This window comes from Helicobacter sp. T3_23-1059 (assembly GCF_053654515.1).
Genome location: NZ_JBSIUV010000022.1, coordinates 1 through 45,023 on the forward strand (window position 1 = coordinate 1; position 45,023 = coordinate 45,023).

37 protein-coding genes are annotated in these 45,023 nt (G+C 38.5%); 11 read left to right on the plus strand and 26 right to left on the minus strand.

Translation table 11 applies throughout. The features are described from left to right. The first annotated feature begins 183 nt into the window (after positions 1 to 183). Together ACWIX0_RS07475 and ACWIX0_RS07480 are read left to right on the plus strand one after the other, a co-directional pair. Positions 184 to 417 carry a hypothetical protein gene (locus ACWIX0_RS07475; protein ID WP_454173284.1) on the plus strand — a complete coding sequence of 78 codons (234 nt, stop codon included), beginning with the start codon at positions 184 to 186 and terminating at the stop codon, positions 415 to 417. Between the two features lie 174 nt (positions 418 to 591). Then, positions 592 to 720 (plus strand): hypothetical protein, encoded by a 129-nt coding sequence (locus ACWIX0_RS07480; protein WP_454173286.1) that lies wholly within the window; start codon positions 592 to 594, stop codon positions 718 to 720. Between the two features lie 138 nt (positions 721 to 858). Here the strand turns inward: ACWIX0_RS07480 and exaC are convergent, their stop codons facing one another. The 3 genes from exaC to ACWIX0_RS07495 all read right to left on the minus strand — a co-directional run bounded on the left by exaC (position 859) and on the right by ACWIX0_RS07495 (position 5,028). After that, complete coding sequence (exaC, locus tag ACWIX0_RS07485) at positions 859 to 2,367, minus strand: acetaldehyde dehydrogenase ExaC (protein WP_454173288.1); 1,509 nt, start codon at positions 2,365 to 2,367, stop codon at positions 859 to 861. A 365-nt stretch (positions 2,368 to 2,732) separates the two neighbouring features. Further along, complete coding sequence (gene dnaJ / locus ACWIX0_RS07490) at positions 2,733 to 3,866, minus strand: molecular chaperone DnaJ (protein ID WP_454173290.1); 1,134 nt, start codon at positions 3,864 to 3,866, stop codon at positions 2,733 to 2,735. An 82-nt stretch (positions 3,867 to 3,948) separates the two neighbouring features. Next, positions 3,949 to 5,028: a hypothetical protein gene (locus ACWIX0_RS07495; protein ID WP_454173292.1), complete on the minus strand. Its 1,080-nt coding sequence runs from the start codon at positions 5,026 to 5,028 to the stop codon at positions 3,949 to 3,951. Positions 5,029 to 5,244: 216 nt separating this feature from the next. Here ACWIX0_RS07495 and tal point away from each other — a divergent pair, with 216 nt between their 5' ends. Next, positions 5,245 to 6,360, plus strand: a complete 1,116-nt coding sequence (gene tal, locus ACWIX0_RS07500) for a transaldolase (RefSeq protein ID WP_454173294.1) — start codon at positions 5,245 to 5,247, stop codon at positions 6,358 to 6,360. Positions 6,361 to 6,478: 118 nt separating this feature from the next. On the opposite strand, the gene ACWIX0_RS07505 is transcribed toward tal, so the two are convergent. From ACWIX0_RS07505 to ACWIX0_RS07530, 6 genes are all read right to left on the minus strand, one after another. Then, positions 6,479 to 7,681, minus strand: a complete 1,203-nt coding sequence (locus ACWIX0_RS07505) for a hypothetical protein (RefSeq protein WP_454173296.1) — start codon at positions 7,679 to 7,681, stop codon at positions 6,479 to 6,481. Then, positions 7,605 to 7,853, minus strand: coding sequence for a hypothetical protein (locus ACWIX0_RS07510; RefSeq protein WP_454173298.1), 249 nt, complete (start codon positions 7,851 to 7,853; stop codon positions 7,605 to 7,607). Before ACWIX0_RS07510 ends, ACWIX0_RS07505 begins: the two co-directional genes overlap by 77 nt. 61 nt (positions 7,854 to 7,914) lie before the next feature. Next, positions 7,915 to 9,450, minus strand: coding sequence for a YifB family Mg chelatase-like AAA ATPase (locus ACWIX0_RS07515; RefSeq protein WP_454173300.1), 1,536 nt, complete (start codon positions 9,448 to 9,450; stop codon positions 7,915 to 7,917). 571 nt (positions 9,451 to 10,021) lie between these two features. Beyond that, on the minus strand, positions 10,022 to 11,545 hold the full coding sequence (locus ACWIX0_RS07520) for a 2-hydroxyglutaryl-CoA dehydratase (RefSeq protein ID WP_454173302.1): 1,524 nt from the start codon (positions 11,543 to 11,545) through the stop codon (positions 10,022 to 10,024). Between the two features lie 79 nt (positions 11,546 to 11,624). Further along, a complete protein-coding gene (locus ACWIX0_RS07525) occupies positions 11,625 to 15,254 on the minus strand; it encodes an acyl-CoA dehydratase activase (protein WP_454173303.1) in 3,630 nt (1,209 codons plus the stop codon). A 59-nt stretch (positions 15,255 to 15,313) separates the two neighbouring features. Beyond that, positions 15,314 to 15,472 (minus strand): hypothetical protein, encoded by a 159-nt coding sequence (locus ACWIX0_RS07530; RefSeq protein ID WP_454173305.1) that lies wholly within the window; start codon positions 15,470 to 15,472, stop codon positions 15,314 to 15,316. Positions 15,473 to 15,631: 159 nt separating this feature from the next. On the opposite strand from ACWIX0_RS07530, the gene fliQ reads away from it, so the two are divergent. Continuing rightward, positions 15,632 to 15,898 carry a flagellar biosynthesis protein FliQ gene (gene fliQ / locus ACWIX0_RS07535; protein ID WP_454173306.1) on the plus strand — a complete coding sequence of 89 codons (267 nt, stop codon included), beginning with the start codon at positions 15,632 to 15,634 and terminating at the stop codon, positions 15,896 to 15,898. 45 nt (positions 15,899 to 15,943) lie between these two features. Then, positions 15,944 to 16,996: a UDP-N-acetylmuramate dehydrogenase gene (gene murB / locus ACWIX0_RS07540; RefSeq protein WP_454173308.1), complete on the plus strand. Its 1,053-nt coding sequence runs from the start codon at positions 15,944 to 15,946 to the stop codon at positions 16,994 to 16,996. Positions 16,997 to 17,295: 299 nt separating this feature from the next. Here the strand turns inward: murB and ACWIX0_RS07545 are convergent, their stop codons facing one another. The 4 genes from ACWIX0_RS07545 to ACWIX0_RS07560 all read right to left on the minus strand — a co-directional run bounded on the left by ACWIX0_RS07545 (position 17,296) and on the right by ACWIX0_RS07560 (position 26,283). After that, positions 17,296 to 17,595 (minus strand): hypothetical protein, encoded by a 300-nt coding sequence (locus ACWIX0_RS07545; protein WP_454173310.1) that lies wholly within the window; start codon positions 17,593 to 17,595, stop codon positions 17,296 to 17,298. A 488-nt stretch (positions 17,596 to 18,083) separates the two neighbouring features. Continuing rightward, complete coding sequence (locus tag ACWIX0_RS07550) at positions 18,084 to 19,601, minus strand: hypothetical protein (RefSeq protein WP_454173351.1); 1,518 nt, start codon at positions 19,599 to 19,601, stop codon at positions 18,084 to 18,086. Between the two features lie 586 nt (positions 19,602 to 20,187). Then, positions 20,188 to 25,623 carry a S6 family peptidase gene (locus ACWIX0_RS07555; RefSeq protein ID WP_454173312.1) on the minus strand — a complete coding sequence of 1,812 codons (5,436 nt, stop codon included), beginning with the start codon at positions 25,621 to 25,623 and terminating at the stop codon, positions 20,188 to 20,190. A 51-nt stretch (positions 25,624 to 25,674) separates the two neighbouring features. Then, positions 25,675 to 26,283: a hypothetical protein gene (locus ACWIX0_RS07560; protein WP_454173313.1), complete on the minus strand. Its 609-nt coding sequence runs from the start codon at positions 26,281 to 26,283 to the stop codon at positions 25,675 to 25,677. A 128-nt stretch (positions 26,284 to 26,411) separates the two neighbouring features. Here ACWIX0_RS07560 and ACWIX0_RS07565 point away from each other — a divergent pair, with 128 nt between their 5' ends. Beyond that, on the plus strand, positions 26,412 to 26,795 hold the full coding sequence (locus ACWIX0_RS07565; RefSeq protein WP_454173314.1) for a RidA family protein: 384 nt from the start codon (positions 26,412 to 26,414) through the stop codon (positions 26,793 to 26,795). Positions 26,796 to 26,930: 135 nt separating this feature from the next. On the opposite strand, the gene ACWIX0_RS07570 is transcribed toward ACWIX0_RS07565, so the two are convergent. The 3 genes from ACWIX0_RS07570 to ACWIX0_RS07580 all read right to left on the minus strand — a co-directional run bounded on the left by ACWIX0_RS07570 (position 26,931) and on the right by ACWIX0_RS07580 (position 31,228). Further along, the gene (locus ACWIX0_RS07570) at positions 26,931 to 27,980 is read right to left on the minus strand and encodes a catalase (protein ID WP_454173316.1); all 1,050 of its coding nucleotides are present in this window, start codon (positions 27,978 to 27,980) and stop codon (positions 26,931 to 26,933) included. Between the two features lie 73 nt (positions 27,981 to 28,053). After that, the gene (locus ACWIX0_RS07575) at positions 28,054 to 29,373 is read right to left on the minus strand and encodes a sodium-dependent transporter (RefSeq protein ID WP_454173317.1); all 1,320 of its coding nucleotides are present in this window, start codon (positions 29,371 to 29,373) and stop codon (positions 28,054 to 28,056) included. Between the two features lie 397 nt (positions 29,374 to 29,770). Then, complete coding sequence (locus ACWIX0_RS07580) at positions 29,771 to 31,228, minus strand: outer membrane family protein (protein WP_454173319.1); 1,458 nt, start codon at positions 31,226 to 31,228, stop codon at positions 29,771 to 29,773. Between the two features lie 303 nt (positions 31,229 to 31,531). Here ACWIX0_RS07580 and ACWIX0_RS07585 point away from each other — a divergent pair, with 303 nt between their 5' ends. The 4 genes from ACWIX0_RS07585 (at position 31,532) to rfaE1 (ending at position 35,480) form a co-directional block, all read left to right on the plus strand. Then, complete coding sequence (locus ACWIX0_RS07585) at positions 31,532 to 32,239, plus strand: sulfite exporter TauE/SafE family protein (RefSeq protein WP_454173321.1); 708 nt, start codon at positions 31,532 to 31,534, stop codon at positions 32,237 to 32,239. Between the two features lie 49 nt (positions 32,240 to 32,288). Further along, complete coding sequence (locus ACWIX0_RS07590; RefSeq protein WP_454173323.1) at positions 32,289 to 32,858, plus strand: D-glycero-alpha-D-manno-heptose-1,7-bisphosphate 7-phosphatase; 570 nt, start codon at positions 32,289 to 32,291, stop codon at positions 32,856 to 32,858. A gap of 31 nt (positions 32,859 to 32,889) precedes the next feature. Then, on the plus strand, positions 32,890 to 33,972 hold the full coding sequence (gene rfaD, locus ACWIX0_RS07595) for an ADP-glyceromanno-heptose 6-epimerase (protein ID WP_454173325.1): 1,083 nt from the start codon (positions 32,890 to 32,892) through the stop codon (positions 33,970 to 33,972). Positions 33,973 to 34,049: 77 nt separating this feature from the next. Beyond that, positions 34,050 to 35,480, plus strand: coding sequence for a D-glycero-beta-D-manno-heptose-7-phosphate kinase (rfaE1, locus tag ACWIX0_RS07600; protein WP_454173327.1), 1,431 nt, complete (start codon positions 34,050 to 34,052; stop codon positions 35,478 to 35,480). Positions 35,481 to 35,989: 509 nt separating this feature from the next. Here rfaE1 and ACWIX0_RS07605 read toward each other — a convergent pair. The 4 genes from ACWIX0_RS07605 to ACWIX0_RS07620 form a co-directional block, all read right to left on the minus strand. Further along, a complete protein-coding gene (locus ACWIX0_RS07605) occupies positions 35,990 to 37,048 on the minus strand; it encodes a hypothetical protein (RefSeq protein ID WP_454173329.1) in 1,059 nt (352 codons plus the stop codon). 4 nt (positions 37,049 to 37,052) lie between these two features. Further along, a complete protein-coding gene (locus tag ACWIX0_RS07610) occupies positions 37,053 to 37,373 on the minus strand; it encodes a hypothetical protein (RefSeq protein WP_454173331.1) in 321 nt (106 codons plus the stop codon). Between the two features lie 28 nt (positions 37,374 to 37,401). Beyond that, entirely contained in the window at positions 37,402 to 38,436 is a 1,035-nt protein-coding gene (locus ACWIX0_RS07615; RefSeq protein ID WP_454173333.1) for an NAD(P)H-dependent glycerol-3-phosphate dehydrogenase, read from the minus strand. Positions 38,437 to 38,695: 259 nt separating this feature from the next. Continuing rightward, positions 38,696 to 39,619, minus strand: a complete 924-nt coding sequence (locus tag ACWIX0_RS07620; RefSeq protein ID WP_454173335.1) for a DNA-methyltransferase — start codon at positions 39,617 to 39,619, stop codon at positions 38,696 to 38,698. Between the two features lie 256 nt (positions 39,620 to 39,875). Here ACWIX0_RS07620 and ACWIX0_RS07625 point away from each other — a divergent pair, with 256 nt between their 5' ends. Next, positions 39,876 to 41,927: a bifunctional chorismate-binding protein/class IV aminotransferase gene (locus tag ACWIX0_RS07625; protein ID WP_454173337.1), complete on the plus strand. Its 2,052-nt coding sequence runs from the start codon at positions 39,876 to 39,878 to the stop codon at positions 41,925 to 41,927. 155 nt (positions 41,928 to 42,082) lie between these two features. Here ACWIX0_RS07625 and ACWIX0_RS07630 read toward each other — a convergent pair whose 3' ends face one another. The 6 genes from ACWIX0_RS07630 to ACWIX0_RS07655 all read right to left on the minus strand — a co-directional run bounded on the left by ACWIX0_RS07630 (position 42,083) and on the right by ACWIX0_RS07655 (position 44,776). Next, the gene (locus ACWIX0_RS07630) at positions 42,083 to 42,229 is read right to left on the minus strand and encodes a hypothetical protein (protein WP_454173339.1); all 147 of its coding nucleotides are present in this window, start codon (positions 42,227 to 42,229) and stop codon (positions 42,083 to 42,085) included. Then, complete coding sequence (locus tag ACWIX0_RS07635) at positions 42,210 to 42,494, minus strand: hypothetical protein (RefSeq protein ID WP_454173341.1); 285 nt, start codon at positions 42,492 to 42,494, stop codon at positions 42,210 to 42,212. Before ACWIX0_RS07635 ends, ACWIX0_RS07630 begins: the two co-directional genes overlap by 20 nt. A gap of 45 nt (positions 42,495 to 42,539) precedes the next feature. Next, a complete protein-coding gene (locus ACWIX0_RS07640; RefSeq protein WP_454173343.1) occupies positions 42,540 to 43,121 on the minus strand; it encodes a hypothetical protein in 582 nt (193 codons plus the stop codon). Then, positions 43,093 to 43,485 (minus strand): hypothetical protein, encoded by a 393-nt coding sequence (locus tag ACWIX0_RS07645; RefSeq protein ID WP_454173345.1) that lies wholly within the window; start codon positions 43,483 to 43,485, stop codon positions 43,093 to 43,095. Before ACWIX0_RS07645 ends, ACWIX0_RS07640 begins: the two co-directional genes overlap by 29 nt. Positions 43,486 to 43,493: 8 nt before the next feature. Beyond that, entirely contained in the window at positions 43,494 to 44,372 is an 879-nt protein-coding gene (locus ACWIX0_RS07650) for a hypothetical protein (protein ID WP_454173347.1), read from the minus strand. Positions 44,373 to 44,470: 98 nt separating this feature from the next. After that, the gene (locus tag ACWIX0_RS07655; RefSeq protein ID WP_454173349.1) at positions 44,471 to 44,776 is read right to left on the minus strand and encodes a hypothetical protein; all 306 of its coding nucleotides are present in this window, start codon (positions 44,774 to 44,776) and stop codon (positions 44,471 to 44,473) included. Between the last annotated feature and the right edge of the window lie 247 nt (positions 44,777 to 45,023).

Sequence of the window (45,023 nt, forward strand, 5' to 3'; positions counted from 1 at the left end):
TGACATTTTGTCTCCTTTTTTGTCTTTTTCAAAAAACCTAAGATTTAGATTTCTAAGTTTTAAAAAAAAAAAAAAAAAACGGCAAACAAATGAAAAAAAAAAAAATGCAAGAAAAAAAATGAGAGAAAAAAAGTAAAAAAATGTAAGAAATGCAACAAAGAATGTAAAAAAATGTGAAACATTTTGCAAAAATCTAATAATGAAATTTTTACGAGCGCAAAATCTACCCACCCAACAGATTGCAAATCCTTAGCCAAAGCAAAAACCCTCGTGCTAAGGGAGTGGGCTTTAAGAAGCATTGCCACTCTTTCAAGGAATGGAGAAATAACGCCGTCATTGCGAGCAAAACAAGCAAAGCGCAGTTTCTTTAGAAAAATCGTTAGATTTTGCGTGGGAATCTATGCTTTTTTATTATAGATTATAGATTTTGCTTACATAGCTTTGCTTACTCGCTTGCGCGCTAAAGTGCGACTTTGTAGCTGTGGGCTTGTGCCACGCGGGTTTTTAGCTTGTCAAAATCCGCTCGCAATGACAAAGCATATTTGGATTGCCACGATTTTGCGTTTTTATAAAAAATCACAAAATCTTTCGATGACAACAGTTATTGTCATACTAAGCAACAAATTAAGCGAAGTATCAAAATTATTTGACAAAAACGCATTATGTTGCAAAATCGCGCTATTTACAAAATTTAAGATTTTGGATACTTCGTTTTTTTAACGAAAACTAAGTCCGATAAAAGCCCAAATAAAAGTCAAATAAAAATCGCTAGGGAATTTTAAAAAGATTCCCTAGCATAGCGCAAGCAAAGCCATAAATCAAGGCTATGGAGTAAGGATATGAAGCAAAAATTCGTTCCTAGAAAAATCCTAGTTTATTGATGCCATAGCTTACAAGTAGGTTTTTGGTTTGCTGATAGTGCTCTAGCACCATTTTGTGTGTTTCGCGTCCGATTCCGCTTTGTTTGTAGCCTCCAAAGGCTGCGTGTGCGGGGTATGCGTGGTAGCAGTTTGTCCATACCCGTCCTGCTTGTATGCCTCGTCCAAAGCGATATGCGCGGTTTATATCCCTTGTCCATACGCCACTGCCAAGCCCATAAATCGTGTCATTTGCGATTTCTAGTGCTTCTTTGTCGTCTTTAAAGGTTGTGAGGGCTAGCACGGGACCAAAGATTTCTTCTTGAAAGATTCTCATTTTGTTATGTCCTTTGAAAATCGTAGGTTTTATGTAGCAGCCATTTGCTAGCTCGCCACCGCGATTGTCTCTCTCGCCACCGATTAGGCACTCTGCGCCCTCTTTTTTGCCGATGTCTATGTAGTTTAGAATCGTTTTTATTTGATTTTCATCGACTTGCGCTCCCATCATTGTTTCTGGGTCTAGAGGATTGCCTAGTTTTATCGCTTCTACGCGTTTTAGCACTTTTTGTATAAATTTATCATAGATTTTTTCGCTTACGAGCGCGCGAGATGGGCAGGTGCAGACTTCGCCTTGATTGAAAGCAAATAGCACAAGTCCTTCTATCGCCTTGTCAAAATATTCATCTTCAAAATCCGCAATATCTTCAAAGAAAATATTTGGCGATTTGCCTCCTAGCTCCAAAGTCGAGGGGATAATATTTTCTGTGGCAAATTGCATTATTTGCCGTCCCACGCTTGTAGAGCCTGTGAAAGCGATTTTTGAGATTTTGGGGCTTGTGGCGAGCGTCTTGCCTATTTTGCCACCACTTCCGTTGATGATATTTACCACGCCATCAGGGAGCAAATCCCCAATCACGCTAAATAGCACCAAAATACTAGCAGGTGTGGGGCTAGCAGGTTTGATAACAATGCAATTCCCCGCCGCAAGCGCAGGGGCTAGCTTCCACGCTGCCATCAAAATAGGGAAATTCCAAGGGATAATCTGCCCCACAACCCCTAATGGCTCGTGAAAATGATAAGCGATAGTATCTTTGTCAATCTCGCTTATCGCGCCCTCTTGCGCCCTTAATGCACCTGCAAAGTAGCGAAAATGATCAGCTGCCAAAGGAATATCCGCGTTTAGTGTTTCGCGGATTGGCTTGCCATTATCCCAAGTCTCTGCGTGCGCGATTAGCTCTAAATTTTCCTCGATTCTATCGGCGATTTTTAGGAGGATTCTAGCGCGTTCTTGTGGGCTTGTGTTTGCCCATTTGTCTTTTGCTTTGTGTGCGGCATCAAGCGCGTTTTGTATATCTTTATCGCTTGAGAGAGGCACTTTGCATAGCACTTCGCCAGAGATTGGCGTTTTGTTTTCGACATATTGTCCATCCACAGGGGGTACCCATTTGCCACCGATATAGTTTTCATATTGCTTGTCAAAGACATTTGCAATGGTTTTGTATTTGCTCATTTAGAGCCTCCTTTTTAAGTAGATTTTCTAGGAAATAGATTTTGCTTTTTGGCAATTTTGTTTTTGATATATTGCTTTAAAGAGTCAAATTTTCTAAAACCTAGTTAATGCAATATAACTCTCTAATGATAAATGATTTTATAATCATAGCAAAAAAATATGGAAAAATTTTTGTGGTTTGTTACAAAAAGTTGCGTTATGGTTTTGGCAGGGATTTTGGTGCGTGATGATTCCCAAAAACCCGCATAAAATGATACTTATAATGCGGAAAAAATGAGAATAAAGGCGTTGTAGATTTTGGCTTTTTTTGTTTTTCAAAAAACTAAGTAGCTAGATTTTATTATGCAAAATTATGCAAAATCTAGCTATTTTTTGTCGCTAAACCAGCCTTTGATTTTATGCAGTGTTTCTTCAAATACATTGCTATAAGGCTCGCCATCTACGCCAAAGCTAGAATGTAGCTTTTGTGCTAGCTCTTTTTGCTCGGCATTTAGCGAAGTGGGGTAGGTGATTTTCACTTGGGCGATTAGCCTGCCTTTGTGGGAGGAATTTACCTCTTTGATTCCCTCATTTGCAAAGACAAACCGCTCTTTATCCTTGGTATTTGGTGGGATATTTAGCTCTAGATTTTTCCCGCTTAAAGATGGGATAGGGATTTTTGCACCTAAAATGATTTGGGTAAAAAACACAGGCACTTCTATGTATATGTCGCTTCCGTGTCGCAAAAAATGCTCATCTTCTTTGACATATATCATTAGATACAAATCCCCCCTGCGCCCATTTTTTAGCTCATTGCCCTTGCCGCTAGCACGAAGCCTCATCTCATCATCTACTCCCGCAGGCACATCTATGTCAAATTCTTGTTTTTCTATGCTGTATCCCTCGCCATTGCAGGATTTGCAAGGGTTTGTGATGACAGCTCCTGTGCCTTTGCACCTATGGCAAGTCTGTCCAAATGCCATAATGCCGTGCCGAGTGAAAATCTGCCCCCTGCCTCCGCACTCTTTGCATTGCTCCTTTTTGCCACCCTCGCTACCGCTACCATTGCACGCTTTGCAGGATTTTTTATAATGCGTAGAGACTTTTTTCTTGCACCCAAAAACCGCTTCTTTGAAACTCAAATCAAGTCGCTCGATAAAATCCGCGCTATATTTTTCATCGCTCCTTTGCCCCCTGCCACCGCCTGTGCCAAATCCAAACGCCTGTCCAAAAATACTTCCTAAATCATCAAAAATCGAGCTAAAATCTGTCCCGCTAAATCCAAAACCTTGCTGCTCTAGCCCGTCTTTGCCGTATTTGTCATAGATTGCGCGTTTGTTATCATCGCTTAGCACTTCATAGGCTTCATTTATTTGTTTAAATTTTTCTTCAGCTGATTTGTCGTTTGGATTTCTATCGGGGTGATATTTTAAAGCCATTTTGCGATATGCTTTTTTGATGACTTCTTTATCCCCTGTGCGTTCGATCTCTAAAATCTCATAATAATCAAAACTTTCCATTTATGCTCCTGTTGTTGTTAAAATCTATCCTAAATTTTTAGCCATAAAGACTTGCCTAAAAAGCCTAAAATCTAGCAAAAATCTAAAATGCGATATTTAGCCCTAGATTTCCGCCATAAGAATATAGATTTTGCGCGATTTTGCCATTTGCTTGCAAAAATAGCCTAACGCTATGGCGCAACTTAAAATCTATCCCTACTAAAAGTAAGCCATAGCTACGATAGAGGTTATCATTCATCATTATTTGTGCTTGCCCGTATTCATTGATATTTATCACGCGCAAAAGCGGGTCTTTTTTGTCTATGCCAATGGTTTGGACAAAGCTAGGCGTAATGTAAAAATACGCGTTTTCATTGCCGATAAACTGCCTAAAATGCGCTCCTAGCTCAATGTGCGAATGCAAAGCGTAGTTTGACAAATCTAAGTCTTTTTTTTCAATGTTAAAAAGACTAGCAATGCTAAATTTTGAAAAAGGCTCGATAAAGCTGCCTTTTGTTTTTAGCGGAAAAACAAAGCCATAAGACGCTTCAAAATTAGTCGTGCTTGAAATTATGCCCTTGATAGAATCAAAATCCAAAAAGTTAAAACTTTGGGCAAGACGCGCTTTGATATGATGAGAATCGATAAAAAAATCTAAATATGCCCCAACGATTCCCGTGTGTGCTTTTGCAAGGCGTGCGCTTTTGCTTGTGGCGTCATTATACACATAGCTTATAAATGCTCCTACCCCGTATCGCTCGATTAAATTATCATAGCTAAGGTTTAGCCCGCCATAGGTTTGGTTTATGTGGTTTTGGTTTTTGTATTGATTTTGGGTAGAATCTATGTTTATTTGCCCGCCAAATGCGTTTAGATTTAGATTGTGCTTGGTGTCAAATCGCGTGTTGTATCGGGGCGTAAAAGTGGAGTAAGATTGCAATATGCTAGAATCTATCTCGCCAAAATCTTTAAATGGATTTGGGGTTAGATTTGTTTTTTGGGGTTGTAAGGAATCTAGTGCTTTTGTTTGGGTGGGCTTTGAGAGTGGATTTTGCAATGGATTTTGGTTTTGAGCTAGATTTTGTGCGATGCTTGACAGGGGCAATGACATAAAAAACGCTAAACAAGCGATAAGAACGGGGGATTTTAAGGTAGGTTTGGTAATAAAAAATGATAAAAGCATTAAATTCCTTAATGTCGAATTTTGTAATCTTTTGTTAAAATGTTTGCGTAAAAACTTGTGGGATTTTAGCAAAATATTATTTACAAAATCCACATAAAAAAGCGCAAAAAACACGAAAATTATGAAAATAAAGCGCGTGATAAAATGCGTAAAAGATTTTAAAAAGCGTGTGAAACAAGGCACAAAAACAAAATCAACAAAGTAAGGAGAATCAAAATGGGCATTGAGATAACTAGCAATCAAGAGGGAATAAAAGATTTTAGTTTGTGGTGTGATTTTATCGAGCGGGAGTTTTTGGAGCGTGATTTTAGCGCGCTTTTATCGCAGGGCAAATTTGTAGGGGCTACTAGCAATCCTAGCATTTTTGCTAGCGCGATTGGCAATTCTAGTGCGTATAAAACTGCGCTAAAAAATCTAAAAGGAAAAAGCGCGAAAGAAAAATATGAAGAGTTAGCCATCGCTGATATTGCGCTTGCAGCAGACAAGCTAGAGCCTTTGTATAGGGCAGATAAAAATTGTGGGCTTATCAGCATTGAGATCGATCCTCTGCTATGTGATGACATCAAAGCTAGTGTGAGTGAGGGGAGGCGACTATATGAGGCAATCGCAAAAGAAAATGTGATGATAAAAGTCCCTGCCACGCAAGCAGGATATGCCATAATGGGCGAGCTAGCAAAAGCGGGAATCCATATCAACGCTACGCTTATTTTTAGTAAAGAGCAGGCTAGGGAGTGTGTGCGTGTGCTAGATAAAAATCTACGCGGGGATTCTCGCGGGGTTATAAGCGTGTTTGTCTCGCGCTTTGATAGCGTGGTGGATACAAGCACACAGGCAAGAGCGATAAAATCTTGCTTTGTAGAATCGTTTGTAAAAGAGCTAGATTTTTTAGATTCTGCAAATTTGGCAAATTCTGCAAATTTGACAAAAAACTTGCCCTGCCCAGCACTTGGTGTGCTAAATGCGTTTGCCTGCTATGGCGAGATAGAGGAGGTGGGCAATCCGCACATTCGCACGCTTTTTGCCTCCACAGGCGTAAAGCTAGATGGGCTTAACAAAGATTATTACATTACCAATCTGCTAGCACCTCATAGTGTAAATACTGCGCCGCTAAGCACGATTGAGGCGTTTTGGGAATGTGCTAACAAAGTCGGAGGGTGCAAGGGGATTTTTTCGCCACTTTTAAAACAAAATGCCAAACAAAATGCGCTAGATTTTATCGCTAAGCTAAATCTAGGTGGCAAAAGCCTAAACCAAATCCAAAATACGCTTTTAGCAAATGGCTTGCAGGCTTTTAAAGAAGCGTTTTGTCAAATGCTAAAAGGGCTAGAGTGAGAATCTAGCTAAAATCTTTTATGTGAAATATTTGCTTAAAAATCTTTTTTTTTTTTTGCAAAATATTTCTAGCAAAGAATCTAAAATCTTTTGTTAATTCTTTAGAGTGTCTTGGGCGTTATTGCGCGGGTATAAACGCGCTATCATTTGTCGTAAAGATTTTGTTTTTATACTGCACTTGATTTGATTGGATTTGCTCTTCAAAATATCGCTTAAACCCGCGCTCATATAGCGATAATCCAAACTCCACACCGATACAAGTCGCATAGCTTACCCAATCATACTGCAAGTCGCTATTTAGCAATGTAGCGTATTCATTTAGCCGTGTGTCGCTATTTCCTATGGCATTTACCACAAAAAAGTTTTTTCTGCTTTGCGGGGTGCTAAGCTGTAAAATCGTGGGATTAAAATTTACTTGCGTGGATAAAAATCGCTTAGGCGTGCGCGTAGAATAGCGGATTTGAGATAGCAAAAGCCCGCTTTTAGACGCAGAGGTGTTTAGCAAAAGATTTGCCCCTGCAAAATAAGCGGACTCTTGGGGGAGGATTTTGGTAAAATTTGAAGCGTCTTGATTATTGATAGTGCGCTGTCGCAAAGGGTTTAGATGATATGAGCTAAAAAGGCTTGTAAGATATGAGCCAATTTGGCTATCATCGCCGTATTCTACGATACGCGCATCTTGCATAAGGGGAAGTAACATTTCAAGCTGTTCTTTGTAGCTAATCCCGCCAAAATACAGATTTCTAGGTGTGCTTTTAGAGATGCGCTCTTTGTTTATCGTGGGTATGTATGTGGGGTAAGAGATGCGCACGCTATCGATTAGATTTTCTACGCCTTGCTGGCTAAGTATGGCGATGACTAGATGAAAATCTGATATGCGATTGTAATGAGTTTTTAGATTGCGAGGGTTTTCATCGATACAATCAAACATTTCAAATTCATAATCTATGCCCCTAGCGATGAGGTAGGCTAAAATCGTGTTTGAAATATTTACCGAATACCGCCCCACAAGTTGCTTTGGGATAAATAGCGCGACTCTAAACGCGCTTTTTTTGCTTTTTTTGAAGTTTTGTTCATAGTCGTATTCTAGGACTTCGCTATCTTGTTGGGCTTGCGATGTTTGGGCAGATTGTGCGTCTGGGATTAGGTGTTTTCTTAGTTGTTTGGATTTTGGTTTGTCCGCACAGCCTGTGAGAAACATAGCCATACAGCAACATAAAGCTAACAATGTAAATAAAATCTTTTTAGAAAAAAAAGGATTTTGATTTTGTGTGGTTGCGTGATTTGCGTGGCGTGTGCGTGGCGTGAAGTGAAGTAGCATTTAGATTCTCCTTAAAGAGTGGTTTTAAGTAGGTTTTGTTAAAAAAATCTTGCAAAATTTTAATCAAAGTAAAATTTATCAAAATTTTGCAAGCTAGATTTTGTGGCGAATAAATATTGATTTTGCTAGATTTGGTGCGTGGCGTAAAGCGCGTATAAAATCTATCTCGCAAAAATCCGCTTAAAAATCGCTAATCATAGCACATTTTATCTAACCAATATTTATCCAATAATTTATCCCATACGGCGATAGCTTAACGCTTCTAGCAAATGCGATTTTGTAATCAAATCTTTGCCCTCTAAATCCGCTATGGTGCGGGATAGTTTTTTTAGCTTTTGGATACTTCTATGAGATAGGCTAAATCTCTGCGAGGCTTGCAAAAGTAGCGTTTGGCTTGCTTCATCAAGTATGCAAAATTCTTCTATTTCTTTTTCATTTAGCTTGCCATTTAGGTGTTTTTGCCCGCGTTTTATTTGCATTGAAAATGCGCTAAACACGGCTTCTTGCATAGTTTTTGAGCTAATACTTGGCTTTGCATTTTGCTCATTTTCTTGCATTTGGATAAATATATCGATTCTATCCAAAAACGGCTCACTAAGCCTTGCTTTGTATGAGGCGATTTCTTTTTGAGAGCAGCGACACTCTTTGCTTAGGCTTAGTAGATTCCCGCAGGGGCAGGGGTTTTGCGCACCGACAAAAAGAAACGAAGTGGGATAAGCGATTTTGCTATGCACGCGCGAGATGACTAGCTCATTATTTTCTAGCGGTTCTCTCAACGCTTCTAGCACTTCTTTTGCAAAATGAGGCAACTCATCAAAAAATAAGATTCCATTATGTGCTAGGGCGATTTCACCGGGTTTTGCTTCGCTTTGAGTAGCTGAACCTAAGATGGAGGATTTTGAGGCACTTTGGTGTGGATTGCGAAAGGGACGCAGGGGCGAGTAGTTTGCTTTTTGCCCGCTTAGGGTTTGGAGCTGGACACATTGCAAAATTTGGCTTAACTCCATAGGTGGCAAAATATAGCGCATTCGCTTTGCTATCATACTTTTACCACAGCCTGGAGAACCCTCTAAGATGATATTGTGCATTCCGCTTGCAGCGATTAGAGCGGCTCTTTTGGCGATTTCTTGTCCTCTCACTTCGCTAAAATCGTTTTCAAAATCCTGCGCGTAGTAAAAATCCATTCCATTTATATTTAGCGAAGCAAAATCTAGGCTTTTTTGTGGCAGTGGTGCTAGGGTGGATTTTGCCTCCAAATCTTGCATTATCTCTAAAGCCTGTTTTAGCGAGGAGGCATAAAAAAGATGAAGATTTGGGATATGACAAAAGAGATTTTCCCCTTCTTTTGGGACGATGACTTTGGCGTGTGGATAGCGCAGGGAAATCTCTAAAAGTAGCGGATAGATACTCTCACTATGGCGAATCGCCCCATCAAGTCCTAGCTCCCCAAAGGCAAACCATTTTTGCTCTTCATCTAGCGCATTGATTCCTTGCTTTTGCAGGGCGATAAGCAGCGCTATGGGCAAGTCAAAATGACTGCCAGATTTGGCAATATCCGCAGGGGATAAATGCACAGCGATTTTTAGCGGGGGAAATGTGAAATCGATATGATTTAGGGCGGATTGGATTCTTTGCTTGCTTTCTTGTATGGCGTTGTTTGCAAGCCCTGTGATGACAAAGGCGGGCAATGCGCGCACAAAAGTGGCTTGCACTTCGACTATCTCGCCACCAATGCCATTTCGCGTGGCACATAGGATTTTATTTACCATTGACTAAAATTTACCTTTTTAAGATTTTGATTTGAGGCTTTTTTTGAGACAAAAAGCAATTTAAGCGGATTATTTTTTGGGTTTAATCCAACTTAAAACAGCTATTAAGCGGTTGATTTTTTAGCATTTTGTGTCAAGATTTTATACAAGTCTTATTTTTTAAGTTGGGTATTATATCGAAATTATGCTTTTTTTAAATGCAGTGAAAGAAACCTCTTTTAGAATTTATTTGAAGTGGTTTAAGGTGGCATTTGCTTTGAAAAACCTTATTTTTTGTGGAGGCAATCTTTATGTGGGGCTTCATTGAACGCAAAACAAGCAAAGCGCAGTTTCTTTCAAAAAATTGTTAGATTTTGCGCGAGAATCTATTTAGATTTTTGCATTTGCAAGACTTGCAACGCTAAAATCTGCTTTTTCTTGATTTTGTATGTTTTGGCTTTTTAAGGAAGCGGGTGATTTGGATACTTCTAAAGATGTCCCATCCACTAGCCCACCCAGCAAAGGAGGGGGGAATAAGAGGTTTGCGACTTCGCAATTGGAGGGGGTAAATCTGTAATTGTAAAATTTCTTGTCATACAGGTTGTTGTGCTAGCTCTTTTTTGGCGTTTGATAGCATTAGTTTTATGCGGTTTTCTTGATTGACTTTTGTTGCGCTTGGGTCGTAGTCTATGGATATGATATTGCTTTGTGGGTTGCGCTGTTTGATTAGCTTTAGCATACCGCGTCCTACGATATGGTTTGGCAGACAGCCAAAGGGCTGCGTGCAGATGATATTATTTACCCCTTGTTCAAGTAGCTCTAGCATTTCGGCAGTGAGTAGCCAGCCCTCTCCCATACTCATTCCTTGAGAGACATAGCCATTTGCTAGGGTTTTGGTGTGAGAAAAGCTCGTAGGGGCGCGAAAAACTCCATTTCTTTTTATCGCTTTTATCATATCTTTTTGTCGCTTCAAAAAATACCAATACACCATTTGATAGATGATTTTTGTGCTAAATTTATCACCATAAAATCTATTTTCCACAAGCCTATCATTTATGCAATAAAGCCCAAAATCTAAAAATCCCGGGACAACCACTTCGCAGTTTTCTTCTAGTAAAAAGTCTTCCAAATTATTGTTGCCTAGTGGGGAAAATTTGATATAGATTTCGCCTACGATGCCGACTTTTACTTTTTGCACGCGCTTTTGCTCTATGCTAGCAAAATCTTGCAAAATCTCTTTCATATCGCGCTTTAAGATTTTATAATTTGTAAGCCCGCTTTTTATCTTGCTAGCCTTAGAGGCAAAATCTAATTTTGTTACGCGCTCTATCCACTTGCTTACCATTTTTTCTGTGTCGCCTTTATTTACCTCATAGGGCTTGCATTGGTTTGCCACGCACATTAGCAAATCCCCATAAATCATCGCATTTGTAAAATGCTTTAGCATTTGCCTTGTAACGCTAAAACCCTGCCCACTCTCTAGCCCGCTAAAGTTTAGAGAAATCACAGGAATAGCTCCAAAACCAGCCTTTATCAGTGCTTTTCGCAAAAGATGGATATAGTTGCTAGCCCGACAACCACCGCCTGTTTGCGTGATGAGAAGCGCGACTTTTTCTAAGTCGTATTTGCCACTTTTTAGCGCGTCTATCATCTGTCCGATGACAAGCAATGCAGGGTAGCAAGTATCATTATGGACATTTCGCAAACCCTCATCGACTACGCCTTTGCCATCATTATGCAAAAGCTCGGCTTTATACCCGTGCAAATGCAAAATATTCACCAAAAATCGAAAATGTATAGGGAGCATCATCGGCACTAAAATCGTGTGCGTTTTTTTCATCTCTTTGCTAAAAGGGACTTTGATATTTTCACGCACATTTTTTGGGTTTGGATTTTGGTTTTGCAGAGATTGTTGCTCGCTCCATCGTTTTATGTTTGGTAGTTTTTGCGGTAGGCTATGGCTTAAATCTTGGAATTTTTTAAGGGCGTTTTTGGGATTTGGCAGGGAATCTAGCGATATAGAATCTAAGGGGAGAGAATCTAGCGGTAGAGAATCTAGTAGGGTTTTTGGGCTTGGAAATGGATTTGTTAGATTTTTAGATATGCTTTGTTTCATTGTGGCTACTCCTTTGCTAAATGTTTGTGTAAAAAAATCTTAGCTAGATTTTGCGTTGTTTTTGCTAGCTTTATGCACTTTAAGCGTTTTCTCTTGCTTTGCTTTGCTCTTTTGTCTTTGCTAAAACAGAGGGAAATGCTAAATCTGCTTTTTGGCGAAAGATGATTGATTTGCTACCAACTATATCTATTTTGTCGCTAAAAGCGGGCTTTGCTAGCCAAATCTCATTTTGCGTCTTTGTGCTAGATTGCCTATCTTGGCTAAATTTTTCTTTAGATTCTATGCTAGGTTTTTTACTAGCAGTTGTTTTGTGCTTAATCTCCATAGCAGCGATAAGAGAGCGGATACGAATTTTGACTGCGCCTAGGTTGCTGATTTCATCGATTTTTAGTTGCGTGTAAAATCTACCTTTTGATTCCAAAATCTCTCGCACTTCATCAGTAGTGATAGAATCAATCCCACACCCAAAGCTAACAAGTTGCACTAGCTCAATGTTTGCATTTTCGCATACAAATTGCGCGGCATTATAAAGCCTAGAATGGTAGCTCCATTGATTTAGGATTTGTAGATTTGTGGCTTGCGCTAGATGGGCTATGCTATCTTCGCTTAGCACGACAAGCCCAAGAGAATTTATGAGTTTATCTATGCCGTGATTTATCTGCGGGTCTATGTGGTATGGGCGTCCGCAAAGCACGATAGCTTTTAGATTTTGTGTTTTTATCATCTCTAAAATCTGCTCGCCCTTAGATTTAATATCTGCTAGCCATTCCTCGCGAAATGTATAGGCAGTATCTAGGGCAGATTTTAGCTCTTTTTGCGTAAAATCTTTTAGCCATAGAAATTTAGTCGTGGTTTTTATGGTGGATTTTAGTGTGCGCTTTAGCGCGGATTTAAAGCCTTTTTTAGATTCTTTTGCGTTTGCAAAATCACTAAAAAGCTCGCCAAAAAATCGGCTAGATTTTCGGTAGAAATTATCTTTTTTATGCAAACCAAAATACGGATAATAAAACCGCACTTCTTTTAGTCTATCGACATTGTTTGCTAGCAGCTCGGGGTAATATGCCACCACAGGGCAGTTATAGCTTTTTGTGCTAGAATCTGCGTTGTTTTGACTCGCTTGAAATGATTTGCTCATACAGGGATAAAAGATTGCCTCTACACCTTGCTCTAGCAAGTCTTCGATATGTCCGTGCATTAGCTTAGCAGGGTAGCACACGGTATCGCTAGGGATTGAGTATTGTCCTTTGCCATAAGTGCTATGCGAGCTAATGGGCGAAACCACTACTTCAAATCCTAGCTCGCTAAAGAGTTTGTGCCAAAATGGCAAGTTTTCATACATATTTAGCCCTAGCGGGATACCGATTTTGCCTTTATAGATTTTAGGATTTTGACTTGGGTTTTCATAGAATCTATAAGTGATTAAATCTTTTAATTTACTTAGTTTGTATTCATACATATTTGGGAGGGTGCTTTGTTTTTTTATGCCTAGTGGCTTTTCACAGCGATTGCCAGAGATAAACTTGCGTCCACCATTGCTATCGCTAAATTTATTTATCGTTAGATGACAATTATTTCCACAGATTTTGCAGTTTGTCGCACTAGCACTATGGGTAAAATGCTCCAAATCGCCCTCATCTAAAATGCTAGATTTCTCTAAATCCAAACCTTTGGCATACAAAGCCGCGCCAAATGCCCCCATAAGTCCGCTTATTTGCGGACGAACCACATTTCGTCCTATTTCTTTTTCAAAGCTTCTTAAAACCGCGTTGTTTAGAAATGTCCCTCCTTGCACGACTATTTGCTGCCCCAAATCATTTGCATCTCTAGCGCGGATTACTTTATAAATCGCATTTTTTACCACGCTCATAGACAGCCCAGCACTAATGTCTTCTATGCTTGCTCCCTCTTTTTGGGCTTCTTTTACCGAGCTATTCATAAATACCGTGCAGCGAGAGCCAAGTTCTACGGGGTGTTTTGATTTTAGCCCAAGAGATGCAAAATCACTCACGCCATACCCCATAGAGCGAGCGAAAGTCTCTATGAAACTTCCACAGCCACTTGAGCAGGCTTCATTTAGCATTATGCTATCGATTGTGCCATTGCGGATATAAAAGCATTTCATATCTTGCCCGCCAATGTCGATGATAAAATCTACCTTTGGGTTAAAAAATTGCGCCGCTTGCAAATGCGCCATCGTCTCTACTATGCCTGCATCTAGATTAAAACCAGATTTTATAAGCTCTTCTCCATAGCCTGTAACTGCGCTTCCCCTGATACAAATCTGCGCTCCATAATGCTTGTAAATATGCTTTAGTTGCGCGCAAATCACGCTTGCAGGGTTACCCTCATTTGAGTTGTAGTATTGATAAAGTATGTTGCAAGATTTATCTAGCAAAATGATTTTAGTCGTGGTGCTACCACAATCTATGCCAAGATAGCATTCTATGGGGGAGTGATTATTTGCTACGAACTCTTCATCAATATCAAGTATCTTTAGGCTAGCTTTGTTATGTCTAGCGATAAATTCATCTAGCTCATCTTTGTTTTCAAAAAGTGGCTTTAGATATTTATTGCGCGAAGTGGTGCTTTTGGATTGTTCGAGTTTATCTAGCAGGCTTTGACACGAAAATGTTTTTTCTACTTCCATAGCGCACCTAGCTACGCCTATGCTTACGGCGTATTGAGCAAAGCTAGGGAAAACCGCGCTAAAAGGTTTTACTATATCATTGCAAAAATCTTGCGTAGAATCTTTTTTTGTTTTTTTTGTATGGATTGTAGAAAATTCTTTAGAATCTGTTTGAGTAGAATCTGTTTTAGCATCTTGCTTCAAATCTTGCGTATGTTTTTTGCAATCTTTTTCATACTGCTCTTGCAGGGTTTTGGCAAACCTCTCTTGCAAACCTTTGTAAAAAAATAATGGACCGCCCAAAAATAGCACTTTGCCTGTGATTTTGCGTCCTTGCGCTAGTCCGCCTATGGTTTGATTTACCACTGCTTGAAATATGCTAGCAGCAATATCTGCTTTTTTAACGCCTTGATTTAGCAGGGGCTGGACATCGGTTTTGGCAAACACTCCACAGCGACTTGCCACAGGATAGATTTTGCTAGATTGCAGTGAAATCTCATCAAATTCTTGCGGACTTATGGCAAGCAAAGTTACCATCTGATCGATAAAAGCACCTGTCCCACCCGCACAAGAGCCATTCATTCGTTCCTCACTCCCCCCGCTTAAAAACAAGATTTTAGCATCTTCTCCGCCTAGCTCAATAACTGCGTCTGTATCTGGCTCTAAAAACTTTACCGCTTGCGCAGTAGCAAATACTTCTTGGATAAAATCTATGCCAACAGCTTTAGCTATACCAAATCCGCTTGAGCCACTTAGGGCGACTTTTAGGACTCGCTCCCCGATTATCTCGCGTAAGTTTTCTATGATTTCTATGGCTTTTTGTCGCACTTTTGAGTAATGTCGCTCATATTTTTGGGCGATGATTTTATCTCCGTCTAAAAGAGTGATTTTTGCCGTAGTAGAGCCGACATCTATGCCTAAAAATAATGGTGGCAAGGGCGCATTAGGATTTGTAGGATTTGTAGATTTTATATGGATTTTGGAGGTTGTAGGATTATTACTTGTGGTTGCAAAATCTAGCGATTCTAGCTTGCTAGAATCCACATTGGCGCAATGCAAGTGTTTTTGCCCCTTTTGTAGCATTTTTCTTACTCCTAGATTTAAGATTTTGCATAAATTTTTGTGTAGCAGATTTTGGGATTTTAGCTGTTTTTATTTGCGTATTTTATTTGTATTAAGTAGCTTTTTACAATCGGCAAAGATAGTGCGACATTGTAGCAAAATCGAGCAAAAATCGTGTAATAATTTTGCGTGGATATTTTGTTGATTATGCAATTTGTCTCGCCATTTTTTAGCGACATTGCCTAAAATGCCAAAATCGCCCAAAAATGCAAAAAATCTAAAAGGCTTTGTTTTTGTCTTGTCTTTTGTTTTGTATAATCACAAAATCTAAACTAAGCAACATAAAGCAATCAAAAAGCAAATGTGTAAAAACAAAATCTATAAAAGGACAAAAAAAAATGGAAGGACAGCTTGTTGCTTTAGCCATTGAAACTTATAAAATCACGCTTCTTATATCCCTGCCAATCCTTGCCACAGGACTTGTAATCGGGCTTTTAATCAGCATTTTTCAAGCCACCACGCAAATAAATGAAATGACGCTATCTTTTGTCCCCAAAATCTTAGGTGTTATCGCTGTGATTGTGCTTACAATGCCTTGGATGCTAAATATGCTAAGTGATTACACGACAAATATTATTAAGTTAATCCCTAAATTTATCGGCTAGATTTTGCTAGCAAGACATAAAATCCTTAGCAAAAATGATAAATAAATGTATCTAAAAATCATTGATTTTTCTCGCTACACAAGCCTAAAAATCGGCTCTGCCCTGCCTGTGTGGGTGCTAGAAAAAAATGATGAAAAATTTTTTTACGCGCTAGAATCTAGCAAGGTGTGGGATAGACTTTGTGAGCGCAAATTGACACACGAATGTATGCAAGATACAATGCGGGCTACAAAATGTAGGCTAGACTTGCTAGATTTAGCGACAAACCTAACACAAACAACGCAAATAACACCGACAAAAAAAACTAGCAAAAAGCCCTATACTTGCATAGGCAATGGTTATAATCTACTCATATCCCCAAATGCTAAAAATCTAGTCTTGCTATCAAACGAATTTGATTATATTACAAAATCTAAAGATTCTAAAAACACTATCGAAGTGGGCGCAAAAACGAGTTCATCTAGTTTGTTTAGATTTTGCAAAGAGCATAATTTGGGAGGGTTGGAGTTTTTGAGTGCGTTGCCCGGAAGTGTGGGCGGGCTAGTCAAAATGAACGCAGGAATGAAACAATATGAGATAAAAGACACACTCATAGAAGCCTGCATAAATGGAAAATGGAGGCGGGATTTTGCCCTAGAGTATCGCACAAGCGATATAGATGGCATAATAAGTGCGGCTAGATTTTCTCTAAAAAATGGCTTTGATTCTGCTCTTTTAGCACAATTTAAGCAGATGAGAAAAACTCACCCAAAAGAGCCAAGCTGTGGGAGTTGCTTTAAAAATCCTAGCGGGGATTATGCGGGGAGACTAATAGAAGCTGTGGGGCTAAAAGGGGTAGTCAAAAACGGGGTTGGGTTTAGCGATATTCACGCAAATTTTTTGGTAAATATATCCGCAAAAAATTGCAAAATCGATGACGCAAAAAATGGTTTTTTAAGAAGCGATTTTGTGGCACAAAGCCCCATTGCAAAACGCGATTTTGCTACGCCAAATCGCGCAAGTTTTGAAGATGCCATAGATATGATAGAGCGCGCCAAATGCCTTGTGAAACGACAATTTGACATTACGCTAATCCCTGAAGTGCAGATTATTAAATAGCATTAGATTTTAAGATTTTATATTTCACAAAAACCAAAATCTTATAAAACCTTATAAAAACTTTGTTATTGCTAGATTTTTCTATTTTGTTAAAAACTTTGTTAAAAGTTGCAAACATTGCGATAATTTATATTTTTGTTATGCTGATGTTTTTTGTCATACCGATATTTCGCAAGAAAGTGAAGTATCTAAAAAAACTCAAAATCTGCTTTTTTGCTTAATGAAATTTTTTAAAAAAGATAGACTACCACGCAAACGCTACTTTTTACAAAGTCGCATATTTTTCGCAATGACGAAATTTACTTTGTCATATTGAGTTTTTTCGTAGAAGCCAAAGCATCTCTTTTGTTGTCATATTGAGCGCGTAAGCGCGAAATATTTCTGTTTGCATTTTTAGATTTTCTAAAGAATCTACGCTTTGAGTTACTTCGCTTATGCTTAAGTATGACAAAAAAGGCTTGAGATACTTCGTTTTCTTGCGAAAAACTCAGTCTGACAAGATACCCACCCCCAAACCCCCTCGTGCTAAGGGAGGGGGAAATTCTGTCATTGCAAGAATTTGTATTGCTATCATTGCGAGCGAACGCAGTGAGTGGCAATCTATCGCTACAAAATGCTAAAAACGCACATTTGACAAAATCTAATCAATAACGCGGATTTTATGCGAATCGCATTTGCAATGATAGATTGAGTGTGAATTTGCGCGAATAATAAGCGATTAAAGCAAATCAAAAATCATCATACAAACACGCAACTACTTATTGTTTGGCGGTGGATTTGTGAGCTTTGTATTGTTGGCATTATCAGTTTTGTTTGGCTTTGTATTGCTTTGGTTTGCAATATCTCGTGCTTTTTTAAAGTCTGCCCTAGATATCGGGATACTTCTGCCACATAGCCCTTCATTAGAAATGTATATTTTGATTGTTTTTCTTTTTTTTGTATCCTCACAACTATTACAAAAACTAGCGAAATTCTTGGTATTCTTTTTCACTATTTGTCAAATTAAGTCCTTTTATTTACTTATTTTCTCAAGAATTATCGCTAGGTTTAAACCGCACATATACAAATCTAAACGACCCTATTTTGCTCAATCGTTTGCAATAGAATAACAATGGCTACCTTGTGTTTGGCAAAGTTTTAAAAGTTCGCTTCTGATTTCATTTTTTGTCCGTATTACTTTGTTTAGAGATTCTCTAGCCTTTTTGGAGTCGCCCCTATGGTAGCCTAGCCAATATGCTTCTTTGTCTTTATCTGAAGATAAAATGTCATAAAAAACTTGGAGACTCGCTCCTCCTTTTGCATAAAAAGCCATTGATTGCTTAATATCATTTAAATCTAAGTAAATGTCTCCTAGCTTATTGCATGCACTATTATTGCCATTTTCGCATAATTTTTTAAAAAATGGAATTATCTCTTTTTCTCTTACTTTCTCGTCTTTTTGTGCATTCCATACTGCGCCACATCCCCAATCATTTTCACACCCTTTCTTATAGTAGGCTATTGCTTGTTTGCCATCTAGTTTTTTTTCATACATAACTCCTAACAAACTACACGATTGTCCATTGCCATTTTCACAGAGTCGCGCTAATTCTTCTTGGTTTTTATTTTCACTTTGTGTTTTATACCATTTTTCACATTCATAGTTGGATTTGTTGGTTTTGCATAGATTTTCCATTTGTGCGTTTATTATTTTTAGTTTTTCTGCATTTGCGATAGTTTCATCTGAATTGGGCTTGTGATATGCGTTATAACCAATATATAGAAAATAACAAAATCTAGTGTCAGTGCTTCCGCCTAAGCAAAATTTTTCGGCTATGGGATACAATTCAGAAGCAAATGTGTCGTTAGTATCAGCTGCACCGCGTGTTTGTATGTCCTCACCTATTACTCCACCACAAGCTTTTATATCAATTTCACAAATACGCTTAGCATAGTGAATCATTGAACCTGTTCTTTCTGTTCTACCACCCCTACCAACCATTGCATAGTGATTATACAGGTTTCGACAAGCTGCACTAACGCCATTGTTGCAATATTGTTCAATCATTTCTTCCACCATTTCTGTTTCTTCCTGTGTGGCGTCATAGTATTTATCGTTATATTTTTTTTGAATACTTTCTCTAATACTTTGCCTAATATGTTCATCTTCTCTAAAATCACAAGCACTTGTTTTATCTAGCGACATACAGGCCTTGCCTCTTGATTCTAAATATGCTGATAGGTTTAATTCTGCTAGTTTATCAGAACATGCATTATCTCTTTCACAAGCTTTCGTATAATACAACAAAGCTTTATCACCCTCCAGTTTTTTGGCATATATGTCAGCTATCTTTAGACAAGAACTGCCAATATCTCCACTATATCTATCTTCAAAATCTGTATGGGTCAAATGGCGAAAATCACTTCCTGTGGTGTCTGACTTGCCATCGCAAGCCTTTTCATAATATTCCAATGCTTTTTGCTCATCTTGTTTGCTTTCATAAAATTTAGCAAACTTTAAGCACGCTGTAGCTGCGCCCTCATCACACAGCTTTTCTAATGCTTTTTTAGCCTTTTGTCCGATATTTTTTTCGTTGCTTTCTACATTATCACCACAGCCACTCATACCAAACACACATAACGCCATTATGGCATATTTTAATACTTTGCACATATTCGCTCCCTTGCGATAAAATAAAAATCGATTTTACCCCCCCCTACTTAAAATTAGCTTAAAAGCAATAGAATCTTGTGAAAAACGCATTTTTATTTTGGGTTGAGCTAGGTTTGTCATACGACATAAATGTGTGAAATCTTGTCATACTTCACTTCGCTAAAATATGACAAAATATACTTGTTTTGTTATTGTGAGTTTGTTATTTTACTAATTCGCTAAAATTCCACAAAATCTCGTGGCAATCTGTTTTGTCTATTTTGCATTTTAGATTGCCACGCGGATTTTATACAAAATCCGCTCGCAATGACAAGATACCCACGCCCTTAGCCCCCTCGTGCTAAGGGAGGGGGCTTTATGGATTGCCACGCATTGCTTCAAAAATGTAATGTTAGCAATGATAAAGCCCTTCCTTTAATCCTCTCCGCAAAGGGGACTAAAGGTAAAAATTTTTCTCGATGGAAAGGGGGTTTGGATACTTAGTTTTTATCAAAGTCAAAAATTTAACAAAGACTAAAACTATTTTGCGAAAAAAATCTTAAAAGCAATATTTAAAAGCCACGCTTCCTTTTGTGCCATAATATCCGCGTGTATCGCCATTTAGATAGATTCCGTATTGGATTGTCATTTTTTCGTTTAAACTATGCGTGCCGATAAAAAACCCTTGCGCTTCAAAGGCGTTGTTATTGATGATAAAATCTAGCATTGTGCTAGATTTTGCAAAGCTAATTTGCGCATTTTTTTGAGAGTGGATTTTTTGCACCCCGTTAAAACCTAGCGTGTAAAATCCATTTTTGCTAAACATTACATATTCTAGCCCAGCACCGATATGCCCAAAAATATCGCCAAACCCATTCCCTTGAAACTCCTCACCAGCCCAATCGCTAGCCTTACTAAGCCCTAGTTTTGCGACAATCACAGGTTTTAATATATGTTCATTTAGTAGTAAAATATTGTATTTATAATAATTGCTCCACAATCCCCCAAATGTCGAGCTTTTTAGATTGTCCCCAAATGCGCTAGATTCTAGCGAGTTGTAGGCAAATGATAAGTTTGATTCAAATTCGCTTTTAGAAAATTTTGTGTGTAGATATATGCCACCGCTCGTGATGATGCCATTTTGCTTCGCGCTTTTTTGCAGTAGCACCGAGCCACCAAAGCTAGCCATTACGCCTAAAATCGTATTATTTATCAGCCTATCATAGCCCACACTTGCGCCATAAAATGCTAGATTTAGCCCCAAAGAGCCAGCATAGCCACCTAGTGCGCTAGCCCACGCGCTATTTGGGTAGGGATTTAGTTTTGTTGCTTTGTTTTGTTTTTTGATTCCGCCTAGAAATAGGCTAGATTCTAGCTCATCGATAGGATTTGCAAAATCACTTTGCGTAGAATTTATCGCGCTGTAAGATTTTGCGTGTGATTTTTTGGTAGATTTTGAGGCGAGCAAAGAGGCGGTGGCGATTTTTTGCATTATAGGATTTTGTGCAAAATGTTGTGTGGGATTTTGATTGCTCGCAAGTCGCACCTGCATAATCCGCATTTGCGCGCTCATTTGGCTATTTTGCAACACCGAAGCAATATGTTGAGAGCTATTTTGTCTAGTGATTTCTTGCATTGTGGTTTTGTAGTTTGATAGGGTTGATTCTAGCTTGGAGTAGGATTCTGTGCGTGCGGCAATGTCGATATTTTCATCATTTGGATTATGCTCAATTAGTGCTTTTAGGGTTTGAGTATGTGCCTTTGAGATATGTTTGCTTAGCTCGCTAAAACTTCGCGGATTAGATTCTAAAAATTTCACCACAAGGGCGTTATTATCAAATTTGCTTACAATGTAGAGTTTTTCAACTTCGCTAATCCCATTGCCAAAGTGAAAATCTATGCGTTTATCCGCACGATTATCGCTCACGCTTCCAGCACTTAAAATCGTGTAGCATTTATCAAGCGTTATGCTACTATCGCCCTTTTTCACGCTAGAATCAAGCGTTATGTTGATTTTGGAATGCTCGCTAAAGCTAAGATTATCGCTAAATCTTAGTGTCTCAAAGCGCGTGTTGTTATCTGTGGTATTTGCACCGACATTGCTTAGAGATAATGTGCTATTTATGGTTGTGCTTGCGTTAAAGATTTTGGGTGCATTTGTGGGATTTTGCGTAGAGGTAGGATTTTGCGTATAAGTTAGGCTATCAAATATCACGCGTGAGTTATCCACGCCTTGAAACGCTGTGCTATTGCTAAAATCCCATTCTTTAATATGCAGATTTGCCCCGTTTTGCAAGGTGATATTTTGCAAATTTTCCATATTTTTCGCAGAATCTGCAAGATTTAGCCAAAGATTTGTGTTATCGATTTTTAGATTGCTAGCTTTTATTTTAGAATCTTTGTCAAGCATAAGCGCGGCTTCTTGCTTGTTTTTAAAAAGCAAATTCGTTGCTTTAAGCGCGGTGTTTTTTAGCGTGATATTTGTGCCGATAAGATTGCCTGTTAGATTTGTAGTAATGTGATTTTCCCCACCTTCAAAGATGAAATTTTTTACATTCTCGCTTGCGCTATCTGCGAGGGTTAGCGTTAAATCGCTTAGATTTTTTGCATTGATTGTGTCCGCGCTAAGCGTAGAATTGCCTTGTAAGTTGATAGCGTTATGCGTAGAATCGAGCGTGATATTTCGCGCTGTGAGATTTGCACTCCCGCTTAGCTCCACGGTTGCGGTGATAGATTTTAGCGCGGTGGTATCAACCACGCTAAAATCACTCGCGCTGATTTTGCCGCTAAAGTTTGCACTTGGCATATTTTCGCTAGGTTTATTACTAGGTGCGGGGGTAAAATCGCTAGGAATCGTATTTAGCGTGATTTGAGAGTTTGCACCGCTTGCATTTAAGTCAAAGTTTTTATCCCCGCTTAGAAAAATATTTAGCGCAGAATCATTGCTTTTTATTTCGGTATTTGTATTTTGATTATTTGCATTGGTGAGTTTTGCTTCGCTATCAAGCAATAAAATGCCCTCTTTTATGTTGCTAAACTCGATTTTTGGCGTGCTAATCTCACTTTTGCCCCACAAAATCACGCTAGCTTTTTGCAAATCTTGTGCTTTTAGATTCTCGCTTAATGTGAGTTTTGTAGGATTTTGTGAGACATTATTTTGACTAGAATCCAAATATACAAGATTTTTTATCGCGTTTGGATTTGTGCTAGGATTTATTGCATTGGCGTTTGTGTCTTTTAGCGTGAGATTTTGCGCACTCAAAGTCGCGCTATCAAATAACGAAATATTTGCAATTAGATTTTGATTTGTGCCTGTGATGCTAGATTTTGTCGCTTCAATGTCATAATGTTGTGCTATGTCAATATGGCTAGAATCTAGCGTGGCTAAATCCAAACTCCCCACGCTATCAAAGATAAATTTTTGGGCTACTTTTAGTTTTGCATTGTTTGTTACATTGCTATCAAAAATCTTGTTTAAATCATTTTCATTTAGACTTTGTAGTTTTAGATTTTGCACGATTGCGCTCGCTCCGCTTTGTAATCTCACAGAATCACTGCTTTTCAAAGTCAAATATTCCGCTTCTAACTTTGCATTATTTTTCAAATCCAAACTTGCGTTAAAATCCCAAATGCTTGATTGAATGCTCCCGCCATTTGCGGTGATTTTGCCTTTGTAATGTATGGTTTGATTTGCGATTGTTTGTTGTTCTAAATTTAAATTCCCGCTCTCCACTTTTTGATAATACCCAAAGCCACCGCCATTGATATTTGCGCCGTCTTTGTTGTCGATAAAATGCTTCACGCCACCGCCAAAAGTAATGCTAGAGGTAGAATCCGCGCTAATATCGCTTTGCAAACTCGCATTGCGCCCAAGTGTGAGATTTGCGTTTTTTAGTTCGATTCCATTTGAGAATGTAAAGGAGCGATTATCCCAATCAGGCTGGCTAACCGTGGAGGGCTTGCTTAAATCCATATACTCAGGCATTGCCTTACGCGTGCCTGCTTCGGCGTTTTTGATTTGCTCGCGGATTTTTGCATCGCTTATTGTCGCGTGCGTGGTGGCGTGCCCTTGCAGTGCGATATTTGCGTTTTCCGCGTTTAATGTGCCACTTGAATTGATATGCCCATCAAAAATTAAAAAAGCCCCTTCCACTGCGGATGGGGTTTGGGGGCGGGTATTTTGCGTGTTTTTATCGCCTTTATAAATAATATCAATATTTGCGACTTGATTTGCGCTAGATTCCCCAATGCTTGCGTGGATAATCGTATCGGCTTTTGTGCTTTGTTTCTCGCCATTTAAATCATAACCAAAGCCCTCAATTTCAAGCGTGGATTTTGCGCTATTGGTGGAATTTGTGATAATCGCGCCACTATCATTTGCTGCAATGGTGTTGAGTTTTAAGCTATTGCCACCCAAATCAAGCACCCCTCCGCCACTGCCAAAGTAGATTCCCATTTCGCTAGATTTGTTTTGCGATAATGTGTAGGAATTTGCACCGCTTGCCGTGCCTGCCACGCTAGAATCTTTGCTCGCACCGATTGCTTCTGCCTTGCCATTTTTTAATTCTAACGCGCCTCGCCCGCTTGTGATATACACGCCATCATAAGCCTTTTTGTCCGTGTCAAAGATGACTTTGCCCTCGCCGATTTTGAGGTAGCCTAGATTTTCGCCCCTACTTGTATCGGGCGTGTAATTTGTTTTGATGATGAGCGTGCCTTGCCCGATTTTGTGGAGCGCGTCATTTTTGTCATTTCGCAGATTCCACTCCACTTCGACATTTTGTCCTATATCAAGCCCTGAACCTTTGAAATAATAATTTGTGCTATTTGCATTGCTAAAAGTGTATTTGGTGGGATTTGTGCTACTCGCGCCATTTGAAGCCTCAAACACAAATCCCCCCGCATAGCCACTTATATTGCGATTGATATTGTTTGTGACTTGGATAGCCCCACCACCGCTAAAAATAATGTCTTTGTTTTGTTGTAAATTGAGAGCGTTAATATTTTGCGTGCCACCGCTTAGGGTTATTTTTTGCTCAAAATTTTTTTGAAAATCAAGCAATTCTTTGTTTGACACGGCGGCTATGTAGGCAGTATTTGTCGTGGTGGATTGGGAAGTTACGCCTAGCAAAATCCATTTATTATTCGCTTTATCAAAGGCGTAGATTCCACTCCCGCTATCCCCTGAAGTTATGCGGTTGTTAAAATCCCCACTTGGGCTATAAGTAAAGGTAATCCCTCGAGAATCTCCGCTTGCATAGCCTTTGACTAAGTCCAAATACGCGCTAGAATCCACATTTAAAATCCCAAAGCCACCGCCCTTTGTCTCGCCATTATCTAATCTGCTAATATCCACGCTAGTGCCACCTCGCAAAGTGATGACGCCTGAACCTGCTTGATACACATACACATTGCCATTAGAATCTGCCAATCCCTTAATGGCGTTTTTAAAATTTTCTAAGTTTTGGCTCTCTTGGGCTGTGCTTGTAGGATTGCTTGTGTTGGTGCTATTTGTGATGTCTAGCATACTTGCTTGCCCCTCGATAATGTATTTATCAAAGCGCAGGAATTTTTCATCACGCCCATAGGGCTTTGAAACGCTAAGTATGGTATCTTCACCCGCGTCTTGCTTGGCTAGGGTATATGTGCTAAGCCCCCATTTGCGAAAGTTATCACTGCTATTTGGATTTTCTGGGCTACTCACATGATTTGCCGTTACGACAAATCCGCGCCCTATTGCTGTAAGATTGCCATTATTACTCGAAGCAGAAAAATTTGGGACTTGTGGAATCGTAAGTATCGTGCCATCTTTGCCCGTGATTTGCACTCCATTTGGATTTTGCTCGCTATCTTTGAAAAGCCCCTTATTTTGCCCAAAATCCAAAAAATCTCGGTAGTAAAAATTGCTGATATTTATGCTTTGGGCATTTGCAAAAGATGAGATAAACACTGCTAAAATATATACAAACCCTGCGATATTTACGATATTTCGCATATTTTTCCTTTGCAAATGCTACATAGATTTTGCCCCACTTTATGTAAAACTCTAATCCCCCAAATTTATCACTTGGCTTTTGACATTATGAGGGATTTTGCTTTTGTCCCATTGGCGATTTTTATACACAGAATTTACCTCGCTAGATTCTGCTCCGCTCTCTTGTGGTATCAAATCGCTCTCAATCATATTTTTTGTAATGTGCTTTGGTTGCTTTTTTTTGCTAGCAAACCAGCTTCTTTTTTCTTTTTTGGGTTTTTGTGAGACTTGCTTTTCATACTCGCTTTGAGTGGCTAGATTTTGCGGATTTTGCGTGGTTTGTGCGTTTTGCGTGGTGTTTTGAGGCTGTTGCATAGCTTGTGGATTTTGTATCATTTGGGGATTTTGGTTGGCTTGCGGGGATTGCATAGCAGGGGGGGCTTGGAGTATGGATTTTGGCTGGCTAAAGCGCACTTTTTTTATGATATTGCCATTTTTTAGCACCATATAGCCGATGATGACACTGCGCTTATAATCCACCATTTCTACAAGCACTTCGCCCTCTCCTAAAATCACTTGCTCACTTTGTGCTTTGCAAAACGAAGCAAACGCCATAAACGCCACAAATGCGGGCAACACAAACAAAATCTTGCGACAATCTACTATATGCTTTTTCAACATTATCTATCCTTTTTTATCAAATCATTTAAGGCAAATTTGATGAAGTTTTTACCTTGCGCATTATATAATAATTATTCGTTTATTAGCATTTGCTAACAAACCAAAATCCACACCAAAAAGGGCGAGAAATGACATACATAAGCACGCATAATGCACCTAAAGCTATTGGTCCATATTCGCAGGGAATCTCTTTAGACTCCGCTAATAATGGGCTTATTTTTACCTCAGGGGCTATCGCGCTCACACCAAGTGGGGAATTTATAGACGGCGATATTAAAGCACAGACAAAGCAGGTAATGCAAAATCTACAAGCAATACTAAAAGAAGCTGGATCTAGCTTAGATAAAGTCCTAAAAACGACTTGCTACCTAGCAAATATGGAGGATTTTAGCGCATTTAACGCAGAATATGAAAAAGCCTTTGGCTCTCACAAACCCGCTCGCACGACTATCGGGGTAAAAAGCTTACCAAAAAATGCCCTTGTAGAAGTGGAGTGCATAGCGACAAAATAAACCAAGACACAACTAACTAAAATCAACCATATAAAGCAAAATAAGATTGCAAAATCTAATAGAATTTTGGCTATGTGGATTTTGCGCTTTGTGCTTTGAAAAATGTGCGTAAAATGCGTGTGTTTGTTTGATAGATTATTGTCGCTTGCTAAAGGTATTTGCATATACCATATTTCGCACATCAAACATATCATCTTTTGGTGGCTCTATGCCCTCTGGCAAGACACTTGGCATAAACACTTCGCCATTGCACTCATAGCCACTAAAAGCGTTGATTTTTAGCTCGCCTAGTGTGATTTTTTCTCGTTTGATTTTTTCTCCATTGTCATTTATATCAGCCCATAGACTAGCAGTATCGCTTAGAGAATCCCCCTCTTTTGCCAATTCAAGCACTAGGCTAAAAGTTATCCCTCCATTTTCTAGTTGCTTTTTAAAATTAGATTCTAAAAAATCTTGGCTTACTTCTTCTAGCTCTTTTGAGTTTAGATATTTTATACCACTTTTTGGCACAAAGCTAAATCTAGCAGGCACTAGCTCGCCACTAGATTTTTTGAAAAAAAATGTATGCACGCTGTGATAGGCATTGTTCGCAAAGCTAGGGCTTACACCAAGCGTGCCTATCTCACGCGCAAAATTGACAAAAGATTGCACGGCTTGTCGTTTTTTAGCTGCTTCTTCGGCGGTGATTTTGCCTTGCTTTTGCTCCACATTTATTTGCATAAACTCGATAAACTCCCCCGCATTTTTAGCAAAATTTATGCGCGAATTTGTCATAGCGATTTCCCAAAAATCGCTATTTGGGCTACCCTCTTTTGATTGCATTTTGATTGCCATTGCGCGAGATTTTGTCTTGTCATTTTGCTCATCTCCACCGAGTGAAAATCTTATCTTTGCTTCTACTGAATCTACGCCATTTTTTTGGCTTTTTTGGTGCAAAAGCGGGATAGCAAAATCCTTTGTCTCTTTTTTATTAGGGACAAACTCCCCGCTAGCACAAAATCCCTTTGTGTGATTGATTTTTTTGTGTGGCTTAGTAGTATCGCCATTTAGCGCATAAAACAAATCTGTGATTTTTTGTGCTGCTTTGTCATCACTTAGATTTTCATTATTTAGCGGATTTTGCGCATTTAGCGTCATAGCAAAAACCAAACAAACACCAATCAAACTATTTTGTAAAGATTTCATTTTTTATCCTTTATTAAAACGACTTTAAATAAACATAAAATCCAAAGATACTATATAAAATTTGTATAGTTAGCTATCCACCCCAAGCAAACACAATAACCAATGGCGCAACATAGCGAATGATAAAAAACCACACGCTAAAAGCCCTAGCAGATAAAAAGTGGCTTGTGATTTTTCTCACTTTTTCTTTGCCGATAAACCAGCCTACAAACACCACGCTTATTAGCGCACCAAGTGGCATCACAATATCTGAACTAGCTTTATCTACCAATTCAAAAAGAGTTTTGTCAAGCACGGTTAGCATACTTGCATAATCTTTGTGCAAAGAAAAAATCAATACCAACCCCACCACATAGATAATCGCCATAATCGCCCAAGTGCTTTTTAAGCGCGAAAATCCATATTTTTGGACAAAAAACATCACACTAGGCTCTAGCAACGATATAGTCGAGGTAATCCCTGCAAACGCCAATCCTAGAAAAAATAGCACAGAGATTATCACTCCTACCATGCCCATTTTGCTAAACACAATGGGCAATGCTTTAAACACAAGTCCCGCACCTTGCGTAGCTTCTACGCCGTGTTCAAAGACAAATGTAAATATCATAAGTCCCGCAATCAGCGAAATCGCAATCCCACAAAGGCATACATAAAGTGCGGATTCTAGCAAGTTTGCATTTGGCTTTGTGCTAGCCGAATAACTAATGATAATCCCCACGCCAAGACTTAGTGAAAAGCACATCTGCCCCATCGCTGCGACAACCACATCTGCGGTAATGTCATAATATTTAAAATCAAACAAAAAATGCACCGAGCGCATAAAGCTAGGCTGAAAACTCGCATACACCAAAAGCCCGATAAAAATGATAAAAAGAAGTGGCATAAGCACGACATTTAGCCGTTCAATCCCCTCTCTTATCCCAAAAGACACGACTAATGCCGTGATAAATGCCACCGCGCTAAAACCCAAAATCTGCGCCCAAATATTGACATTTAAAAGCGAGCCAAATACCCAATCTGCCTCATCTGCATTGCTAGGCAAATCTATACTCACACTCACAAGATAATACAGCACCCACCCTAGCACAATCATATAAAAAGTGAGGATAAAAGGACCGCCAACTAGCACAAGCCCTGCATATCGCCACGATTTAGATTTGCTAGAATCTAGTTCTTTAAACGCATCTGCGGTGTTTTTTTGCGTGTAATTGCCAATCAGCATTTCGCCAATCAGCATAGCAATCCCCGCTATAAGCGTGAGTGCCAAAAAAAGTAGCACAAACGCGCCACCACCATTTGTCCCTGCCATATATGGAAATCGCCAAATATGCCCCAAGCCAATAGAGCTACCAAGCGTAGCTAAGATAAAACCGATTTTAGAAAATCCACTCATTTGATTATCCTTAAGAATTGAATATGTTAGAATTAAAAGTGCTGCTTTTTATTAAGCAAAAGAAACATTATACACTACTGCAACCACATTCACATTATCAAAATTCTTAAAAGATGGATAATTTTTGCGTATTTTTGTGTAGTTTTATTTCTTAAAGAAAGTCTAAACTAAAATCTAAGCAAAATCTAATTTTGCTTTTTTGTGTTTTATTTTTGTGTTTTTTTGGTGGCTTTTTAGATTTTGTTTTTAGTAAGCCATAAAATCAATCTTTGACATATTAAAAATCGCCATATCGCGCTTATACCCACTTACAAACGCGATATGACAAAACAAAATTGCTACGCATTAGATTTTGCAAAATCTAATTTTTGGAATCACAAATACAGATAAAATCTAGCTAAATGCTTAGGGCAATCTTTGTCATCACATAGCTTCTATCGATTGCCTTGCCACGCGAGACTTCGTTATTTGACACACTGCCACCACTACCTGCAAAATCCGTATTCAAAGCATTATTATCAAACACCACGCTTGTGTAATAATTGCCAATTACGCTAAAAGCGACATTTTTTGTCAAAGCAAAATCTAGGCTAAGTTTTAGACTATATTCATCTAATGCCTTTGCGCTGTTTATATTTGTCGTGTAGCGAAAATCTAGCCCCACATCAAATGCTTGCAAAAATCGCGCTAGATTTTCATAGCTTGCTTTTGTAAATACAAATGTGCTTAGCGCGTCTTTATACACAATACCATTTAGCGATGGACCTATGCCATAGACGCTATTATCCCAGATATTTACGCCTAGTGGCGAGCCATATAGCCCAACTCTTGCGTGAGATAGCCCGATATTTTTATACGCTGCGATTCCTAGCAGGTATTCGCCCTTTTTGCCTGTGTAAAATCTAAAATCCTGCCTAGCCAAAATGCTAGAAGTAAAGCCCTCTTTTATGCCGTTTTTATTACGCAAAAAATTTCCCAAAAGTGGCGCGACATTCATTTTTAGACTATCATAGATAGGGAAAATCACATTTAGCCTTGTATGCGTGCTAAAGCCTTTTTTATCGCTAGATTCGCCATTTACGCGCTCAAAATCTAGCTTCATATCTAGCCCCGGTGCGCTATATTCGCTGATTCCATAATAATAAAACGCATTTATGTCAAATTTGCCTTTTTCGCCCAAAAGCGCGTATCCTCCAAATTGCGCTCCTAGCAATCCATTTGGCGCGTAGCCTTGTGTAAAATCCCAAAAAAACCCATCTCCTAGCAATGCAAACGCGCTTGCCCCCTCCAAACGCCCATAGATTCCGCCTTTATCAAAATTTGCTAAAGTAGCTTTTATATCCGCTCCCTCCATTAGCCCTACGATATAGTTGCTATCATCGTGCATAAATCGCCCTGCTTTTAGGCTTACGCGCTCACTATCATAGGCAATGTGTGCGTTATGAATGTAGAAATTATGCGTTTTTGTAGCGCTCGCATTTTTATCCCCGCGATAGCCAGCATAGTAGCCTACATAGTTGTATCCTAGCCCACCATCGCCTGCAAATCTGCTTTTGCGCGTAGAATCATAAGCTAGCCCAGCTCCAGCACCTCCTAGCTCGATTGTTAGCGTAGAATCATTAGCAAATTTATGCGCATAGATTCCGCTTATTGTGCCTAAAATATAGCCATAACTATCTGTTGGCGATACTCCGTTATGAAATCCAAATTTATTAAACGCTTCTAGCTCTCCGCTAAAAGAGAAAGGGTGAGATTCTTCCCCGCTTTGGCTCGCAATAGTCGCTGTGCAAAGCGCATTAGCGACAACAAAACCCAAAAACCCAAGAAAAGATTTCGCTTTTATCTTTTGTCTCATTGTGAGAATCTCCTTTTTTGCAAAATTTGTTTGTGATTATTTTGTCGATTTTGCTAGTCAAATATCTTAAAATAATCACGGCAAAATTATAATCTAAAATGTTTAAGATTTTGCGGGGTTAGATACGCGCATTACGATAAAATACCAAAGTGCAAAAAAATGAAACAATGAGGTAAAAAATCATTTGACTTTGATAAGATTTTGCTTGCAAGATTTTGTAAAAAAAAATATAAAATGCAAAATCTAAAAAAATCGCATAAAACCAACAAGTAATATTTTTAAACTATGCAAAAAAGGCAAAAAATGTTAGATTTTATTGATGTTGATTTTTTGGGCTTATGGCTTGTGTTTATAAGCGCGATTAGCCTATCTTTTAGCCATTGTGGCGGAATGTGTGGGAGCATAGTCATCGCCTATACAAGTATCAAAAATGTCAAAAATCCTAAAATCTTATCCATAAAAGCATTTATTTCGCATATTGCTTATAATCTTGGGCGACTTGTTAGCTATGTCATTATTGGCATTGTTTTTGCATTTTTGGGAGAGGGAGTGGCGTTTAGCTTTTTTGCACGCTCTTTTTTAGAAATCTTTGTAGGGATTTTGCTTGTGGCGTATGCGATTTGCTTTGCGTTTTTTCCACATATATTGCGATACATAGAGCCAAACCTATCAAAAGCGGGGATTTTTGGGCATATTTTTGGGAAGCTATTATTTTCGCAAAGTATGGCTAGCTATTTTGTGCTAGGGATTTTGAGTGGGTTTTTGCCCTGCGGACTAGTGTATTTTTTTGCGCTAAATGCGCTAAATGCAGGGCTAGCAGGCACACAAGCGATTTTTAGCTCTGTTTTGATTATGGTGGTGTTTTGGGCTGGGACTTTGCCCCTTATGTTTAGCATTAGCACAATAAGCAATGCGATAAAAACATACCAACACATATTTTTTAAAATCAGCTTTTTGCTTATGCTTAGCGTTGGTTTGTTAAGTATTTATAAGGGCGTTATTAGCAATTAGATAAATTTTGGATAAAATAGACATATTTCATAGAATTTGAGAGGCGACAATGAATAAAACAAATCCACAAAAAAGCGTAAAAGCGGTGTTTTTTGATAGAGATGGAATCATCAACAAAGACATAGGCTATGTGTATAAACAAGAGGATTTTGAATTTCAAGATGGGATTTTTGATTTGCTAAAATTTTGCAAAGAGAGAGGATTTTTGCTCCTAGTGGTAACCAATCAAAGCGGGATTGGCAGGGGGTTTTATACTTTGGAGGATTTTAAAAAACTTAGTTTATATATGCAGGAGCAAATCAAAGCTAGACTAGGATTTAAATTTGATAGTATTTATTTTTGTCCGCATAGCCCTGAAGAGGATTGCGAATGTCGCAAGCCAAAAAGCGCGATGATAGAGCAGGCAAAAAAAGATTATAATGTCAATTTAGATGAGAGTTTTATCATCGGCGATAAGATTACTGATATGCAGGCTGGGCAAGCAGGCGGAATCCGCCACAAACTCTTTGTAAGCAAAGCATTTAGCACGCAAGTAAAACATATTAGCAACCTCCACACGCTAGCCACACTCTCCCAAGCGCGTGAAGTGATGAATGATATTTTAAACCCCAAAATCTAAAAACCCCTAAAATCTAAAAAGGAGCAACCAAATGGCAACACAGCAAACAAACCCCCAAAATCTAATCGACAAAGACACGCTAGAGCAGCTCCAAACAAGGCTTGCAAACAAAACGGTTCTTATCACAGGTGGCGCAGGCTTTATAGGTAGCAATCTAGCTTTTTTCTTTCAAGAAAATTTCCCAAACACTCGCGTAATCGTGCTAGATAAATTCCGCGATGATAGTAGCTTTGCAAATGGTAATCCAACTTCGCTAGGGCATTTTAAAAATCTCATAAATTTTAATGGTGAGATTATCGCAAGGGACTTAAATGAAGGGCTAGATTTGCTCCAAGAGTTAGATTTTGATGTGGTGTTTCATAATGCCGCTATTAGCGATACTACCGTGCAAAATCAAAAGCTAATGATAAATACCAATCATCACGCGTTTTTAGAGCTACTACATATCGCCCTAAAGAAAAACGCTGTAATCATATATGCTAGCTCGGCTGCAACCTATGGCAATACGCCTGCTCCAAATATCGTAGGCAAGGGCGAAGTGCCACAAAATATTTATGGATTTTCAAAGCTAGCTATGGATAGAAGTGTGCGCAAGATTTTGGCAAACGCACCACATTTGCCCATTTTTGGACTGCGGTATTTCAATGTCTATGGCAAAAATGAATTTTTTAAAGGCAAGACGGCTTCAATGATACTTCAGCTAGGACTCCAAGCCCTAGAATCTAAAAAAGTGCGACTAATAGAAAAGGGCGAACAAAAAAGAGATTTTGTCTATATTGATGATGTGGTGTTGGCAAATATTTTGGCAATGGCGGAGGGATTTAGTATGCAAAAGCTAGATTCTATCCCAAAGAGTGGAATCTATAATGTCGGCACGGGCGTAGCACGAAGCTATAATGAAATCATAGAGATTCTAAAAGGGCATTTGGGGGATTTTGAAGTGGAGTATTTTAAAAATCCATATCCATTTTTCCAAACCCACACCCAAGCAGATATTCAGCCAAATACCGCCGTGCTAGGCTATAAGCCAAATTTTAGCCTAGAAGATGGCATAGCCCGCTACATAGATGAGATAAAATCTATCCATTCCAAGCTAAAATCTGGGCTATTATAATTTGCCTATAATTAGCCTCTGCTATAAAAAAACACAAAATCTAGTTTTTATAAAATCTAAACTATCAAGGAATCACGATGATAAATCTACAAAAACAACACCCAAAAATCCTAGTCATAGGGGATTTGATGGTAGATCACTATATCTGGGGCAAATGCAATAGAATCTCGCCTGAAGCCCCTGTGCAAGTCGTAAATGTCAAAGAAGAAAGCAATCGCTTAGGCGGGGCTTGCAATGTCGCAGCAAACTTAATCGCATTTGGTGCAAAAGTCAGTTTATGCGGAATCATCGGCAAAGATGAGTTTGGAAAATGGCTTATAAGCGAGCTTCACGCCCAAAATATCGACATTACTCACATTATCCCAACCCCCACTCGCCCAACCACCCAAAAAAGCAGAATCCTCATCTCAAATCAACAAGTCTTGCGCGTAGATAGGGAGAAGGGCGAAGACATAGATGAAAATCTACAAGAAGAGATTTTATCTAGCCTAAAGCGCAAAATGCGAGATTTTGACGCGGTGATATTAAGCGACTATGCAAAAGGGCTACTCACGCCAAAGCTAACAAAATCTATCATAAAGCTAGCTAGAAGCGAGGGTAAGCCTATCTTAGTAGATCCAAAAGGCAATGACTACTCCAAATACCAAAACGCCACACTACTCACGCCAAACAAATTAGAAGCCCAAATCGCCACACAAATACAAATCAACGATGATGAGTCTCTAAAGCAAGCGATGAAAAAACTCCAAAAAGAATGCAAGCTAGATATTTGCCTTGTTACGCTAAGCGAGGAGGGAATCGCAATCCTAGATAAAAAGAAATTAGTCAAATCCCCCACAATCGCAAAAGAAGTCTATGATGTAACAGGGGCTGGAGATACCGTCATAGCAGCACTTGCATTTGGGCTAAGTGGCGGGCTAAATATCTATGAAGCCTGCCATTTTGCAAATGCCGCAGCAGCAGTAGTCATCGGCAAGATAGGCTCTGCGAGCGCGAATTTTAGCGAAATCGTGGCGTTTTTGCATAATGGCTCATACTCTACCTCAAAAATCATAAGCAAAGATGAGCTAGCTATGCTACTGCCAAGCCTAAGAGAGAAAAAAATCGTTTTCACAAATGGTTGCTTTGACTTGCTCCACGCTGGGCATATTTCGTATCTGCAACAAGCAAGAGGGCTAGGCGATTTGCTAATCGTGGGGCTAAATAGCGATAGCTCTGTGAAACGACTAAAAGGGGAGAATCGCCCCATAAACAATCAAAACGATAGGGCGTTAATGTTATGCGCGCTAGAATGCGTGGATTTTGTGGTGATTTTTGATGAGGACACGCCTTTAGAGCTAATAAAACTCATAAAACCCCACACGCTAGTCAAAGGCGAAGACTACAAAGGCAAAGAAGTAGTGGGAAGCCAAATCGCAAAAGAAGTTATCTTAGCAGATTTTATCAAAGGTAAATCAAGTAGCCTAATCATTCAAAAAATCGCACAAAAATTTGGCAACAAAAGCTAGTTTTTTCATAATGTCAAATTTTGCATAACGCTAGATTTTGCATAACGCTAGAATTTTCAATAAACGCTAACGCAAAAAAAAACTAGCAAAATATCATAAAATAGCGTGATAGCCTCTTTGTTAAATCTATCTCAAAATCTGTCGTTGTAAGATTTTAGGATTTTTGTAAAGATTTTGTAGAAAATTTGTAGGTTTTTGTGATTTTGCTAGATTTTGTGTCTTTTGACAAAATCGCAAAATCTTGCAATTACAGATTTTCTTTTTTTTGTGTATTGGGATTAAAGGGGGGTAAGTATCTTGTCGGACTTTGGTTGCAAAGCAACCGAAGTATCTCTATTTTTGATTTAGCATTTGAGATACTTCGCTAACGCTTAAGTATGACAAATTGTGATATTTGGATTGCCACTCAAAATCTAGTGATTTTCTAAAAAAACTCCGCTTTGCTTGCTAGCCTTTGATTTTGCTTTGCTTTTTAATGACAAAAAAGATATTTTAGCTTTTGCCAAAATCTATCGCAGTTTTTTAGGCTTGGTGATTTTATCGGTATTTATGCTAAACTCAAGCATTTGTTGGGTTGCTAGATTCCCCCCAAAGCTATAAAAAATAAGGCTAATTTGCGTGCTCAAAAATGTATTTTCATAGACATAGTAGGCATTTACGCGATTAAATTCCCGCTGATACAAAGGCAAACCCTCATAAACAGATTCTTTGTATTGGCTAAAATATCTCATCTGTGGCTTGCCAAAATAATAGCTCTCCTCTATCCCAAATCCTTTGTATTCTAGCTTTGCCCTTGCCTCATAGCCTGCCCCGATATAAAATGGCTCATTCCCGCTTAATCTTCGTTTGCGCTCGATTTGCCCCAATGCAGCTAAGCCTATTTGCGCTTTTTGTAAATGCTTTGCCATCGCAGGCACAAACCCCCTAAAATCCACCTCCACATAGCCATTATACAAAATCCTATCAAGCAAAAATGTATCGGGGTTGCCATTTGCAAGAGTCGCATTATCACGCCCTAGCACTTCACTATTTTTAAAATGAAATACTAAGGCATCAAACCCGATATTTAGACTATTTTTTATGCCAATTTCACTTCCAAAAAGCAAGAAAAACTCATCATCTCTTTTTGCTAGATTTCCACCAAACCAATCAAAAAGCAATTCTGCTTTTGCATTTATATTGCCTTTTGTGTAGCTTTTAGATTCCAACGCGTGCGAATTTTTAAAATATTGCAGTAGCACGCCATTGCTAGCGGGAGCAAAAAACAAAAAATCATCTCTAAAAAAACTTTTTGGGTATGTTTTTAGCATTTTTTTGCGTGGCAAAATCCCTAAACTCGCGTTAAAATTCCCTAGCCCTCTCTCCCCACTACTATAATCATAATACGCCAAAATCCCGCCTCCAGCGTTAAATACTCGCTTTTGCCCCATATCTTGCAAACCATATCCACCAAGCCACAATTTATGAGAACCATAAATGCCAAGCCCTACTTCGCCATTTATACGCAGGGCATAGCGCGTGCGCGTATCCCAAAAAAGCAAATGCGTATTTTCAATATTATCTAGCAAAAAATCAAAACCTGCATTGTATAAAAACGCTAGCTTTGTCTGCGTCTGTGCTTGTGTAGGAGAGGGGGGGAGACAAAGTCATATTTAGATTTTGCGTGTCTTGCGTAGTTTGTGTAGTGTTATTGTTTGGAGTATTATCATTGCTAGTTGATATTGTAGATTCTAGTGTGATGGGCGTAGATTTTTCATTCAAATCCGCATTAGATTGTGTGCTAGATACTGCATTAAATTCTGCGTTAGATTTTGCATTAGATGGTGTTAGATTTTCGCAAAATGTGATTTGCGACAAACATAAAACACATAAAATTACTTTTAAAAACTTCATTTTGTAGCTTTGCTAGCAGATTTTAACACTATTTATTTAGCCTACTCATAAGGCTTAGGATTCCATCTTTGCAAGATTTTCCTTGCAAAATCCCCACTACCTCATTTACAATCGGCACATAAATATCATTCTTTTTTGCCACTGTTTGTATCGCATAGGCTGTGCGCACGCCCTCTGCGACTTCACCTAGCTCGCGCAAAATCGCTTCAATATCTTTGCCTTGCGCCAACCCCACGCCCACGCGATAGTTGCGTGAAAGCGTAGAGTTTGCACTCAAAAATAAATCCCCAGCCCCCTCCAATCCCAAAAATGTCTCAATTTTGCCCCCAAAATACCTCCCAAATCGTTCCATCTCAATAAGCCCCCGTGCCAAAAGCGCGGCTTTTGCGTTATGCCCAAGTCTTAGCTCATCACAGATTCCACCCGCGATTGCAAGCACATTTTTATACGCCCCACTAACTTCTGCACCGATAATATCCTGCCCCGCATAAGGTTTAATAAAGCTAGGGAAAAAACGACCAAACTCTTTTGCCACGCTAATATTATATGCGTGAATAGCAATCGCACAGGGCAGTTTCTCTCTCACTTCTGTGGCAAAACTAGGACCGCTTAAAAAAGCTAGATTTTCTTTTGGCAAAAAATCAAGCGCGATCTCGTGCACAAACGCACCGCTTCCTTCCTCTATGCCTTTGGAGGCAAAAAGATATTTTGTGTTGGGACAAAAATTATTTTTATTAGATTTTAGCCATTTGCGTAGATTTGCCGTGCTAATAGCGATAATGACAAATGGCGAATATAGGGCTAGGGAATAATCTACTTGAGTGATTTTGTATGGCGTATCATTTGGTAGGGTAAGTTTGCGTCTTGAGGCGATATGGATATTTGTGCTATGGGCTAGCGCAAAGCATAGTGCGCTTCCCCACGCTCCGCCACCACAGACGGATATGGTGGCGATTTGGGCAGATTTTGTGTGCTTGGTGTTGTGCTGCAAATTATGTTGTGGGTTTTGTTGTGAGTCGTGTGGTGGATTTGTAGGCTTTGTGCTTAGCTGTGTATCTTGCATTATGTCCCCATAAGTTGGCTTTTTTTAAATTGTGTAGAAAATTGTATAAAAATTAGACAAGGCAGAATCTCTTAAAAGCGAATCTCTTAAAAACAAGATAGCATTATAAAATATTTTGATTAAATAAAAAGAATGTATTTTTTGCGCACAAAGAGCGGATATTTTTCTTGCTTTTTAAAACAATATGACAATCGTGCAAAAAACGCAAGGCAAACAAAGTGCGACAATAAAGAATCGCAAAAAAAACTACCAAAATCTACTAAAGTGCGTTTCTCTCCCAAAAAACCCCATTTTCATAGCCTTGAATCGTTGGATTTTGAAGCGCGTTTTCTAGCCTCTCTTCACACCACGCACAATACCTCTCCTCAATTTCCACACCGATAAAATGCCTTTTTAGCTTTTTTGCTACCACGCTAGTAGTCCCACTCCCTGCAAATGGATCTAGGATAGTTTGCCCTTCATTGCTTGAAGCTAAGATTAGCTTAGCGATTAGCTTTTCTGGCTTTTGGGTGGGGTGGGCTGTGTTTTCACTCATCGCCCAAAAAGGTATAGTAATATCCCCCCAAAAATTTGACGGGCAAGTATCGCGGTAGTTCCCGCTCTCGCTCTGCACCCAATCTTTTGGCTTGCCATTTTCTCTGTATGGGGCGATGACTTTTTTTCGCATTTTTATGGATTCTAGGTTAAAGACATATTCTTTGCTACAAGTGGCAAACCAAATATCTTCTAAGCCATTTTTATAGTTTGATTTTGCTCCGCGTCCTTTTTCGCGTTGCCAAGTGATACGATTTTGCAAGCAAAACATTTCATCTATCACACGCCCGATGATAAGGCTACTACGCCAATCACAGCATACATAAATGCTAGCATTTGACTTTAGTAAAGGCTTAATTGCTTCTAGCCATTTTCTTGTGTAGATTTCATACTCGCTATCTTTTTTTTTGGAGAAAATCTTGCCATTAAAAGATTTTGTGAGATTGTAAGGAGGGTCGGCGATAAGTAAATCTATACTAGATTTTGGCAGAAGTGGCGCAATGCTAAAAATATCGCCACAAATGGTAGAATCTAATATTTTGCGTAAATCTTTTTGCGGAGTGTTTATGCGCTTGGTGCGTTCAAAAAAGATTTGCCCATCTTGCAAAGTGGTGTTTATGGTTTTGTTGCGGGGGGATTTTTTTTGCATTTGATAAAATCCTTTGATTTTCGTGTGATTTTGCATTTTGCGATATAAAGCGCGATATAAAACGCAATGCAATGTAAAATGATAGTAGGCAATGTAAAATTATAAATAAAATAGCTTAAGATTTGGGTTAGAATCCTAAAATACTTCACGCGATTTTAACCCAAAGCACAAACATTACGCAACGCAAAAATGCACAAAAACATAAAGTATTTTTTGATTTTTTTACACTTTATTTAGCTTAGATAAGGGAGCGATTTTGTTAGATTTTGGCAATATAGATTTTGACAAGCTAGAGGCGCATTTTAGCGAGTTTGCTATTTTTGGGAAGCATTTGTATTATAAACCTATTTTAGACATCGTTTGTTTTGATAGAGAGGGGGCTAAGCACACATTTGCTAAGATGCAAAAAATGCTTTCAGTGCATAAAAATAGCTTTGCGGTAGGCTTTGTCTCTTATGAGCTAGGAATCCTAGAATATGGGCTAGATTTTCATTTAAATAACACAAATAATGAGCTAGATTTTAGGGCGTTTGATTGCGTTGATTTTAGCAGGGAGTCTAAAATCCCTCTAATATTTTTTAGGCTTTTTAGCAAGCGCATAAAGCTAGCAAAACTTGCAAAATCTAGCCACAAATCTAGCTCAAAAATCGCTACAAAATCTAGCCTAAATTTTATGCCAAAAATCTTGCAAAATATCGACAAAGCACGATATGCAAAAGATTTTAATGCGATAAAAAACGCACTAAAAAATGGCGAGACTTATCAAATCAACTACACGCAAGAGCTACATTTGCAAAGCAATCTAAATGGATTAGAGATTTTTAGCTCCCTTTTGCCACGCCAAAATACCAAATACAAAGCGTTTTTAAAAACCCCTTTTGTAGAAATCGCCTCTTTTTCGCCTGAATTATTTTTTTGCCTAAAAGGGCGCAAAATCAAAGTCGAGCCGATGAAAGGCACAATGCCTAGAAGCGACATAAAATCTAAAGATAAAGACAATAAAAAGGCATTGCAAAAAGATGAAAAAAATGTGGCTGAAAATATGATGATTGCAGATTTATTGCGCAATGATTTGCATAAAATCGCGCATCATTTAGACTATAAACTTTTGCAAATAAAATCCTATAAAACACTCCATCAAATGACTTCTAAAATCACAGCTTTTTTGCGCAAAAACATAGTTTTAGATACTCAAAAAAAATATGCAAAATCTAGCGATTACACAAACAATCTTTATGAGATTTTTTGCGCACTTTTTCCCTGCGGGAGCATAAGCGGTGCACCCAAAAAATCTAGCGTAGAAATCATAAAAAAATTAGAAAAAAGAGAGCGGGGGATTTATTGCGGTGCGATTGGCGTAATCTCACAAAAAAAGAAAAAAATAAACGCAACTTTTAGCGTGCCAATTCGCACAGCTTTTAGAAAACAAAATGAATATTTTTGGAGATATGGCGTGGGAAGTGGGGTTGTGTGGGATTCGATTTTGCGTGAAGAAATAGCCGAGCTAGAGCTAAAATCTAGTTTTTTGTTTAGAGAGGATTTTGCGCTAATTGAAACAATGCTTATGAAAAATAATCTTGTTTTTTTGCTAGAAGCACATTTAGCTAGAATGCTAAAAAGTGCTAAAGATTTAGGATTTAATTTAATGGATTTGCAAAATCTTGGATTAAAAAATATTGCACAAAATAACGATAATTCTAAATTGCCCATACTAGCAAAAAATATCAGTGATTTTGTAAGATTTGCCCCGCTAGATTCTAATCTACTAAAAACAAATGCGTGGAAAAATCTCCCACCAAAAATGCTACAAACACTAAGGCAAAATCTAAACTATAAAAATAACGAAAATAAACCAAAAATCTTGCGACTTTTGCTACGCAAAAATGGCGAAGTAAAGATAGAGATTTTGCCATTTTCACAGATAAAATCTAGCGCGATAAAAATCGCTAAAAACACTCTAAATTCACGCAATGACGCTTTGTATCATAAAAGCACTTTAAGAGAGCATTTTACACAGATTCCAGCAGGGTGCAAAGATAATATTTTTGATTTTATCTACCTAAATCAAAGGGGTGAAATCTGTGAGGGAAGCAGGAGTAATATTGTGATTTTAGCAAGTGGTAAAGATGGGAAAAATCTATACACGCCACGCCAAAAAAGCGGGTTATTAAATGGCGTGTTGCGTGATAATTTTTTGCGTCATAAAATCGTGCGCGAAAAAACTTTGAGATTAAAAGATTTGCAAAATGCAGAGAAAATATTTTGTATAAATTCTGTGCGAGGGGTGCAAGAGGTGTTTTTGAAATAAAAGTGTTTTTAAAATAAAGGCGTTTTTGAAATGAGACATTTTTGAAATGAAATTTTTAAGCAAGTGTGTAAAATAAAAAATGTTTATCACAACTTTTGATGATAATGTATTTTTGAGAGGATTTGAAAAATAAATAAACATAGATTTTGCAAAACTCATTGTCTAAAAAGAAGCATATCTTTTATGCCCTCATACACAAAGCCAGAATGCGTTTCTAACTCCATAAATTTGGGGTTTGTGGTTGGTTTTTGTAGATTGTTATTTTGTGAGTTTTCTAGTGTTTTATTTGGTATTATTGCCATTATTTTTCCACGCATTTCTCCAGCTTGTGATTTGCTTTTCTTGCGTAAGTGGAGCAAAAAACACAGAATGTGGCGAGGCAAAAATATGCACGGTAGATTTTTGCTTGCTATATTTTTGTTTGTTAGATTTTGTGGATTTTAGTAGCGTTTCATATCGTTGAGATTTGGTATATTTTTTAGGTTTGCTATCGCTAGATTTTGCATTGCCTAAAGTGCCAAAAATTATTAGCCAAAAAACACAGCATAAATATATAGATTTTTTCATAGTTTTTATAGGGTGGTTTTGGATTTTGTGCCTAGATTTTGCATTTTAGATTTTATATGAAAGCATTAGTGAAATGGAGTTTGTTTGATACTGCGCATTATTGCGAAACTCAGCATCGGCAAATAATATCAAATTTGCCATTACTTCATAGGCAAGCCCTAGATTTAGCCCTAGAGAATAGCCTAGAGGTGCGATATAGTCGCCGTTAATTTTATCGCGCATTTGGTATTGATAGCTTATGCCAGCATTTAGCGACACATAAGGATTTACTGCAAAATACACCATTGGGCGAAGTGAGAATCTCTCCCCGCTATTTATGTTTTGTCCTAAATGCGATTTATTAAGATTTAGCGAGACGCTTGCTTGCAACGCCAGCACCACAGGATCGATACTATAATAACTTGTCGCAAAAAAATTATAACCTTTAGCATATTGTAGGTTTTTGCTACCATTTGGATAAAACGCCCGCTCGATAATATCCATACTAACCCCTAGCATAAGCGCAGGGGCTTTGCCCTCTTTTTTTGCCTCTACTAGCACGCCCACACTCCACGAGCCAAAATCCCCCGTGCTAGCATTTATGTGGGTGTTGTTTATATCATTTCGCGCCGTGCTGCCAAAAAGCATTTACCGTGCTAAAAATCTCCACGCGTTTATACACGCCATATCGTGCATACAAAGAGAGGTTTAGGTAGTCTTGATTTGTAGTGGTTGAAGTAGGGATATAGATAGTGGCGTTATTGTTTGGGATTTGTGCGACTCCGCTAAATGAATTTTTGCTTAAAATATTGATATAAGAAAATGAAAGATTTAGCTTTAAATCATTGCTTTTTGTCATTATATCATCGACATTTACGGATTTTGCATTTGCATTGCCACAAAGTGCTAAAAATACAAACAACAGCACAATGATTTTGCAGGCTTTTATCTTGTGCAAATGCAATAAAAATCCTAAGTTTATTTTATAAAGTATTATAATTTTACCAAACATCAACAATCCTAATACCCAATCCCCGCTTCAATCATTATCCCAAAATTTTGACTTGCAGGATAGTTCTTGCGAGCAATCGGATTTGCATTGTCGTTGTAATCTGCATAAAAAGGCACATTAGATGATGAGCCTAGATTTTCGTATTTGCCGATAACTTTGACATACCATTCTTTGCGATCATCTATGTCTTGTGAATATCCTAGAGAAGCGATAATGCCATAATTAAAGCCTTTGAGATTAGATTTTGCAGAGTAGGTTTTTCCAAACTCATACCAGCCACTTAAGACATTAAACCCAGCGGAGTATTCTATGCGTGATTTGCCAGCCACAGGCACAGCCCCTTGTGCTTCTAGTCCTATGTAAAGCAAATTTTTATTAAATCCGCTTTTGTTGCCACTTGCATTCAAATAATCATCGCCCAACACTAGATTTACAAAAAGCGGGATATTTTTTGTTAGCGCATTTACGCCAAGTTTGATTTTTACATCGGTGTTTATGGCGGTTTGTTGCTTGCCTAGATTTTCAAATGTTACCCCGCTATATTCAATACTTCCAAGCCCTAAGCGAATGCCTATAAACCCCTGAAATCGCTTGTAAGATTCTATCAATTCGCCATTGATAAATCCACCATAAGATTGCGCTTTAGCTGTGTTGGCATTGAAATCATAATAGTTAGCACCTACGCCAAATCGACTCGATAGACAATGCTCCTCATCATTTGCAAAGCATAGCCCCACTGCACTTGCATTGCTAAGAGAAAATCCAGCGAAACCCAAAACAAAAAAGGTTTTGCGCACTAAGGTTTTGCCCACTTTTGCAGCAAGGATTGTTTGATAAAATCCTTTTTGTTTTTTCATTTGTTGTATGATTGGTTTTAATGATGTCATTTTTTGACTCCTTTTGATTTTTATGCGCTAAGCAAGGATTTTGCTTCCTTGCTTAGCTTGTTGATTGGATAATCTCGTATCGCTACTATGACACTAGATTAAAATCTTTGTCCATAGTTAAAGTCAATACGACATCCTTTGCTAAAAATCGCACATAGCCCATAAGAAACAGCAGAGATTCCAAAAGCAACGCCTATGGCAGTCCAAAATTCACCTTTGGTTTCTTTTAGTTCTTCTTGAGATAAGACTTGCACATTTAGATTCTTTGCATTTTCTCCAAAAAGAAAGACAGAATCCGCTTGCGTAAATGTTGATTCTGTTTTTACAGAATCAATGCCGTTTGCTGATAATCCACTAATGCCTAAAAAGACACTCAATGTTAGTGTTGAAATGATTTTATTCATCTCAATACCTCCTTATTAAAAGATTTAGATTTTGCCACCTTGTGTGAGAATCTATCTCAAGGTGGCGAGTCGATTATAAAAAAAAAAAAAAACACCTTGTCAAGTTTAATATAAAAATTTGTCAATAATTTTCATAGTTTGTTACTATTTTTCACAAAAATGTATCAAAAATTGATTATGTTTTTCATAATTTATCATTTTGCCTATATTTTAAGAATCAATGATGAGTGATTGCGTTTTTTTTTTT

Coding starts and splice junctions, on each gene's coding strand:
- ACWIX0_RS07520 (WP_454173302.1), bottom strand. CDS start 11,545: ATGAAACAAAGCATATCTAAAAATCTAACAAATCCATTTCCAAGCCCA.
- ACWIX0_RS07495 (WP_454173292.1), bottom strand. CDS start 5,028: ATGCTTTTATCATTTTTTATTACCAAACCTACCTTAAAATCCCCCGTT.
- ACWIX0_RS07615 (WP_454173333.1), bottom strand. CDS start 38,436: ATGCAAGATACACAGCTAAGCACAAAGCCTACAAATCCACCACACGAC.
- ACWIX0_RS07645 (WP_454173345.1), bottom strand. CDS start 43,485: ATGTTTGGTAAAATTATAATACTTTATAAAATAAACTTAGGATTTTTA.
- ACWIX0_RS07590 (WP_454173323.1), top strand. CDS start 32,289: ATGAATAAAACAAATCCACAAAAAAGCGTAAAAGCGGTGTTTTTTGAT.
- ACWIX0_RS07580 (WP_454173319.1), bottom strand. CDS start 31,228: ATGAGACAAAAGATAAAAGCGAAATCTTTTCTTGGGTTTTTGGGTTTT.
- ACWIX0_RS07635 (WP_454173341.1), bottom strand. CDS start 42,494: ATGAAAAAATCTATATATTTATGCTGTGTTTTTTGGCTAATAATTTTT.
- ACWIX0_RS07650 (WP_454173347.1), bottom strand. CDS start 44,372: ATGACATCATTAAAACCAATCATACAACAAATGAAAAAACAAAAAGGA.
- fliQ (WP_454173306.1), top strand. CDS start 15,632: ATGGAAGGACAGCTTGTTGCTTTAGCCATTGAAACTTATAAAATCACG.
- ACWIX0_RS07585 (WP_454173321.1), top strand. CDS start 31,532: ATGTTAGATTTTATTGATGTTGATTTTTTGGGCTTATGGCTTGTGTTT.
- dnaJ (WP_454173290.1), bottom strand. CDS start 3,866: ATGGAAAGTTTTGATTATTATGAGATTTTAGAGATCGAACGCACAGGG.
- ACWIX0_RS07555 (WP_454173312.1), bottom strand. CDS start 25,623: ATGCGAAATATCGTAAATATCGCAGGGTTTGTATATATTTTAGCAGTG.
- ACWIX0_RS07515 (WP_454173300.1), bottom strand. CDS start 9,450: ATGGTAAATAAAATCCTATGTGCCACGCGAAATGGCATTGGTGGCGAG.
- murB (WP_454173308.1), top strand. CDS start 15,944: ATGTATCTAAAAATCATTGATTTTTCTCGCTACACAAGCCTAAAAATC.
- ACWIX0_RS07480 (WP_454173286.1), top strand. CDS start 592: ATGACAACAGTTATTGTCATACTAAGCAACAAATTAAGCGAAGTATCA.
- ACWIX0_RS07530 (WP_454173305.1), bottom strand. CDS start 15,472: ATGTCGCTAAAAAATGGCGAGACAAATTGCATAATCAACAAAATATCC.
- ACWIX0_RS07640 (WP_454173343.1), bottom strand. CDS start 43,121: ATGCTTTTTGGCAGCACGGCGCGAAATGATATAAACAACACCCACATA.
- ACWIX0_RS07525 (WP_454173303.1), bottom strand. CDS start 15,254: ATGCTACAAAAGGGGCAAAAACACTTGCATTGCGCCAATGTGGATTCT.
- ACWIX0_RS07505 (WP_454173296.1), bottom strand. CDS start 7,681: ATGCTACTTCACTTCACGCCACGCACACGCCACGCAAATCACGCAACC.
- ACWIX0_RS07570 (WP_454173316.1), bottom strand. CDS start 27,980: ATGAAATCTTTACAAAATAGTTTGATTGGTGTTTGTTTGGTTTTTGCT.
- ACWIX0_RS07610 (WP_454173331.1), bottom strand. CDS start 37,373: ATGAAGTTTTTAAAAGTAATTTTATGTGTTTTATGTTTGTCGCAAATC.
- ACWIX0_RS07655 (WP_454173349.1), bottom strand. CDS start 44,776: ATGAATAAAATCATTTCAACACTAACATTGAGTGTCTTTTTAGGCATT.
- ACWIX0_RS07560 (WP_454173313.1), bottom strand. CDS start 26,283: ATGTTGAAAAAGCATATAGTAGATTGTCGCAAGATTTTGTTTGTGTTG.
- ACWIX0_RS07550 (WP_454173351.1), bottom strand. CDS start 19,601: ATGAGTGGCTGTGGTGATAATGTAGAAAGCAACGAAAAAAATATCGGA.
- ACWIX0_RS07565 (WP_454173314.1), top strand. CDS start 26,412: ATGACATACATAAGCACGCATAATGCACCTAAAGCTATTGGTCCATAT.
- ACWIX0_RS07575 (WP_454173317.1), bottom strand. CDS start 29,373: ATGAGTGGATTTTCTAAAATCGGTTTTATCTTAGCTACGCTTGGTAGC.
- rfaE1 (WP_454173327.1), top strand. CDS start 34,050: ATGATAAATCTACAAAAACAACACCCAAAAATCCTAGTCATAGGGGAT.
- ACWIX0_RS07620 (WP_454173335.1), bottom strand. CDS start 39,619: ATGCAAAAAAAATCCCCCCGCAACAAAACCATAAACACCACTTTGCAA.
- rfaD (WP_454173325.1), top strand. CDS start 32,890: ATGGCAACACAGCAAACAAACCCCCAAAATCTAATCGACAAAGACACG.
- ACWIX0_RS07630 (WP_454173339.1), bottom strand. CDS start 42,229: ATGGCAATAATACCAAATAAAACACTAGAAAACTCACAAAATAACAAT.
- exaC (WP_454173288.1), bottom strand. CDS start 2,367: ATGAGCAAATACAAAACCATTGCAAATGTCTTTGACAAGCAATATGAA.
- tal (WP_454173294.1), top strand. CDS start 5,245: ATGGGCATTGAGATAACTAGCAATCAAGAGGGAATAAAAGATTTTAGT.